Origin of the sequence: Tahibacter sp., assembly GCF_035481375.1 — a bacterium.
Classification (GTDB): domain Bacteria; phylum Pseudomonadota; class Gammaproteobacteria; order Xanthomonadales; family Rhodanobacteraceae; genus Tahibacter.
The window spans coordinates 1-45,944 of sequence record NZ_DATIGT010000110.1 but is presented as its reverse complement, the minus strand read 5'-3'; the positions used below and the strand labels follow the sequence as shown (position 1 = coordinate 45,944).

37 protein-coding genes and 1 pseudogene are annotated in these 45,944 nt (G+C 68.0%); 23 read left to right on the top strand and 15 right to left on the bottom strand.

Annotated features, from left to right (window positions below):
- On the bottom strand, positions 1 to 459 hold a 459-nt coding region (locus tag VLF18_RS07010), incomplete at its 3' end, for a cyclic nucleotide-binding domain-containing protein (protein WP_325278904.1).
- A 179-nt stretch (positions 460 to 638) separates the two neighbouring features.
- Here VLF18_RS07010 and VLF18_RS07005 point away from each other — a divergent pair.
- From VLF18_RS07005 to VLF18_RS06955, 11 genes are all read left to right on the top strand, one after another.
- Positions 639 to 1,562 (top strand): hypothetical protein, encoded by a 924-nt coding sequence (locus tag VLF18_RS07005; protein ID WP_325278903.1) that lies wholly within the window; start codon positions 639 to 641, stop codon positions 1,560 to 1,562.
- Between the two features lie 103 nt (positions 1,563 to 1,665).
- On the top strand, positions 1,666 to 2,067 hold the full coding sequence (locus tag VLF18_RS07000) for an ATP synthase subunit I (RefSeq protein WP_414717196.1): 402 nt from the start codon (positions 1,666 to 1,668) through the stop codon (positions 2,065 to 2,067).
- Positions 2,068 to 2,077: 10 nt separating this feature from the next.
- Positions 2,078 to 2,902, top strand: a complete 825-nt coding sequence (gene atpB, locus VLF18_RS06995) for a F0F1 ATP synthase subunit A (protein ID WP_325278901.1) — start codon at positions 2,078 to 2,080, stop codon at positions 2,900 to 2,902.
- A gap of 62 nt (positions 2,903 to 2,964) precedes the next feature.
- On the top strand, positions 2,965 to 3,234 hold the full coding sequence (gene atpE / locus VLF18_RS06990) for a F0F1 ATP synthase subunit C (protein ID WP_325278900.1): 270 nt from the start codon (positions 2,965 to 2,967) through the stop codon (positions 3,232 to 3,234).
- A 102-nt stretch (positions 3,235 to 3,336) separates the two neighbouring features.
- Positions 3,337 to 3,807: a F0F1 ATP synthase subunit B gene (locus VLF18_RS06985; RefSeq protein ID WP_325278899.1), complete on the top strand. Its 471-nt coding sequence runs from the start codon at positions 3,337 to 3,339 to the stop codon at positions 3,805 to 3,807.
- A 3-nt stretch (positions 3,808 to 3,810) separates the two neighbouring features.
- Positions 3,811 to 4,344: a F0F1 ATP synthase subunit delta gene (locus tag VLF18_RS06980; RefSeq protein ID WP_325278898.1), complete on the top strand. Its 534-nt coding sequence runs from the start codon at positions 3,811 to 3,813 to the stop codon at positions 4,342 to 4,344.
- Between the two features lie 53 nt (positions 4,345 to 4,397).
- A complete protein-coding gene (gene atpA, locus VLF18_RS06975; RefSeq protein WP_325278897.1) occupies positions 4,398 to 5,945 on the top strand; it encodes a F0F1 ATP synthase subunit alpha in 1,548 nt (515 codons plus the stop codon).
- Positions 5,946 to 6,021: 76 nt separating this feature from the next.
- Complete coding sequence (atpG, locus tag VLF18_RS06970; protein ID WP_325278896.1) at positions 6,022 to 6,885, top strand: F0F1 ATP synthase subunit gamma; 864 nt, start codon at positions 6,022 to 6,024, stop codon at positions 6,883 to 6,885.
- A gap of 154 nt (positions 6,886 to 7,039) precedes the next feature.
- Positions 7,040 to 8,446 carry a F0F1 ATP synthase subunit beta gene (gene atpD / locus VLF18_RS06965; RefSeq protein WP_325278895.1) on the top strand — a complete coding sequence of 469 codons (1,407 nt, stop codon included), beginning with the start codon at positions 7,040 to 7,042 and terminating at the stop codon, positions 8,444 to 8,446.
- A 70-nt stretch (positions 8,447 to 8,516) separates the two neighbouring features.
- Positions 8,517 to 8,942 carry a F0F1 ATP synthase subunit epsilon gene (locus VLF18_RS06960; protein WP_325278894.1) on the top strand — a complete coding sequence of 142 codons (426 nt, stop codon included), beginning with the start codon at positions 8,517 to 8,519 and terminating at the stop codon, positions 8,940 to 8,942.
- A 456-nt stretch (positions 8,943 to 9,398) separates the two neighbouring features.
- A complete protein-coding gene (locus tag VLF18_RS06955; protein ID WP_325278893.1) occupies positions 9,399 to 11,165 on the top strand; it encodes a carboxypeptidase regulatory-like domain-containing protein in 1,767 nt (588 codons plus the stop codon).
- Positions 11,166 to 11,170: 5 nt separating this feature from the next.
- Here the strand turns inward: VLF18_RS06955 and VLF18_RS06950 are convergent.
- Positions 11,171 to 11,764, bottom strand: a pseudogene (locus tag VLF18_RS06950) (ABC transporter ATP-binding protein); the annotation flags it as partial.
- A gap of 104 nt (positions 11,765 to 11,868) precedes the next feature.
- Entirely contained in the window at positions 11,869 to 12,630 is a 762-nt protein-coding gene (locus tag VLF18_RS06945; RefSeq protein WP_325278892.1) for an ABC transporter permease, read from the bottom strand.
- 91 nt (positions 12,631 to 12,721) lie between these two features.
- Between VLF18_RS06945 and VLF18_RS06940 the strand changes: the two genes are divergently transcribed.
- From VLF18_RS06940 to VLF18_RS06905, 8 genes are all read left to right on the top strand, one after another.
- Positions 12,722 to 15,298, top strand: coding sequence for a glycosyltransferase (locus VLF18_RS06940; RefSeq protein ID WP_325278891.1), 2,577 nt, complete (start codon positions 12,722 to 12,724; stop codon positions 15,296 to 15,298).
- Between the two features lie 126 nt (positions 15,299 to 15,424).
- Entirely contained in the window at positions 15,425 to 16,795 is a 1,371-nt protein-coding gene (gene glmU, locus VLF18_RS06935) for a bifunctional UDP-N-acetylglucosamine diphosphorylase/glucosamine-1-phosphate N-acetyltransferase GlmU (RefSeq protein WP_325278890.1), read from the top strand.
- A gap of 189 nt (positions 16,796 to 16,984) precedes the next feature.
- On the top strand, positions 16,985 to 17,359 hold the full coding sequence (locus VLF18_RS06930) for a thioredoxin family protein (protein WP_325278889.1): 375 nt from the start codon (positions 16,985 to 16,987) through the stop codon (positions 17,357 to 17,359).
- Between the two features lie 102 nt (positions 17,360 to 17,461).
- Complete coding sequence (locus VLF18_RS06925; RefSeq protein WP_325278888.1) at positions 17,462 to 18,025, top strand: ECF-type sigma factor; 564 nt, start codon at positions 17,462 to 17,464, stop codon at positions 18,023 to 18,025.
- Positions 18,022 to 20,913, top strand: coding sequence for a serine/threonine-protein kinase (locus VLF18_RS06920; protein WP_325278887.1), 2,892 nt, complete (start codon positions 18,022 to 18,024; stop codon positions 20,911 to 20,913). The genes VLF18_RS06925 and VLF18_RS06920 overlap by 4 nt, the downstream gene beginning before the upstream one ends.
- A gap of 65 nt (positions 20,914 to 20,978) precedes the next feature.
- Positions 20,979 to 23,036 (top strand): DUF7452 domain-containing protein, encoded by a 2,058-nt coding sequence (locus VLF18_RS06915; protein WP_325278886.1) that lies wholly within the window; start codon positions 20,979 to 20,981, stop codon positions 23,034 to 23,036.
- Between the two features lie 207 nt (positions 23,037 to 23,243).
- On the top strand, positions 23,244 to 23,801 hold the full coding sequence (locus tag VLF18_RS06910; RefSeq protein ID WP_325278885.1) for a hypothetical protein: 558 nt from the start codon (positions 23,244 to 23,246) through the stop codon (positions 23,799 to 23,801).
- A 126-nt stretch (positions 23,802 to 23,927) separates the two neighbouring features.
- Positions 23,928 to 24,506, top strand: coding sequence for a TIGR00730 family Rossman fold protein (locus VLF18_RS06905; RefSeq protein ID WP_325278884.1), 579 nt, complete (start codon positions 23,928 to 23,930; stop codon positions 24,504 to 24,506).
- 22 nt (positions 24,507 to 24,528) lie between these two features.
- On the opposite strand, the gene VLF18_RS06900 is transcribed toward VLF18_RS06905, so the two are convergent.
- Entirely contained in the window at positions 24,529 to 25,185 is a 657-nt protein-coding gene (locus tag VLF18_RS06900; protein ID WP_325278883.1) for an NAD(P)-dependent oxidoreductase, read from the bottom strand.
- 101 nt (positions 25,186 to 25,286) lie between these two features.
- On the opposite strand from VLF18_RS06900, the gene VLF18_RS06895 reads away from it, so the two are divergent.
- Positions 25,287 to 26,192: a LysR family transcriptional regulator gene (locus VLF18_RS06895; RefSeq protein ID WP_325278882.1), complete on the top strand. Its 906-nt coding sequence runs from the start codon at positions 25,287 to 25,289 to the stop codon at positions 26,190 to 26,192.
- Between the two features lies 1 nt (position 26,193).
- Here the strand turns inward: VLF18_RS06895 and VLF18_RS06890 are convergent, their stop codons facing one another.
- Positions 26,194 to 27,084 carry a phosphate/phosphite/phosphonate ABC transporter substrate-binding protein gene (locus VLF18_RS06890; RefSeq protein WP_325278881.1) on the bottom strand — a complete coding sequence of 297 codons (891 nt, stop codon included), beginning with the start codon at positions 27,082 to 27,084 and terminating at the stop codon, positions 26,194 to 26,196.
- A gap of 181 nt (positions 27,085 to 27,265) precedes the next feature.
- Between VLF18_RS06890 and VLF18_RS06885 the strand changes: the two genes are divergently transcribed.
- Positions 27,266 to 27,640 (top strand): YciI family protein, encoded by a 375-nt coding sequence (locus VLF18_RS06885; protein WP_325278880.1) that lies wholly within the window; start codon positions 27,266 to 27,268, stop codon positions 27,638 to 27,640.
- Positions 27,641 to 27,658: 18 nt separating this feature from the next.
- Here VLF18_RS06885 and rarD read toward each other — a convergent pair whose 3' ends face one another.
- The 3 genes from rarD to VLF18_RS06870 form a co-directional block, all read right to left on the bottom strand.
- Positions 27,659 to 28,540: an EamA family transporter RarD gene (rarD, locus tag VLF18_RS06880; protein WP_325278879.1), complete on the bottom strand. Its 882-nt coding sequence runs from the start codon at positions 28,538 to 28,540 to the stop codon at positions 27,659 to 27,661.
- Positions 28,541 to 28,670: 130 nt separating this feature from the next.
- The gene (locus VLF18_RS06875; protein WP_325278878.1) at positions 28,671 to 30,101 is read right to left on the bottom strand and encodes an MFS transporter; all 1,431 of its coding nucleotides are present in this window, start codon (positions 30,099 to 30,101) and stop codon (positions 28,671 to 28,673) included.
- A 109-nt stretch (positions 30,102 to 30,210) separates the two neighbouring features.
- Positions 30,211 to 31,125 (bottom strand): LysR family transcriptional regulator, encoded by a 915-nt coding sequence (locus VLF18_RS06870; RefSeq protein WP_325278877.1) that lies wholly within the window; start codon positions 31,123 to 31,125, stop codon positions 30,211 to 30,213.
- Positions 31,126 to 31,223: 98 nt separating this feature from the next.
- On the opposite strand from VLF18_RS06870, the gene VLF18_RS06865 reads away from it, so the two are divergent.
- Positions 31,224 to 32,084 (top strand): CPBP family intramembrane glutamic endopeptidase, encoded by an 861-nt coding sequence (locus VLF18_RS06865; protein WP_325278876.1) that lies wholly within the window; start codon positions 31,224 to 31,226, stop codon positions 32,082 to 32,084.
- Between the two features lie 31 nt (positions 32,085 to 32,115).
- On the opposite strand, the gene VLF18_RS06860 is transcribed toward VLF18_RS06865, so the two are convergent.
- From VLF18_RS06860 to aceE, 3 genes are all read right to left on the bottom strand, one after another.
- A complete protein-coding gene (locus VLF18_RS06860) occupies positions 32,116 to 33,273 on the bottom strand; it encodes a PQQ-dependent sugar dehydrogenase (RefSeq protein WP_325278875.1) in 1,158 nt (385 codons plus the stop codon).
- 463 nt (positions 33,274 to 33,736) lie between these two features.
- Positions 33,737 to 36,337, bottom strand: coding sequence for a hypothetical protein (locus VLF18_RS06855; RefSeq protein ID WP_325278874.1), 2,601 nt, complete (start codon positions 36,335 to 36,337; stop codon positions 33,737 to 33,739).
- A gap of 403 nt (positions 36,338 to 36,740) precedes the next feature.
- Positions 36,741 to 39,428 (bottom strand): pyruvate dehydrogenase (acetyl-transferring), homodimeric type, encoded by a 2,688-nt coding sequence (aceE, locus tag VLF18_RS06850; RefSeq protein ID WP_325278873.1) that lies wholly within the window; start codon positions 39,426 to 39,428, stop codon positions 36,741 to 36,743.
- Positions 39,429 to 39,796: 368 nt separating this feature from the next.
- Here aceE and VLF18_RS06845 point away from each other — a divergent pair, with 368 nt between their 5' ends.
- Positions 39,797 to 41,857 (top strand): hypothetical protein, encoded by a 2,061-nt coding sequence (locus tag VLF18_RS06845; protein ID WP_325278872.1) that lies wholly within the window; start codon positions 39,797 to 39,799, stop codon positions 41,855 to 41,857.
- 72 nt (positions 41,858 to 41,929) lie between these two features.
- On the opposite strand, the gene VLF18_RS06840 is transcribed toward VLF18_RS06845, so the two are convergent.
- The 4 genes from VLF18_RS06840 to VLF18_RS06825 all read right to left on the bottom strand — a co-directional run bounded on the left by VLF18_RS06840 (position 41,930) and on the right by VLF18_RS06825 (position 45,888).
- Entirely contained in the window at positions 41,930 to 42,100 is a 171-nt protein-coding gene (locus tag VLF18_RS06840) for a hypothetical protein (RefSeq protein ID WP_325278871.1), read from the bottom strand.
- Between the two features lie 9 nt (positions 42,101 to 42,109).
- Positions 42,110 to 44,416, bottom strand: a complete 2,307-nt coding sequence (locus VLF18_RS06835; protein ID WP_325278870.1) for an NADP-dependent malic enzyme — start codon at positions 44,414 to 44,416, stop codon at positions 42,110 to 42,112.
- Between the two features lie 153 nt (positions 44,417 to 44,569).
- On the bottom strand, positions 44,570 to 45,226 hold the full coding sequence (locus tag VLF18_RS06830; protein ID WP_325278869.1) for a hypothetical protein: 657 nt from the start codon (positions 45,224 to 45,226) through the stop codon (positions 44,570 to 44,572).
- Between the two features lie 20 nt (positions 45,227 to 45,246).
- Positions 45,247 to 45,888 carry a DUF7003 family protein gene (locus VLF18_RS06825; RefSeq protein ID WP_325278868.1) on the bottom strand — a complete coding sequence of 214 codons (642 nt, stop codon included), beginning with the start codon at positions 45,886 to 45,888 and terminating at the stop codon, positions 45,247 to 45,249.
- Positions 45,889 to 45,944: the final 56 nt, after the last annotated feature.

Here is a 45,944-nt window from a genome sequence, read left to right as displayed (position 1 = left end):
CGGCGGCGATACGGCGGGTGGCATCGGCTCGGCCGGAACGGACGCAGCGCCCGCCTTTGCCGGCGCCGCACCCGCTTCGCGCAGCCGCTGGAGTTCCTGCTGCAGTTCGCTGACGCGCTGCTCAGCGCGACGCTGCCGCAGCGCTAGCTTGCGCATGATACGAACCGCAATTTCCACATTTTGCCGGAGCAGTTCGGCGAAGGCCGCACGTTCGATCCGCAGCAGCCGGCAGTCGCTGCGCGCGAGCGCCGATGCGAATCGCGGCTGATCCTCGAGCACGGCCATCTCGCCGAGAAAGTCGCCTGCCTCGAGTACGGCCACCGGCTCGGTTCCGCGCGCGGCACGCAGGATCGCGATGCTGCCGGATTCGACGATGTACATCTCCGAGCCTGCGTCGCCTTCGCGAAACAGGTATTGCCCCGCGGGAACATCGACGTAAAGGTCGCTTGCCTTGGCCATGCCTTCCCTGCCTGTCGCCGGCGCTGTCGCTCGATTATGCCGAGCGCTTCAATTGAGCGGCAACCGCGACAGCAGTCCCTGCGCCAATCGCTGACCGCGTCACGGCGAGAAGCGCGAACGGGTCGCTTTCCGCCGACCGACGCCGCACCGATACTGCGCGCAGACTCGCGAGAACTGCCATGAACATCGTCGGCCGGCTGCTGCCGCTCCTGTTCGCTCTGACTTCCGCCGCGAACGCGGCGACGACAGTGCGCCTTCCGTCCTGGGCCTGCAACGGCAACAACGACCGCATCTTTCGCCACGGTTTTCAGAACGGCGAATTCGTTCCGTCCGCGCCGAGCCTCGGCAGCGGCGGTGCCGCGCCCGGACGGCAGCTGCGCACGCTGTCCATCGCCGGCCTCGGCAGCGGCACGCAGAAGATCCACCTCTACATCCCTCCGTCGTACAACCCGGCGCATGCAACACCGATCGTCATCGCGCTGCACGGCACCGCCGGCAGCCCCGCCAACGCCGACGCGTATGCGCAGGACGTGCGCAACGCCTGGGAGAGCGTCGCGGTCACGCGCGGCTTCATCGTCGCCGCGCCCGTTGCCAACGGCACGAACGGCTCATGGCGCGACGGTTCCAGCGCCGCGCCGAACGACTACACATTTCTCGCCGCCGCGGTCGCCGATCTGCGCGCGGCCTACAACATCGACGACAGCCGTCTGCAGCTGTGGGGATTTTCCGCAGGCGGGCACGTCGCCCACGACCTGCTCGTGAACGGCGCCGTCCCGGCGCTCGACGAGTTCCACGTATCCGCCTATGCGGTCAGTGCGGGGCGGCTGTTCTCGCTGGCCTGCCTCGGCGACACCGAAGGGCAGTGTCAGGCCCGCCTGGATGCACAGACACGGAAACTGCCATTTGCACTGTACCTCGGCACGGCCGACCCGATGTACGGCCCGCCCTACAACGCCGTCGACGATCCACCGCGTTTCGAAGCAGCCGGATGGGTGATGTACGACACCGTCAGCTACTACGTTTTCGGCGGCGGGCACACCTATGAACCGGGGCATTTCGTCGACCTCTGGAACTTCGTCTGCCGGTTCGCCCTGAGCCTCTGATGGCCGTCCGGCGCAAGGCCGAAATGGCCCTGTTTTTGGTTGCGACGCGTCAAAAACGGCTGATATAATCTCGCTGCTTAGCGACCGGTGCACGTACCGCGCGGTGCGTAGACCGGGCAACCGTCGGGGCAATCCAGTGAGAAATTCCATCGCCGCCGGCCGGCGACTGGCCACTCGGATCGTGTTCGCCCAGACGGGAGTTTCCCTTCTGATGGCATTGTTGTTTCTGGCGCAGGGACCGCGTCCGGCGACGGGCGCCCTAGCGGGCGGCTTGCTCGTGGCAGCAGGAACGATGCTGCTGGCGGCACGGATGTTCCGCAGCGATGCGATCGGCGGACCGATGGCGTTCTGGGGTTTGCTGCTTGGCACGCTGTTGAAATGGATCTTGCTGGCAGGCGGCCTCATCAGCCTGCTCGGCGTATGGCGATTGCCGCCCCTGGCGGTAATCACGGGTTTCACGGCAGCCCTGCTCGTACATCTGGCAGGACTGCGGTTCAAGGAATAGCGGAGTTCTTGTGAGCACCGAGGCAGCGGCTACCGGCGGTCTGAACGAATACATCACTCACCACTTGACCCATAACCTGGTCAAGTTCGGCACGGGTTTCCACCTCGATACGTGGCTGGTGTCCCTCTCGCTGGGCCTGCTGTTCGTGCTGTGGTTCGGCCTGAAGGCCCGCAAGGCGACTGCCGGTGTGCCGAGCAAGGGCCAGGCCTTCGTCGAGATCATCGTCGAGTTCGTCGACGGCCAGGTGAAGGACACGTTCCACGGCGACCGCCGTTCGGTCACCCCGCTCGCACTGACCATCTTCATGTGGATCGTGTTCATGAACACCATGGACCTGATCCCGCTCGATCTGCCGGGCTGGCTCATCCAGGCCACCGCCGGCCACGAAGTCGCCCATCACACGTACTGGCGCCTCGTTCCGACCGCCGACCTCAACACCACGCTGGCGCTGTCGGTCTCCGTCTTCTTCATCCTGATCGGCCATGCCCTCGCTGCGAAAGGCGGCTTCGGCTTCGGCAAGGAACTCCTGACCGCGCCGTTCCATGCGCACGGCCCGCTGGCCATCGTGCTCGCGCCGGTCAATCTCTTCATGAACATCGTCGAGTGGCTGGTCAAGCCTGTTTCGCTGGCCATGCGACTGTTCGGCAACATGTACGGCGGCGAGCTCGTCTTCATGCTGATCGCCGGCCTGCTCGCGGGTTGGGTCACATTCGTCCCGGGCATCATCGCCAACACCGCCTGGGCGATCTTCCACATCCTGATCATCCTGCTGCAGGCCTTCATCTTCATGATTCTCACGGTCGTCTACATCGCCGGCGCCCGCGAAGGCCACTGATCGATTTTGTTGCTGCACCCGTTTCCGACTTTTCCGTTTTCTGACTTCTGAGGAGATTCACCATGGAATTCATCGCCAACGTTCAGGGCCTGACCGCCATCGCCATCGGCATCATCATCGGCCTCGGTGCGCTGGGCGCCTGCTTGGGCATCGCGATCATGGGTTCCAAGTTCCTGGAATCGGCCGCGCGTCAGCCGGAACTCGTGCCGATGCTGCAGGGCCGCATGTTCCTGCTCGCCGGCCTGATCGACGCTGCGTTCATTATCGGTCTGGCCGTCGCCCTGTACTTCGCGACCGGCAACCCGCTGCTCAGCGCGCTCACCGCGAAGTAACAGCGCGGATCGCCTGCCGGACCGTGCACCCGTACGGGCGCGCGGTCCGCGTCCGTCACGCCGTGACGGCGCATCCGTAGCGATTGCCTGAGGAGTCATACGATGAATATCAACTTGACCTTCTTCGGCCAGATGATCTCGTTCGGGATCCTCGTCTGGTTCACGATGAAGTTCATCTGGCCGCCGCTGAACGCGGCCATCGAATCGCGCCAGAAGACCATTGCCGACGGCCTCGCCGCCGCCGAGCGCGCGCGCCAGGAACTCAAGGACGCCGACTCGCGCGTCGCCGACGAGATCCGCAAGGCGCGCGAGGAAGCGACACACATCGTCGAGCGCGCGAATCAGCAGTACAACCAGATCGTCGACAAAGCCAAAGTCGACGCGGTTGCCGAAGGCGCGCGCCAGAAGGCCGTCGCCCAGGCCGAGATCGAATCGCTGTCGCACCAGGCCCGCGAAGTCCTGCGTCAACAGGTCGCCGCACTGGCTGTTTCCGGTGCCGAGAAGATCCTCAAGCGCGAAATCGATCAGGCGCGCCACCGCGACCTGCTTGACGCTCTGGCCAAAGAGATCTGATCCATGAGCAGCGCCGAAAGCCTCGCCCGTCCGTATGCCCGCGCCGCGTTCGACCTAGCGCGCGAGTCCAACGCGCTGACCGAGTGGTCGTCCAAGCTCGAGTTCGCCGCCGCTGTCGTGCGCAGCCCGCAGGTACAGACTCTGATCGGCAATCCCGCCTTCGGCGGTGACAAGCTCGTCAGCCTGTTCCTGCCGCAGGATGAAAAAGCCGACTCGGCGTTCGCGAACTTCGTCGCGACGCTCGCCGCGAATCGCCGTCTGCCCATCCTCGCCGAAGTCGCCGACGGCTTTGCCGCGCTCAAGCGCGCGGCCGAAGGCGTGCTCAAGGTGACGGTGCGCGCGGCCGTTCCGCTCGAAGCCGGCCAATCCGACGCGCTCAAGGCGGCGCTGGCCAAGCGCTTCGGCCGGCAGATCGAACTCACGAGCACGATCGACGAATCGGTCATCGGCGGCGCCATCATCGACGCCGGCGACACGGTCATCGACGGCTCGGTGCGTGGCCGTCTCGAACGTCTGGCGCAGTCGCTGACTCACTAAAAATTGTCGTCATGTCGGCGGACCCGCAAGGCCCGCCTCTAGCGAGAAAACCCATGCAAACCACGCTCAACCCGTCCGAAGTCAGCGAGCTCATCAAGAGCCGCATCCAGCAGTTCCAGGCCACGGCCGAAGCGCGCAACGAAGGCACCATCACGTCGGTGGCTGACGGCATCGTGCGCATCCACGGCCTCGCCGACGTGATGTCGGGCGAAATGATCGAACTGCCGGGCAACTCCTTCGCCCTCGCGCTGAACCTCGAGCGCGACTCGGTGGGCGCGGTCGTCCTGGGCGAATACCAGCACCTGCGCGAAGGCGACACGGTCAAGACCACGGGCCGCATTCTCGAAGTCCCGACCGGTCCGGAACTGCTCGGCCGCGTCGTCGACGCGCTCGGCAATCCGATCGACGGCAAGGGTCCGCTGAACGCCAAGATCCTCTCGCCGATCGAAAAGGTCGCGCCGGGCGTGATCTGGCGCAAGTCGGTCGATGAGCCGGTGCAGACCGGCTACAAATCGGTCGACTCGATGATTCCGATCGGTCGCGGCCAGCGCGAGCTGATCATCGGCGACCGCCAGACCGGCAAGACCGCTCTCGCGATCGACGCGATCATCAATCAGAAGAACACCGGCATTAAGTGCATCTACGTCGCCATCGGCCAGAAGCAGAGCTCGATCGCCAACGTCGTGCGCAAGCTCGAAGAGAACGGCGCGCTGGATCACACGATCATCGTCGCTGCGTCGGCGTCCGAATCGGCCGCGCTGCAGTACATCGCGCCATACTCGGGCTGCGCCATGGGCGAGTACTTCCGCGACCGCGGCCAGGACGCGCTGATCATCTATGACGACCTGTCCAAGCAGGCCGTCGCCTACCGCCAGATCTCGCTGCTGCTGCGCCGCCCGCCGGGCCGCGAAGCGTATCCGGGCGACGTGTTCTATCTCCACTCGCGTCTGCTCGAGCGCGCTTCGCGCGTTTCCGAGGAATATGTCGAGAAGTTCACGAACGGCGAAGTGAAGGGCAAGACTGGTTCGCTGACCGCGCTGCCGATCATCGAAACGCAGGCCGGCGACGTGTCCGCATTCGTGCCGACCAACGTGATCTCGATCACCGACGGTCAGATCTTCCTCGAAACCGACCTGTTCAACGCCGGCATCCGTCCGGCCGTGAACGCCGGTATCTCGGTGTCCCGTGTCGGCGGCGCCGCGCAGACCAAGATCGTGAAGAAGCTGTCGGGCGGCGTGAAGCTTGCGCTCGCGCAGTACCGCGAACTCGCGGCGTTCGCGCAGTTCGCGTCCGACCTCGACGCGGCGACGCGTGCGCAGCTCGAACGCGGTCAGCGCGTCACCGAACTGATGAAGCAGAACCAGTACGCGCCGCTGTCGATCGCCGAACTCGCGCTGTCGGTCTACGCGGCCGAGAAGGGCTTCCTCGACGAGCTGCCGGTCAACAAGATCCTCGCGTTCGAAAAGGGTCTGCACGCGTTCTTCCATCAGAACCACGCGGAACTGGTCAAGAAGATCGTCGAGACCGGCGACTGGAACAACGACATCGAAGCGACGTTCAAGGCCGGCATCGCCGAGTTCAAGAAGACGGGCAGCTGGTGATTTCCCGCGAGGCGCGCCGGTCGGCGCGCCTCGCTTCACCGACCCGACTTACTGAACCAGCATAGCGAGCGAAACAATGGCAGGCGGCAGAGAAATCAAAACCAAGATCAAGAGCGTGCAGAACACCCGCAAGGTGACGCGCGCGCTCGAAATGGTCTCGGCCTCGAAGATCCGCAAGGCGCAGGACCTCATGAAGGCCTCGCGTCCGTATGCGCGCCTCATGCGCCAGGTGATCGGTCACATCGCGAAGGCGAACACCGAGTACCAGCACCCGTTCATGGTCGCGCGTTCCGAAATCAAGCGCGTCGGCTACATCGTCGTGTCGACCGACCGCGGCCTCTGCGGCGGCCTGAACTCCAACGTGTTCCGCCGCATCATCGGCGAGATCCGCGAGCTCAGCGACCGCGGCGTCGAGATCGACGTCGTCGCGATCGGCGCGAAGGCGAACGCGTTCTTCCGTCGTCTCAAGGTCAATCTGGTCGGCAGCGCGACCCATCTCGGCGAGAAGCCGCAGGTCGCGGCGCTGATCGGCGTCATCAAGGTCATGCTGGACGCGTATACCGACGGCCGCATCGACCAGCTGAAGCTCGCCTACAACGACTTCGTCAACACGATGACGCAGAAGCCGACGGTCGACACGCTGCTGCCGCTGCCGCCGGCGAACGGCCTGACGACGACGCACGAGTGGGACTACATCTACGAGCCGGGCCCGGAAATCGTGCTCGACCACGTGCTGACGCGCTACATCGAGTCGCTCGTGTATCAGGCGACGCTCGAGAATCTCGCGAGCGAGCACGCCGCGCGCATGGTGGCGATGAAGTCCGCCAGCGACAACGCGACGAAAGCGATCGAGACGCTCTCGCTGATCTACAACAAGGCCCGCCAGGCCGCGATCACGCAGGAAATCTCGGAAATCGTCGGCGGCGCGGCCGCGGTCTGAAAAACAGGAAATGGTGGACAGGAGAGAGAAAACAGTAAGAGCGCGCTGAATCGCTGTCTCTCGTTTCTCGCTCCTCTCCACTCGATTCTCAAATTCAAGCGGTGCGGCCGACGCGGCCACATCGTCAAACAGTTCAAAGCATCGGAGTTTCCCTATGAGCCAGGGCAAAGTTGTTCAGATCATCGGCGCCGTGGTCGACGTCGAATTCCCGCGCGACCAGGTGCCGAAGGTATACGACGCACTGAAGGTCGACGGCACCGAAATCACGCTCGAAGTCCAGCAGCAGCTCGGCGACGGTATCGTGCGTGCGATCGCCCTGGGCTCCACCGACGGCCTCAAGCGCAACCTCATCGCGCGCAACACCGGCGAAGGCATCAAGGTGCCGGTCGGCGTGAAGACGCTCGGCCGCATCATGGACGTGCTCGGCAACCCGATCGACGAAGCGGGTCCGATCGGCGAGCAGGAGCGCTGGGTCATCCACCGCACGGCTCCGAGCTACGCGGAACAGGCCTCGAGCAACGAACTCCTCGAAACCGGCATCAAGGTCATCGACCTCGTCTGCCCGTTCGCCAAGGGCGGCAAGGTCGGCCTGTTCGGCGGCGCCGGCGTCGGCAAGACCGTCAACATGATGGAACTCATCAACAACATCGCGAAGGCGCACTCGGGTCTGTCCGTGTTCGCCGGCGTGGGTGAGCGTACCCGCGAGGGCAACGACTTCTACCACGAGATGAAAGACTCCAACGTGCTCGACAAGGTCACGATGGTGTACGGCCAGATGAACGAGCCGCCGGGCAACCGTCTGCGCGTCGCGCTGACCGGCCTGACCATGGCCGAGTACTTCCGCGACGAGAAAGACGCGTCGGGCAAGGGCCGTGACGTGCTGCTGTTCGTCGACAACATCTACCGCTACACGCTGGCCGGTACCGAAGTGTCGGCGCTGCTCGGCCGCATGCCGTCGGCCGTGGGATACCAGCCGACGCTCGCGCAGGAAATGGGCGTGCTGCAGGAACGCATCACCTCGACGAAGACCGGTTCGATCACCTCGATCCAGGCCGTCTACGTGCCCGCGGACGACCTGACCGATCCGTCGCCGGCGACGACCTTCGCACATCTCGATGCGACCGTCGTGCTCTCGCGCAACATCGCGTCGCTCGGTATCTACCCGGCCGTCGACCCGCTCGACTCGACGAGCCGCCAGCTCGACCCGAACGTGATCGGCAGCGACCACTACGAAGTCGCGCGCAAGGTGCAGGGCACGCTGCAGCGCTACAAGGAACTCAAGGACATCATCGCGATCCTCGGCATGGACGAGCTCAGCGAAGAGGACAAGCAGGTCGTCGCCCGCGCCCGTAAGTGCGAGCGCTTCTTCTCGCAGCCGTTCCACGTCGCCGAAGTGTTCACGGGTTCGCCGGGCAAGTACGTCTCGCTCAAGGAAACCATCCGCGGCTTCAAGATGATCGTCGACGGCGAATGCGATCACCTGCCGGAACAGGCGTTCTACATGGTCGGCGGCATCGACGAAGTGATCGAGAAAGCCAAGAAGATGGCCGAAAAGGCCTGATCGAAGCGTGCGATAGACAACGGCACCGTGCCGCCGCGGCCACGCGGCGGCGCAGTCCAGCGAGGCAAACATGACCAGCACCATCCGTTGCGACATCGTCAGTGCCGAGGAAGAAATCTTCCACGGCGCCGCGCAGATGATCGTGGCCACCGGCGAAATGGGCGAACTCGGCATCGCGCCGCGCCATGCGCCGCTGATCACGCGTCTGAAGCCGGGCCAGGTCCGCGTGATCCTGGAAAACGGCGACGAGCAGTTCTTCTACGTTTCCGGCGGCATTCTCGAAGTGCAGCCGCAGGTCGTCACCGTGCTGGCCGACACCGCGATCCGCGCGAAGGATCTCGACGAAGCCGCGGCGAACAAGGCCAAGGAAGCCGCCGAGCGCGCGCTCGCCAATCGCACCGACGCGCTCGAAATCGCCCAGGCCCAGGCCCAGCTCGCGCAGGCCATGGCGCAGCTGCAGGCGCTCGAGCGTCTGCGCAAGGCGCTCAAGCACTGACGCCGCCGGTAGTCGCGCGCGCTCACGGGCGCCGCACACCGACACCCAATCGCTTTTGCATCACTCCACGCCGGCCTCGTGCCGGCGTTTTTTATTTCCGCGTATCCGCTCGTCGATCGGTTCGACGGATGTGCCTCGCCGACGCTCGGGCGACTCTCGCCGCACAGGAACGAACGACCGGCACTGCGCACGCTGCGCGTTGCGCCGCGTCGGCTTGACATCGCAGCGCGGCCGTCGTTCCGTCGTCGGCTTTTTCCACTTATGCCTTAACCACTTCTTTCCTCGGATACGACGCGCGAACTTCGCCGCGTCCGACGTGGTCTGCTTCGTTCGCTCGCCGCAGTTGCCGCATTATTCCTTTACCGCGCAATTCCACACGTTCGCTACTTGCGAAAGCTGGGGGATGCACGGCGCAACTGCGTCTCCGGAGCGCATCCACACGAAGGAATCGTCCCCATGCGCAGTTTGTTCGCAGCCGTCGTCTCGCTTGCTGCCGTCGTCGCAGCTCCCGTTCATGCCGCCGTCGTTCAGGGCAAGGTCGTCGAAGCGGGCACCAACACGCCGCTCGCCGGAGCGACCGTTTCGGTCGTCGCGCCCGGCTTCTTCTTTTTGCCCGTCGTCGTCGCGTCCGCACAGACCGGCGCCGACGGCCGCTACACGATCGACACCGACGCGATCGCGAATCCGGTGGCGATCGTCACGACGGCGCCGGGTTTCGCCGGTCGTTCGCATGTCGGCGAACGCTGCCCGGCGGAGCCGATCTTCTGCTACCAGGCGGCAACCAAGGTCACGCTGTCGAATGCGGCACCGCTGACCGCCGATGTTGCGCTGGGCCACGCCGCGCGCATCCGCGGCACGCTGCGCGACCGCGCCACCGGTGCACCGCCGGCACCCGATGCGTACATCCAGATCCGCCATGTCGGCTCGCCGGCGCTCATGCATCTCGCCGCCACATCGACGGCGGCCGCCGACGGCAGTTTCGAATTCGGCGACCTGCACGGCGGAACCTACGAGTTCCGCGCGTCGGCGTCGGTCGCGAACGTCAGCGACCGCCGGTATCTGAGCTACGCCTGGCCCGACCTGCACTGCGACGGGGTGCAGGTCTCCTGCGACACGCTCGCGACGCAGCCGCTCGTCGTCGCCGACGGCGCGCTGCTCGATGATGTCGACGCGGAGCTGCGCACCGGCGCCTATGTGCGCGTGCGCATGATCAGCGACGGCAACGGCAGCTGGATTCAGCACTCCGCGGTCGCGAGCGCGCCGGCAGACGCGTCGCACCGCATCGACGGCTTCATCGAAGCCGACGGCTATTCCGCGACCGGACCGCTGCTGCCCGGCGCAATCAATCTGCACGTGCGTCCTTACGCCACGCTGGCCTATCCGGCGAAGATCTACCCGAACCTGCCGTGCAACACCGATCCCTGCGATCTGAGCGGCGCACCGACGATCGATGTCGCCGCCGGCGCGACGGTCACGCTGAACGACATCCATGTCGCGCCGCTGCGCACCGCGAGTGGGCGCGTGACGGACCAGGCCACCGGACTGCCGATCGCGAACGCGACCGTCGCCGCCGGTGCGCTCGTGCCGCCGACGTTCGGTCTCTGGGGTTTCGTCGCCGAGGCGACCGCACAGACCGATGCCGACGGCCGCTACGTGCTGGAAGGCTTCGGCAGCGAAGACGTCGCGCTGGTCACGCGACAGGCAGGCTCGGGCTGGATCGACCGCGGCTGGAGCGACGTCGAATGCAGCGGCGCGAATCGCTTCTGCAACGACGCGGCGACGCCGTTCACGCTGCTGGACTTCTTCGCGCAGCCGCATCCGGCCGGCATCGACTTCGCGATCGCGCGCGGCGCGACGCTCAGCGGACGCGTCGTCTTCGCCGGCAGCGGCGCGCCGGCGGCGAACTACGCCGTGGCTGCGGTGCCCGCGTCGCATGGTCTGGCCGGCAAACCCGTATTCACCGACGCGCAGGGCAACTTCTCGGTCGGCGGCCTCACGCCGGAAAGCTACTTCCTGTTCGCATCGCCCCACGCCGCATTCGCGAACTCGCCCGGCACGATCTGGCCGAGCCTGCCCTGCAGCGTGCTCTGGATCGATTCGCCGATCGACTGTGCGCCGACGGCAAGCCATCGGCTCACACCCGCCGCCGGCGGCAGCATCGGCGACCTGACCATCGTGGTGCCCGACCTCGACGCGATCTTCGGCGACGGCTTCGAGCCGTAGCGCGCTCAGCGCGCCGCGGCGCGATATGCGGCCAGCACCTCGTCGCAGCGTCCGACCATGACGCTGCGGCCTCGCTCGATCCAGAGCACGCTGTCGCAAAGGTCCGCGATCTTGTCCTCGTCGTGACTGACGAGGACGACCGTCGTGCCGGCATTGATACGTTCATGGATCGCCTGCGCCGACTTGCGCTGGAACTCGGCATCGCCGACCGCGAGCAGTTCGTCGAGCAGCAATACCTCGGGCTGCGCCTGCAACGCGACGGCGAAGCCCAGGCGCAGCACCATGCCGTTGGAGTAGCTCGCGACCGGCTGCTCGAAGAAGTCGCCGAGCTCGGCGTAGTCGCAGATCGCGGCGAGCCGCGCGTCGATCTCGCGCCGGCGCAGACCCAGGCGCAGGCCGCAGAGCGTCGCGTTGTCGCGACCCGACAGATACGGCACGAAGCCCAGCGACAGCGACAGCAGCTGGCAGCTCGCGACAGTGCGTTCCACGCGGCCGCGATCGGGTTCGAGAATGCCCGCGAGCACGCGCAGCAGCGTGCTCTTGCCGGCGCCGTTGCGGCCGACGACGCCGAGCCGCTGGCCGCTGCGCAATTCGAGGCTGACGTCCTGCAGAGCCCAATAGGGTTCGCCGCGCAGCCGGCGCTGCACGCCGAACGCGACGCCGACCTGGTCGAGCCGGATCACGCTGCGCGCCGTGCCGCCCATCACGCGGCCAGCTTCGGGTAGCGCGGCGCGAGCCGCTGCACCGTCGCGATGCCTAGCACGGCGAGCGCGACCGCGGCGACGGCTACGCGCGCGAGCGCGATCCAGTCGGGCCAGCGACCGTGCAGCAGCACGCCGCGCAGCGCATCGAGCAGCACGAGCACCGGATTCCAGGCGAGCCAATCCGCATACGGCGCGGGCACGCGCTCCAGCGCGAACACCACGCCCGACAGGAACATCAGGACCGAGAGCAGTTGCTCGACGACGAAGCGCAGGTCCGGCAGCAGCGGCATCAGCGCGGCCAGCAGCAACCCGCCGCCGATCGCGCAGAGCGCGACGCACAGCAGCAGCGGCGGCAGGCTCAGATAAGCCGCGTTCGGCGGATAGCCCGCGCCCCAGAGCACGACGAGCAGCAGACCGAACACCGCGGCGAACTTGATCGCATCTGCCAACAAGTGAACGAATGGAAAAACCAGCACCGGCACGCGAACCTGATGGATCAGCGCGAGATTCAGCCAGATCGCCTGCCCCGCATGCACGACGCTCGACTTGAACCACTGCCAGAGAACGAGCCCGATCAGCAGGAACGGCAGGTAGTCGGGACCGCCGGTGCCGAGAATCCGGTCGAACACGAGCCAGAACGCAGCCATCATCAGCGCCGGTTCCACGAGCCACCAGACGAAGCCCAGATAGCTGCGCGCACGCTCGGCGCGAAGCTCCGCGTAGGTGCTGAACCAGACGAGTTCGAGGAAATGCAGTTGCATGCGCGGCCCGCCGCCCGAAGCGGCGCGAGCATAGCCGATCCGCTATGCTGGCGCGCCCCGGCCGGGGCAGCGTCGCGGAACAGGCCTGCACGTGATCTTCTTCACCATCGTCTCGCGCAACTATCTGGCGTATGCGCTGACCCTGATGCAGTCGCTCGCCGCGCAGCATCCGCAGAGCCGCCGCTACGTCGTGCTGGCCGATCGCGACGAAGGCGACCCTGACCTCGCCAATCCGCTGTTCGATCTCGTGCGCATCGAGGAACTCGATCTGCCCGACTTCGACGCCTTCACGTTCCGCTACGACATCCTCGAACTCAACACGGCGATCAAGCCCTACGCATTCCGCCGGCTGCGTGCGCGGCATCCGGGCGAAGCGGTCGTCTACCTCGATCCCGATACCTACGTGCTGGCGCCGCTGACCGCTGTCGCGGCGCTCGTCGACGACGGCGCGCTGGCCGTGCTGACGCCGCACCTCAATGCGCCGACGACCGACGAACGGCATCCGGGCGAACTCGCGATCCTGCGCAGCGGAACGTACAACCTCGGTTTCTGCGCGATCGGCACGCATGCCGGTGCGGCGCGGCTCGTCGACTGGTGGGCCGAGAAGCTCGAACAGGGCTGCGTCGCCGATCCCGCCGCCGGCCTGTTCACCGACCAGAAATGGATGGACCTCGCGCCGGGCCTGTTTCCCGACGTGCGCATCCTGCGCGACGACGGCTACAACCTCGCCTACTGGAATCTTGCGCAGCGCCGCGTCGCGCGCGAGGGCGAGCGGTGGACCGCGAACGACGGCCCGCTCGTGTTCGTGCACTTCAGCGGCATCGACGTCGACCGCCCGCAGGCGTTCTCGCGCCACCAGGACCGCTACCGGCGCAGCGACATCGGCGCGCTGGAACCGCTGTACGCGCACTATCTCGAATGCCTGCAGGCCAACGGCCACGCGCGTCACCGGGACAAGCCCTATGCCTTCGGCCGTTTCGCCGACGGCGAAGCGGTCACGCGGCCACTGCGCGCGGTCTATCGGCGCTATTTCGACAAGGGCTGCGCCGAACCCGAGCTGCATCCGTGGCAGATGGCGCGCGATCGCTACGACCTGCCCTGCGACGAGATCGCACATCGTGCCGACGCGCCGGTCACGCGACTGATGTACGCCGCGTGGCGGCTGCGCGCCGATCTCCACGCCGCGTTCGACCTCACCGAACGCGAGGGCCGCGAGGGCTTCATCCGCTGGTTCCTGCGCACGGCGCAGCGCGAGTTCGGCATCGCGCCGCGGCACATCGAACCGGTGCGCGCGGCATTCGGCGGCGGCCATGGCGCCGCGCCGCACTGGGACGCGACCGGCCGCGTGCGCGTCGCCGGCGCCTGGCCGCGCCTCAGCGCCGCGAGCCTCGCGCTGATCGACTGGAGCTGCCGGCAGCGCTGGGCACTCGCGCTGTACGGGCGCGTGCCGGCGCGCTGGCGGCATCGCCTGCGGCGCGGCCTCGAACGCGCCGCGTTCGTGCCGTCGGCCCCCGAGGCGGCGTCCGTCGCGCCGCCGCTCGCCGCACCGGTCGCGCACGACGGGCTCAATCTCGTCGGCTACGCGCGCGGCGAATTCGGCGTCGCCGAGGTGCTGCGCAACTTCGCCGACGCGCTACGCCGCGGCGGCATTCCGTTCGGCGTCCGCAACGTCGAGATCGGCGTCGCGAGCCGGCAGAACGACCGCCGCCTCGACGCGTCGTTCGACGACACCTTGCCGCAGGAGGTCTCGCTGTTCTGCATCAACGCCGACCAGATGCCGGTCGTGCACGAACACCTCGGCGCCTCCGCCTTCGCGGGCCGTCACAACATCGGCTGCTGGTTCTGGGAGCTCGAACGTTTTCCGCCGCGCTGGCACGGCGCGCTCGATCTCGTCGACGAGGTCTGGGTGTTGTCGGATTTCGTGCGCGCCGCAATCGCCGCCTGCACCGACAAACCGGTGCGCGTGATGCCGTTCGCCGTGGAGCCGCCGCCGCTCGCGCCGCTGTCGCGTCGCGCGCTCGACCTGCCCGACGACGCGTTCGTCGTGCTCGCGAGCTTCGACTTCAATTCGTGGATCACGCGCAAGAATCCGCAGGCCGCGATCGCGGCGTTCCGCGCCGCCTTTCCGCCGCAGCGGCGCGATGTGCGCCTGCTGCTGAAGACCATCAACGGCCATCGTCTGCCCGGCGCGTTGCGCGCGCTCCACGACGCCGCGGCCGGCGACGAGCGCATCGAAGTCCGCGACGGCTTTCTCGACCGCGACGGCATGTGGGCGCTGCAGGCCGGCTGCGACGTCTATCTGTCGCTGCATCGCTCCGAAGGCTTCGGCCTCGGCCTCGCCGAATGCATGGCGCTCGGCAAGCCGGTCGTCGCGACGGCGTATTCCGGCAACCTGCAGTTCATGCGCGAGGACAACAGCGCGCTCGTGCCGTATCGCCTCGTGCCCGTGGCCGAAGGCGAATATCCGGACTGGCGCGGGCAGCATTGGGCCGAACCCGACATCGACGCCGCCGCCGCACACCTGCGCCGGTTCGCCGACGACCCGGCGCTGGCGCGTCGCGTCGGCACGGCCGCACGCGACACGTTGCGTCGCGACTTCGGCGCCGATGCGGCCGCGGCCGCGATCCGGCAACGCCTCGACCAAATCCGCGGGGCTGCCCTGCGATAATCGGCGCCGTCGCGAGGAGCGCCCGGGCAGACGTCGCTGCATGGCGCTTGCGCGGGCCGCCCGTCCTCGCGAGTCCGCCAGATCCAAGCGCGATTCCGATTCATCCAGAGATTCCGTGGACCGCCCATGACCGCACCGCTGCACGTCATCGTCCTCGCCGCCGGCGAAGGCAAACGCATGAAATCCGCGCGCTCCAAGGTGCTGCTGCCGCTGGCCGGCCGGCCCATGCTCGCGCACGTCATCGACAGCGCGCGCGCGCTCGCGCCGGCCGCGATCCATGTGGTCTACGGTCATCGCGGCGACCAGGTGCAGGCCGCGTTCGCCGACGCGACCGACCTGCGCTGGGTACTGCAGGCCGAGCAGCAAGGCACGGGACATGCCGTCGGCCTCGCGCTGCCCGGCATTCCCGACGACGCGCGCGTGCTCGTGCTCTACGGCGACGTGCCGCTGATCACGACCACGACGCTGCGCCCGCTCGCCGTCGCCGAGGCAAGCCTTGCCGTGCTCGGCGCCGAACTCATCGATCCGACCGGTTACGGCCGCATCGTTCGCGACGGCCTCGGCCACGTCCGCGCCATCGTCGAGGAAAAAGACGCGAGCCACGACCAGCGCGCGATCGCGCTGGTCAATACCGGCATCGTCGCGGCCTCGGCGGCGCGCCTGCGCGGCTGGCTCGCGCGCGTCGGCAACGACAACGCGCAGCGCGAGTACTACCTCACCGACGTGTTCGCACTGGCCGCCGCCGACGGCGACCCGGCGGCCTGCGCGATCTGCACCGACGCGCACGAAGCCTTCGGCGCGAACGATCCGTGGCAGCTCGCCGAACTCGAGCGCCACTACCAGCGCCGCCAGGCCCGCGCGTTCTGCACCGCCGGCGTCCGGCTGGCCGACCCGGCCCGCTTCGACCTGCGCGGCAGCGTCACGCTCGGCCGCGACATCGAGGTCGACGTCGACGTGATCTTCGAAGGCAGCGTGCAGCTCGGCGACGAAGTCAGCATCGGCCCGTTCTGCCGCATCAAGGATTCGACGCTGGCCGCCGGCACGCGCGTGCACGCGCACTGCGACCTCGACGGCGTCGTCACGCACGGGCCCTGCCTGATCGGCCCGTTCGCGCGGCTGCGCCCCGGCACCGAACTCGCCGCCGGCGTGCACGTCGGCAATTTCGTCGAAACCAAAAAGGCCGTGCTCGGCAGCGGCAGCAAAGCCAACCACCTGACTTATCTCGGCGACGCCGTGATCGGTGCGGGCGTGAACGTCGGTGCCGGCACGATCACGTGCAACTACGACGGCGTGAACAAATCCCTGACGACGATCGGCGACGGCGCCTTCATCGGCTCCAACAGCGCCCTCGTCGCTCCGGTGACGATCGGCGCGAATGCGACGATCGGCGCCGGCTCGGTCATCACCAAGGACGCCCCTGCGGGCGAGCTGACCGTCGCCCGCGGCCGCCAGACAACGCTGCACGGCTGGCAGCGGCCGGCGAAAAAGCCGAAATAGCCGTGTCCCGGCGCCGTCGCGCCGTTTGATGCGACAATCACCGATCACCCATCCCAGGAGCACACCATGAAGAAGTCCCGCGCCCGCCGCCGCAAGAATCGTCTCCGCAGCAACCTGCGCACGCGCGCCAAGCTGTAATCCCGCGACGGCGGCGGCGCGCGCATCCGCCGTGCCGCTGCCGCTCACGTCATGTCCGACAGCGCCGTCCCGGACTTCTTCGACCGTTTCCCGATGCGGCGCGTGACGAGCGACGCGCTCGACGCCGTGCTCGCCGACGGCAGCGCCGAACTCGACGTGCTGTTTCTCTGGGGCCGCGACTGCCCGAACTGCGACATCGCCAAGCGCGCGATCCTCGCCCAGCCGCAACGGCTGAGCTGGCCGCAGGTGCGCTGGCTGCACGACAACGTCTATGAAGACGCAGCCATGGCGACGCGTTTCGGCCTGCACGGCATCCCGACGTTCTTCGTCTTCCGCCACGGCCGACGCCTCGGCCGCATCACGAGCTGGCCCGGCATCGACGCGTTCCGCACCGCCATCGACGACCTGCTCGCGCGCGCCGACTGAAAAACTGCGATCCAGCCGACACTCCGGCTGCGCACCGGTTCCGCCGCGGCTGCGACCTGCGCGACGACGCCACCTTCCGCCGCGCGCTAGCATGACCCCACCATGCTAGCGACCACCGACATCACCGCCCTGCTCGCCCAGGCACGCTGCGGGGACGAGCGCGCCGTCGATCAGCTCCTGCCGCAGGTCTATGAACGTCTGCGCCAGCTCGCCCATCGCTATCTCGCGGGCAACGGCCACCAGACGCTGAGCACGACGGCGCTCGTGCACGAGGCCTATCTGAGTCTCGTCAGCCAGCGCGATGCGGTCTGGCAGGACCGCGCGCATTTTCTCGGCTACGCCGCGACCGCGATGCGCCATATCCTCGTCGACCACGCGCGGCGCCGCTCGGCGCAAAAGCGCGGCGGCGGCCAGCTCGCGCTGGACTGGCAGTCGGCGGAAGTTCCGATCGACTGCATCGCCGGCGAGATGGTCGCGCTCGACGCGGCGCTCGCGGGACTCGGCGCGCTCGATGCGCGGCTCGCGAAAGTCGTGGAGCTGCGCTTTTTCGCCGGACTGTCGGTCGAGGAAGTCGCGGCGGTACTCGGCATCACGACGCGCAGCGTCGTGCGCGACTGGAACAAGGCGCGCCTGTTTCTGCACCACGCGCTGGAGACGCCGGCGTGAATCCGGCCGTTGCGGCGCGCTGGCAGGAACTCGCGCCGCTGCTCGACCGTCTGCTCGACCGCGCTCCCGAGGAGCGCGAGGCGCTGCTCGCCGCCGTCGCCGACGAGGAACTGCGCGCGCTGCTGCGCGACCTCCTCGCGCGCGAATCGCAGCAGGGTTTTCTCGACGGCAACAGCGCCGACTACGCCGAGTCGCTGATCGGCGGAGAAACCGCGGCGCTGCCGGCGCAGATCGGACCGTATCGCGTGATCGATCTCATCGGCGAGGGCGGCAGCGGCAGCGTCTATCGCGCCGAACGCGAAGTCGACGGCTACGTGCAGCGCGTCGCGCTGAAACTGCTGCGCGTCGGCCTGCGCGACCCGCACGAGCAGGCGCGTTTCCGCCGCGAACGGCGGATCCTCGCGCGACTCGAACATCCGTCGATCGCGCGCCTGATCGACGGCGGCTTCACGCCCGACGGCGTGCCGTGGTTCGCGCTCGACTACGTCGAAGGCGTGGACATCGTGCGCTGGTGCGATGCGCAGCGGCTGCGCGTCGACCAGCGCGTCGATCTGTTCCTCGACGTCTGCGACGCGGTCGAGGCCGCGCATCGCGCGCTGATCGTGCATCGCGACATCAAGCCCGCGAACATTCTCGTCGACGCGCAGGGCCGCCCGCGCCTGCTCGATTTCGGCATCGCCAAGCTGCTCGACGATTCCGAACGCGACGACGACACGCGCACCGGCCTGCGCCGGCTGACGCCGGCCTATGCCGCACCCGAGCAGTTCAGCGGCGGCGGCATCACGACCGCGACCGACGTCTACGCGCTCGGCGTACTGCTGCACGAACTCCTGACCGGGCGCCGGCCCGGCCTGCGCGGCGCCGACGCGCCGCGGCGCCTGTCGCAGCTCGTCGACAGCGATTCTGCGGCCCCCGCGCGCGCCACGACACCGCGCCAGCTCGCACAGCAGTTGCGCGGCGACCTGGATCTGATCGTCGCCACGGCGCTCGCGCCCGATCCGGCGCAGCGCTACGCCGGCGTCGCCGCGCTCGCCGCGGATCTGCGCGCGCACCGCGAAGGCCGCGCGATCGCCGCGCGCCGCGCGAGCACCGGCCATCGCCTGAAGAAGTTTCTTTTGCGGCATCGCGTCGGCGTGGCGGCGACAGTCCTGATCGCCGCCACGGCGCTGGCCGGCGTCGTCACGACCTGGCGCGAATCGCGGCGCGCGAATGTGGCGGCGGCCGACGCGCGCGCGCAGGCGCAGCGCGCCGAAGCGGTCAAGGATTTCGTGCTCGCGCTGTTCGCCGGCGTGAGTCCTGACGAGAGCAAAGGCCGCACGGTCAGCGCGCGCGAACTCATTGCGCGCGGCGAAGCGCGGCTCGGCGAAACGCTCGCCACGCATCCCGAGTTGCGTGCGGAGCTGACCACGGCACTGGCCGGCGCGTATCGCCAGCTCGGCACGCTCGATCGCGCCGCGACGCTCGCCGACGATGCGGTCGCCGCCGGCGCACAGGGCACCACCGCGGCCGCCGCACGCATCGAGCGCGCGCGCGTGCGTCTCGCGCAGGCGCATTTCGATGCGGCGCGCGACGATCTCGACGCCGCGCTCGCCACGCCCGACGTCAACGCCGCGCTGCTGACCGAAGCGCAGCGGCGGCTCGCCGAAGTCTTCGTCGAACAGGGGCAGCCCGCGCTGGCCCAGCAGGCGCTGCAGACGGCGCTCGCACGCACGCAGCGCGACGCGGGCAGCGATGCGCGGCGGCGCGATCTCGCCATGCTCGGCCCCGTGCAGTTCCGCGCCGGCGACATCGCCGGCGCCGAGGCGAGCCTGCGCGAAGCGCTCGCGCTGTCGCTGGCGGCCCACGGCGCGGCGCATACCGAAACCGCGCGGATCCGCCACGACCTCGGCGTGATCCTGCTGCAGCGCGGCGCGACGGCCGAAGCCGCCGAAGTGCTCGCCGCGGCCGAAGCCACGCGCCGGCAACTGCTTGGCGGCAACCATCCCGACTACGCGCAAAGCGTGTTCAATCTCGCCGTCGCGAAGCAGCGGCTCGGCGATGCCGCCGCGGCGGCTGCGCTGTACGAACAGGCGATCGCGATCCAGCGCGCCGGCCTCGGCCCGGATCATCCCGATCTCGCGAACAGCCTGAACTCGCTTGCGGTGCTCGCGTGGTCGCAGGGACAGAGCGATCTCGCGATCGCCCGGATGAGCGAAGCGCTCGCGACGGCGCGGCGCGGCCAGGGCGACGCGCATCCGAGCGTGGCGACCATGCTCGGCAGCCTGAGCGGCTTCGAGCGCTTTTCCGGCCGCCTCGACGAGGCGCTCGCACACAGCACCGAAGGACTTGCGATCGCGCGCCGCGCGCTCGGCGAGCGCCACTACCTCGTCGGCGTCGCTGGCGTCGGCGTCGCCGCGACGCAGTTCGAGCGCGGCGACGCCACCGCGGCACTCGTCAGCTACCGCGACGCGCTGGCCGTGCTCGACGCCACGCTCGGCGCCACCCATGCGGACACGCTGCAGTCGCGCGCCGCGCGCGCCGATGCGCTGCTCGCCGACGGCGACGCCGCCGCGGCCGCCGGCGAGATCGACGCCGTGCTCGCAAACCTCGGCGACAGCCTGCCGCCCGGTCATCCGCGCCGCGCGCGGCTCGAACTCGTCAAGCAGCGCATCGAGATCGCGCGCGGCAACTGCGCCGTCGTGCGCCGCGGCCTCGACGCGACCGCGGCGGCTCTCGCGAAGGGCGGGCTTGCGCTGCTGCCGGACCTCGCCAGCGCGCAGGCGCTGCAGGCGCGTTGCACGGAACCCGCGGAGGCCGCCGCGCTCGCGGCCTCGGCACGCGCGAGCGCGGAACGCCTGCCCTACGTGCCGCGTCGCCTGCGCGCGGAGCTCGCCGCGCTGCCGCGCTGAGACGCGGTGTCCTGCGGCACCGCCGAACTGCGCTTACCCGTGCATCCCTGTCACGGAGTAGCACCATGCCGCCGTATCGCCCGCTCGCCCTGCTCGCCGCATTGACTCCGCTCGCGCCCGCCACAGCCGCCGTCTGGCCGGGCGCGGCGCCCTGCAACACGACGCTCCAGGCCTGCATCGACGCAACGCCGAACGGCGGCAGCGTCGTCCTGGAGAGCGACGCGACCATCGATGAAAGCATCAATCTGTACAACCGGAGTCTCAGTGTCGTCGCCGGCGCGGGCCGGCGGCCGACGCTGGCGCCGGGCAACTGGATCATCGTGAGTTCGGCCGCGATCCTCGGCGACCAGAGCGTCACGCTGCGCGGCCTCCGGCTGCGGGATTCGTACGTCAGCGCGACGTATTCCGGCGTCGGCACGGCCACCTACGACTTCTCGGGCCTCGTGTTCGAACAGACTTCGCTGCCGGCATATCTGCGCATCGAAGGCCGCCCCGGAAACACCGTGCAGGCGCAGATCTACGACAACCGCATCGCCGGCCGGCCGCGCAATCTCAACGCCGGACTCATCGAACTCGTCAACGGCGGCGGCACCTTCAACGCGACGGCGTACTACAACCAGGTCAGCAACACCTCGGCCATCGCCACCGATGGCGCCGGCATCTTCGTCGACACCATCGCCGGCGGCAGCGGCACGGTAAAGCTGCACGGCAACGTCGTGCGCGGCGGCTTCTTTCGCGCAGGCCTGTTCGTTTCCGAAGGCCTGTTCTCGTCCACCGCGAGCGACTTCAACGCGCGCCTCTACAACAACGTCGTCGTCTGCGCCGACAACTCCGCCGGCGGCGGCACGAGCGGCTCGGGCATCAGCTTCACCGTCGGCAACGGCCACATCGACGGGCAGGCGGTCAACAACACCATCACGCGCTGCAACAACGGCATCAACGCGAACCAGTGGAGCGGCGGCGGCGCCGGCGCGACGATCGGCGGTCTCGTCAAGAACAATCTCGTCGTCGGCCAGCGCGGACTCGCGTTCACGGCCGGTCTCGCCGATTCGCTGACGAACGACTACAACCTGCTCAACGTCGCGACGAACTTCACCGCACCGGGTCCGAACACGATCACGTCCGACGCGAGGCTCGTCGGCTTGAGCGTGCCGCGCCTGCGCGCCGATTCGCCCGCGGTCAACGCGGCCGACACGGCCACGCTCGGCCTCGGCATCATCTTCAACGCATTGCCGACGAACGACGCCGACGGCCTGCGCCGCATCAAGGGCGGCAGTGACGACGCCGACATCGGCGCCTACGAATACGGCGATCGCAGCCTCACCCACGTCGCGACGAGTGCGAACACGTCGGGCGGCTATATCACGCGCATCGACAACGCGGTACTCGACAACGACGCTGCGGCGAATCCGATCGCGACGCCGAACTGGAACGCGAGCGGAGCCGGCGTCGCCAACGACACCGCGTTCGGCATCTACTACTTCGGCGGCAAATGGCGGCTGTTCAACGAGGACACGACCACGCCGATGCCGCTCAACGCCGGCTACAACGTGTTCGCGCCGGCTCCCGGCGGCGGGGCGTTCCGCCACATCAGCACGGCCGCGAACACAAGCGGCTATGTCACGCGCCTGGACAACGGCAGCGTGAACAACCTTCCCGATCGCATCATTCTGGTCACGCAGAACTGGAGCGCCGGCAGCGAGGTCTACAACGCGCATCCCATCGGCCTGAACTACCTGCCCGCGAGCGGCGGCGGCGAGTGGCGCATCGTCAACATCGATCTCGCCACCGGCGGCACGATGCCGGTCGGCGCCGGCTTCAACGTCTATGCGCAGCAGGCGAGCCCGAACGCGTTCCGCGTCAGCGCGACGTCGGCGACCAGCAGCATCGTCCTCGATCATCCGCTGCTCAACGACACGCCGTGCGCGCGCCTGCACGTGACCCGCCTGATCGCCGGCACGCCGGTACCGAACAACTTCGACGTCTACTACGGCGCCGCCAGCGGCCGCTGGCGCATCTTCAGCTACTCGACGCTGCAGCCCGGCAACGAATTCAACGTCGTCGTCGACCCCGCGCAGGTGCTGGACTGCACGGACCGGATCTTCGCGAACGGCTTTCAGTAGCGGGAAAGAGTGGAGCGGAGCGGGAAAGATATGGAGAAAAGCGAGAAACGAGTGGATGCGCCGCGCGCTTCTCAGTGCTGCATGCACCAGCACGACCGCATGAGCCGCAGGCCTGCCGCTTTCTCTCTTTTCTCGCTCCTACCCCCTGTTTCCTGCCCTTCGTGGCCCGTTCCTTGCTCGTCCTCCACCGTGGAGGAGGACCGCGCCATGAGTCGAATTCTGACCGACACCGCTGCGACCGCGCTGTGGCACCAGTTGATCCGCGAAGCCGAGCACAACGGCGCCGCGCCGCTCGACGACGAGGCCGAGAGCTATCTCGTCTTCCTGCTGATGCGGCATCTGCGCGATGCAGAACTCGGCGGACGCGTCTTTGCGCTCGACTACCTCGAAGCGCTGCACGACGCGCCGACGCCGCGCGAGCAGCGGCTGCGCGACGTCGGCGACCGCTGCCTGTTGATCGCGGGGCTGTATCCGCACCAGGCGCAGCGCCGGCTCGTCGGCCTCGACTATTTCCTCGCGCTCGGCGCGCAGGCCTACGCCGACATCGCCGGCAAGGCGAGCAACGCCTGGGCCGAGCTCTATCGGCGGCTCGCCGCGAGCTTCGCGCGCCTCGTCCGCGTACTCGTCGAAGTGCGACGCCTCGGGTCCGGAATCGACGCGATCGGCGCGCTCGACCGGCACGCGCTGTGCCTCGCGGATCCGACCGGCGCCGCGCAGGAGTTTCCCGGCGCGATCGTAATCGCCGGCGGCAGCGCGATGCATTGAAACGCGGAGCGGAAACTGCAGCCTGCAAGATGTCGGAAACCCGAGCGAGATCCCGCTTTCTCGGCTCACCGCTGCCTACGATTCCCGATTCCCGCTGTCTATACTCGCGCTTTTGCGGGGAATCCCATGCGCATCTGCGTCTATTGCGCGTCCAGCGAACGCGTCGACCCGGTCTATCGCGAAACGGCTCATCGCCTCGGCGCCACGCTCGCGCGCGCCGGCGCGACGGTCGTCTACGGCGGCGGCGGCAGCGGCCTGATGGGCGCGCTCGCCGACGGCGCGCTGTCGGAAGGCGGGTCGGTCGTCGGCATCATTCCGCGCTTCATGATCGACGTGGAATGGCAGCATCCGGGCGTCGCGAATCTCGAAATCGTCGAGGACATGCGCGAACGCAAGCATCGCCTGCTGACGCATTCCGACGCAGTGGTGGCGATGCCAGGCGGCTGCGGCACGCTCGAAGAGCTGTTCGAGGCGATCACGCTCAAGCGGCTCGCGCTGTATTTCAATCCGATCGTGCTGCTGAACACGCGCGGCTTCTACGATCCGCTGCAGGCATTCATGCGCAACGTCATCGACGAGCGTTTCATGAATCCCGAGCACATCGACATGTGGTCGCTCGTCGACGAGGTCGACGAAGTCCTGCCGCGCATCCGCGCAACGCCGCGCTGGCACGACGACGCGCTGAAATTCGCCGCGGTGCGCTGAGCGCGCCGCGGCGTTTCGCGCCTCAGGCCGCAGCGACCGTGAAGCGCGCGCGCGAATGACGCGGGCGTTCGATCTCGTCGGCGATCGCGACGGCGAGGTCGGTCACCGAGATACCCGCCGGCTGCTCGCCGTCGAGCAGCACGTCTTCGCCGCCGACGCGATAGCGCCCGCTGCGCGCGCCGGGCGCGAGTCCGACCGGCGGCGAGACGAACGACCAGTCGAGTTCCCGCTCGCCGCGCAGCGCCGTCAGCGCATCGCGCGCCGCGCGCGCGCCCGGCACGATGTTCGGCGGCACGTGATCGAGGAAGGCCGGCGTGTCGACGAGCTGCACGCCCGGCGCCACGAACAGGCTGCCGGCGCCGCCGACGACGAGGAGCCGCGCGACGCCCGCGCGCTTCGTGCCTTGGACGATCGCGCTGTGGCCGCGCAGGAATTCCGCGTAGAGATCCGGATCGTCCCAGCCCGGGTTGAACGCGCTGACGACGGCGTCGTGGCCGCGTACGGCAGTGGCCACCGCGTCGGCGTCGCGCACGTCGGCGCGGCGCGGCGTCAGGCCATCGCGGGCGGCGAGTTTGTCCGGCGAGCGCGTGACCGCGGTGACGCGGTGGCCGCGCTGCAGCAGTTCGTCGAGGACGGCGGCGCCGACGAAACCCGTCGCGCCGATCAAAGCGATGTTCATGCGGATACTCCGTGGAAAGAATCGAGGCGACTACAGTAGGTACTTCACAATCGCCGCAGTAGACTCGGATTTCCGCATGCATCTGTAAGCGGGGCTTCAAGATGGATGAACTCAAGTCGCTGGCCGTCTTCGCCGCCGTCGTGCGCCAGGGCTCGATGAGCGCGGCGGCGCGACGGCTCGGACTCAGCGCCTCGGCGGTCAGCCAGCAGGTGCGTGCGCTGGAGCAGCTGCACGGCGTCACGCTGCTGCACCGCTCCACGCGCAAGCTGACGCTGAGCGACGCCGGCGCGCGCGTCTATGCCGAATGCGCGCAGATGGTCGACGCCGCCGAGCGCGCACAGCGCCAGCTCAGGACCACGCGCGACGAACCGACCGGCGAACTGCGCCTCGCCGCACCGATCGGCTTCGGTCCCTACATGGCAACTGCGCTGACGCCGCTGCTCGCCGCGCATCCGGCGCTGAGCCTGCGCCTGCTCGTCGACGACGCGATGATCGACCTGATCGACGCGCGCATCGACCTGGCGATCCGCGTCGGCCGGTTGCCGGATTCACACTGGGTCGCGCAGCGCCTCTGCGCGATGCGCCTCGAACTCTGCGCGGCGCCCGGCTATCTCGCGCGCCACGGCGAACCGCGCACGCCGGAGGAACTGCCCGGCCATCACTGGCTGTCGCAGAGCGGCACGGCCACGGCCGCGCGCGGCCTGCAGCTGCGCCGCGCCGACGGCGAGACGCGCGAGCTGCACTTGACGCCGCGCATCGCGAGCAACAATCAGCTGCTGCTGCAACAGATGTGCACGGCAGGTCTCGGCATCGCGCTGATCGGCAGCATCGACGCGCACGGCGATGTCGCCGCGGGCCGGCTCGCACGCGTGCTGCCGGAATGGCAGCTGCCGGCGTTCGACGTCTGGGCGCTGACGCCGCAGCGCGATGCGCAGCCGGCGAAAGTGCGTCACGCGCGTGCGGTGCTCGGCGACTTCCTGCGCGCGCTTCCGGGCACCGAACCGTGAGTCAGAGCAACCGGTCGAGCGCTGCCCTGCCCGCGGCCGGATCGGCGAATCCGGCGGTCAGCGCGTCGTACGCCGCGGCATCCGGCGCGACGAGCCGCGTTGCGCCCGACGCCTCGGACCAGGCGGCGACGAGCGCCGCGAGCACTTCAGGCGCGCGCTCATGCAGCGTCGCCAGCACGGCAGCGGCGCGCGCGCAGTCGATGCGTCCGCCGTCGCGGCAGACGACCGGACCCGGCGGAATCGGCGGTGAGCGCCAGAGTTCGACGACGGCGCCAACCGCACCACCGCGCTGCGCGGCCTGCCACGGCGCGTCGGCGAGTGCGGCGACATCCGCACTCGCGTCCTGGAGCGCGGCCAGCGCGGCGTCGTGCGTGCCGGCATGACGAACCGCGGCGAAGCGCGACGCGTCGAGTCCTTGCGCGGCCAGATGCAAGTCCTGCATGAGCCCGCCGGAGGTCGATCCCGGAATCACCTGCACGTAGCGCAGATTCGCCGAGCCGCCTCGCACGGCCGCAATATCGGACGCGGCCGCACGACGCGCGAGCAGCACGCCGCGATACGCATCGAGCGTCTTCGCAGGCACATCGAACACGGCGAGCGCGCGGATGGCCCGCTCGTCGCGCACGCCGAGGTATACAAAGGTATTCGTGACCGCGAGGTCGATGCTGCCGTCGCGCAGCGCCGCGGCAAGCGCGCGCGGCGAGTCGAGCACGCGCACCACGACCGGCGCGCCCGTCGTCTTCTCCAGATGCGCGGCCAGCGGCGCGAGCGCGGCGGCGCGGTCGTAGCGCGTATACGCGTAGGTCGCGACGACGGCGGGCTCCCGGGCGAACGCGAGCGGCATGCCGGCACCGACCAGCAGCGCGCAGACGAAGCGACGAATCGTATTCATGGTGCTCCCGGTCCGGTGATGACGCCCGCGGCGCGGCGCCGCGCCGCGGAATACTGACGCAATCGCGCGTCCGATCCCATCGCCGCGCGGCCGAGGCTGCGCAGCCGCGCAACATCCGCACTGGCAAGCCGCGGCGACGCGGCTTATCGTCCGCGTTTCCTGCCTCGAGGAGTGGCCGCACATGCGCTTCATGCTGCTGATCTACACCGACGAAAACCTCATCAACGCGCTGCCGCCCGGCGAATTCGACCGGCTCATGCGCGAATGCATCCTGCATGCCGACGAACTGCGGGCCGCCGGCACGTTGATCGATTCGCAGCAGCTCGAACACGCGCCGTCGGCGCGCTCGCTGCGTCAGCGCAGCGAACGCATGGCCGTCGTCGACGGACCGTTTGCCGAAACCAAGGAAATGCTCGCCGGCTTCAATCTGATCGAAGCCGCCGACATGGACGAAGCCGTGCGCATCGCATCGGAGTTTCCGTGGACGCGCACGGGCAGCATCGAAGTGCGCCCGGTCCGCGATTTCGGCGCGGTGCGCGCCCGCGTTTGCGCCTGATGGCGCTGCGGGCGCGCTTCAGCCCGCACGGCGCGCGCGCCACGCATCCCAGGTGAACAGCACGAGCCCGGCCCAGATCAGCGCGAACGTCACCGCGCGCGCCGTGCCGAAGTGCTCGCCGTAGAAACCGACGGCGAGCACGATGCCGAGCGACGGGCTGATGTACTGCAGGAATCCGATCGTGGTGTACGGCAGACGCTGCGCGCCGGCCGCGAACAGCGCGAGCGGCACCGTTGTGACGACGCCGGCCGCGATCAGCAGCAGGTCGAGCGACCGCGACACCTGCGCGAACTGCGCGTGTCCCGTCGTCCACAACTGCGCGAAGTAGAGCAGCGCAAGCGGCGCGACGAGCAGCGTCTCGACACCGAGACCGTTCAGGGCATCGAGCGGCACGCGTTTGCGCAGCAACCCGTAGAAACCGAAGCTGAAGGCGAGCATCAGCGAAATCCACGGCAGCCGGCCGAGCTCGAACACCTGATAGGCGACGCCGAGCGCGGCCAGCGCCGCCGCGGCGAGCTGCAGCGGCCGCAGACGCTCGCCGAGGAAGATCACGGCGAGCAGCACGTTGACGAGCGGGTTGATGTAGTAGCCGAGGCTCGCATCGAGCATGCGGCCGCTGTTGACCGCATAGACGAAGGTGAGCCAGTTGCTGCTGATGAGCAGCGATGTGACCACGAGCGTACCGAGCACGCGCGGGTTCTCGCGGAAATAGTTCCAGCCGACGAAGCGGCGCGTGGCGCCGAGCACGATCGCCATCAGCACGCTGGACCAGATGATCCGGTGCACGATGATTTCCGCCGGAGGCACCTGCTGGATCAGCTTGAAATACGCGGGCGCGACGCCCCAGAGCACGAAAGCCGCGAGCGCGTAGATCAGGCCGCGGCGGTAGATCGGGTCCACGGAAGGTTCCCGGCACGAGGAAAGCGACGCAGTCTAGTCCGGCGCAGGTGCGCGCCGAAATGGTTTCTCGCGCAACGGGCTGCGACGTTGGTCGACAGGCCGGGAATATGCGCGCGGGTGCCTGCGCCGCTCATGTCGCCGGACGCTGCGCCGCTTTCGGCTCCGCGATTTCGCCGCCGGGTTTCGCCTTGCCGGCCATTTCGTGTCCCGCGTCCGCGGGCAGCCGCCACATCGCCCAGAACGACAGCGCCGAGCAGAAGCCGACCACGGCGAACGCGATCGTGAAATTCGCCGCGGCGGTTTCCGGCGCGCCGGTAAACGCCGATCCGAGCTGCAGCGCATAGCCGCCGATCGCGACGCCGACGCTCAGCGAGAGCTGCTGCATCATGCCCGCGAGGCTGCTGGCCTGGCCCATCTGCGCAGGTTCCACGTCGGCGTAGGCGATCGCATTCAGGCTCGTGAACTGCAGCGAGCGGAAGCAGCCGGCGATGAGCAGCACGGCCGACATGAACAGATGCGGCGTGTCGGCACGGAACAGTCCGTAGCCGGCGAGCAGAGCCGACGCGACGAGCGTGTTGACGATCAGCACGCGGCGGAATCCGAAGCGGCGCAGGATGCTCGCCGCGAGCGTCTTCATGAACATCGCGCCCGCTGCCGAGACGAACGTGATCAGCCCCGACTGCAGCGGACTCAGGCCGAAGCCCAGCTGCAGCATCAGCGGCAGCAGGAACGGTGTCGCGCCGACGCCGATGCGAAACAGCGAGCCGCCGACGACACCGGCGCGAAACGTCGGCAGGCGAAACAGGCCGAGATCGAGCAGCGGGTGCGGATGTCGCCGCGCATGCAGCACGTAGGCGACCAGCATCGCGATGCCGACGACGAGACTACCGATCGCGACGCCGAGCGGCACGAGATGCCGGCCTATCGTCGAGAACCCGAACAGCGCGAGCGCGAGGCCGATGCCCGACAGCGCGAAGCCGGTGCCGTCGAGCGGCCCGGGCGGCTCGCGCAGGTTCGGCACGTAGCGATGCGCGAGCGCGATGCCGAGCATGCCCATCGGCAGGTTGATGAGAAAGATCCAGCGCCAGTCGAACCAGGTCACGATCAGCCCGCCGAGCGGTGGCCCCAGCATGGGCCCGACCAGCGCCGGAATCGTGAGCCAGCTCAGTGCGACGACGAGTTCGCTCTTGGGCACGGTGCGCAGCACTACCAGCCGCCCGACCGGTACCATCAGCGCGCCGCCCATGCCCTGCACGAAACGCGCGGCGACCAGCGTCGGCAGCGACACGCTTGCCGCACAGCCGATCGAACCGACCAGAAAAACGCCGATCGCGAGCATGAACGTGCTGCGCGCACCGAAGCGATCGGCGATCCAGCCGCTGACCGGAATGAACACGGCGAGCGCGACGAGATAGGTCGTCAGCGCGAGCTTCAGCGCGATCGGCGAGGTGCCGAAGTCGGCCGCGATCGCCGGCAGCGCCGTCGCGATCGCGGTCGAGTCCATGTTCTCGATGAACAGCGCGCAGGCGACGATCAGCGGCAGCAGGCGTTCCTGTCTCATGGCGCCGAGCCCGCTGCTTCCGATGTCGGGCGGTTTCGCATCGCGCGATTGTGCGAGATGCACCGGCCTGACCGCATGCGACGGAAGTCGATGCTTCGGCGACCGCGCTTCACGCGGCGAGATCCGCATTCGCGAGCCGCTCCACGAGAAACTCGACCATCGCCCGCAACCGCGGCAGCCGGCGCAGATCGCGGTGGTAGCCGATCCAGGTATCGCGCCCCGGCGGTTCGCCGCCGAGGTCGACGCGCTCGAGTTCGCCGATGCGTTCGCCGAGAACGACCGGCAGCACGGCGAGTCCCGCGCCATGCGCACACAGGCGCGCCTGCACGTCGCGGCTGTTGCTGCGCAGTCCTATGCGCGCGCGCGGCAACGCACGGGAAAGCCAGCTGTCGTCGGGCGTGCCGGCGAACGCCGCATCGAGTGCGAGCAGCGTGCAATGACTGCCGTCGCCGCGGCGCGGCGGCGGCAGTCCGCTGCGCTGATAGACCGCGTAGCGCACATGCATGAGCTTGCGCGAGACCACGTCGGGTTCGGTGAACGTGCGGATGCGGAACGCAAGATCGGCTTCGCGCCGCGACAGGCTCAGGAAGCGCGCGTCGGTCAGCAGCTCGATGCCGACCTGCGGATGCCGCACGGCGAAATCGGCGAGCACGGGCGCGAGCACGTGCGTGCCGAACCAGTCCGACGACGTCAGCCGCAGCGGGCCTTCAAGCTGCGTCGCGCGGCCGGCTAGGCGGCGCTGGATCGCGAGCGCTTCCTGTTCGATGCGTTCGGCGTGATCGAACACGGTCGCGCCTTCGTCGGTCAGCACGAAGCCCGCGGCCGTGCGCTGGAACAGCGCGTGCCCGGCAGCGGTTTCCAGTGCGCGCAGGCGCCGCCCCATCGTCGGCTGGGTCATGCCGAGCCGGCGCGCCGCGGCGCCGAGGGTGCGCTCGCGCGCGATCGCGAGAAAGATGCGCAGGTCGCTCCAGTCCATCGTGTTCAGTGCCATCCCGAGATTCATGCAGTTCTGCATGACCATCATGCCGATTCGGCTATTTCCGTGCACGAATGACTGGCCTACCGTTGGCCGGTCCGCGCCGCGCAGCCCGCGTGACACCCACGCGTGTGCCCGGAGTCTTCGTGATCGATCTTCGCCCTGCCCGACGTCTTCTCGTCCGTCTCGTGCTCGCGGGCCTGTTTCTCGTCGCAGCCGTGCAGGCCTACCGGCTCGCGCTGCTGCCGGCGCTGCTCGCCTTGTTCGAGCCCGGCGAGGCCGCGACCGGCGTCATCCGGCGCTTCGGCATCCTGGTCTTCGCGCTCGCGAGCTATTTTGCGTATGTGCGCCTTGTGGAAAAACGCGCCGCGCGCGAGTGGTATCCGGCGCCGCGCGCGATGCTGACCGCGGCCGCCGCGGGAGCGGCGCTGATCTCGATCACGACGCTGTCGCTGTTCGCGCTGGACGCATACCAGCTCAGCGAATACCGCGGCCTGCGCGGCGAACTGGTCCGCGTGGCTAGCGTGATCCTGATCGCCGCAACGCTGGAAGAACTCGTCTACCGCGGCATTCTGTTCCGCCTCGTCGAGGACGCCTGGGGCACCACGCCCGCGCTGTGGCTGCAGGCCGCGGTCTTCGGCGTCGGACACCTCGAAAACGTGATCGAGCAGGCCACGCCGCTCGACATCGCGGCAACCGTGCTGTCGTGCATGCTGCTCGGCGCGTTCTGGGCGCTGGTTTACGTGTGGACGCGCAACCTCTGGGTCGCCAGCCTGAATCACGCGGCGTGGAATTTCGCGATCGTCCTGAGCGGCGCACCGCTGTCGGGTCTGGAGGAATGGCGCGCCGTCGCGCCGATCGCCAGCACGGTGCAGGGACCGGCCTGGCTGACCGGCGGAATCTTCGGCCCGGAAGCCTCGGCGATCACGCTCGTCGTGCTGACCGCGTGTCTGGTCTTGCTCTGGCGCCGCACGCGCGAGCGTCGGCGGCGCGCAGCGCAGGACTGATCGCGCGCGACGGCGAATCCCGAGGCACGTATCAGGGCTCGAAATCGTCGGCGAAGATCGCGTCGACGAGCGCGATGCGATACAGCGTCGCGGTGCCGATGCCGTAAGTGCCCATGTAGAGCGAGCCGTCGGTGCCGGCGCCGAATCCCGTCGGCGGTTTCGGCGACTGGCCGAGCGCCGTGCTCGTCCAAGCCAGTTCGTCGCTGCTGCCCGCCGCGTACACGGTGTTGCTGCAGAAGTCGGCGTAGACGTAGCGGCCTTCGAGATTCGCGTAGAACGCGTGACGCATGCGCAGCCCGCCGACGACGGCGCAGCCGGCGTTGTGGTCGTATTCGATGACCGGCTGCCACAGGCCTGTCGTGTCGCAGCCGGGGTTCGGATAGCAGTGCGTGCCTTCCATGCGATTCCAGCCGAAATTCACGCCGGACGACGTCCCGGACGGCACGTGGTCGACTTCTTCATAGAGCGACTGGCCGACGTCGCCGAGCCAGAAGTCGCCGTTGAGCGCATCGAAGCTGAAGCGATACGGATTGCGCAGGCCCAGCGCCCAGATCTCGGGCCGCGCACCGACCGTACCGACGAACGGATTGTCGGCCGGAATGCCGTAGGGCTGCCCGACAGGAACATTGTTCACATCGATACGAAGCACCTTTCCGTACAACTCGGCCAGCGACTGCGGATCGTGTACCGGCGTGAACGGCGGCCCGCCGTCGCCGCAGCCGATGTAGAGATAGCCGTCGGGCCCGAAGCGTACTTCGTTGCAGTTGTGCGTCGGATGCGGCTGGCTCAGCGTCAGCAGCTCCGTCTCGGAAGCCGGGTCAGCCGCGAGCAGCGGTCCCGGCAGCAGCCGGAAACGCGCGACGCGCGACGCATCGTCGAGCCGGATGTAGTGCACGTAGACGTGGGGATTGGCCGGGAACGCCGGCGGCAGTGCGAAGCCGGTCAGGCCCTGCTCGAAACCGCTCGATTTCGTGCGGTCGGTGATGTCGAGAAACGGTGCCGCGCGCAGCACGCCGTTCTCGACGAGGCGCACGCGCCCCGGCTGTTCAGCGACGAACAGATCGCCCGGGAAGAACGGCGTCGAGACGATGGTCGTGAGGCGGTCGAGGTTCGCTGCGACGGGTTCGAAGGTGACGAGGTCCGCACGAGCGCCCGCAGCGAGCACTACCATGCCCAGACCAATCTGCATTCTCTTCGATTTCACGTCGCCCGCCCCTGCGTCCCCTGGCGCGGGATCGTAGCCGCAACGGCGTTTCGCGCCTATGCCGTCAACGCTTGCGACCGCTTGTGCGGGACGTTACGCAGGCCTCAGTCGAACCCGTCGGCGAAGCCGTGTAATAGGGCTACGTCGCTGGCCTGGGCGACGAACTGGCCTGTGCGACGCCGCTTGCATCGAGCTATGCGAGAAGTGCGTGCCGCCAGATCGAGGGATTCCGGTAATCATCGCGTTGACGCTCTGCTGACAGTGTGTCGCTGCCGGCGGCACGACCTGGGAAAGGAACTGCGTGCAAGGCCCGAATCACCCGGCGATCTCGGTCCTGTCGTCTCGGGCCGGATCTGCACCGGCGATTCGGAAGCGAGCTGCTGGAGAGCCCCGATGTCGCGACGCAGTAGCGTGCGACGGCACCTTCCATTTGCGGAGTCAACGTAGCTCACGGCTGGAAATTCCCCACGAATATCGCATCGACAAACGGCTCGACACGCCACAGCTCCGAACCGTGATGGCCGTCGTCGGCCGTGAAATACGCGACATTGCCGACGCGGGCCAGTTGTTCGGGCGCAGAGGACCGCCGCCCGGGCGCGATGTCGGCGGCGAGTGCCCAGTCATTGCCGGTACCGTCGACGCGACAGAGTTCGTATCCGGTATCAGCGCCCCAGCAGGAAAAGACGACCGTGTCCGCATCGACGACGAGCGGCGCGCCGGTGCCGGGATAGAACCCGGCCGGCGGCAGCACGCGTCGCGTGCCGGCCGGCGTGCCGTCAGTGACGATGTAGGCCATCTCGTCCGGTTCGTATCGCCGCGCGATGAAATGCACCTGCGTACCGGTCGATGCGATGACGTCGTTGGCGATGCCGGCGTAGGCATCGAGCAGCTGCGTGCCGGCGACGCTGCCGTCGGTGACCCAGAGCGCGCCGGAGTAGGTACTGAAGATGGAGCGCTGGCCCAGCGGCGCGAACGTGGCGAACCGGTCGTGTTCGGTGGAGACCAGGCGATACGTACCCGCAGCAGTGCCGTCGGAGCGATGCAATCCGCAGTCCGAGCCGTTCGGACCGAGGCAGGCCATGAACAGCAGCGCGCCGCCGGCCGTCACGCCGGCGATGTTCGGACTCGTTTCGGTGACCGCGAGCCCCGGTGCGATTTCGAACGTGCCCGGCATCGTGCCGTCGCTGCGCCACAGACGATCGTTGAACTGCAGGATGACGGAGGAACCGAGGCCACCGATCAGTCCGTGCCTTCCGCCGGTGTCGTTGCCGCCGGACAACAGCACGCCGGCCTGGAGATCGGTGTCGCGCCGACCGCAAAGACTCAGATTGTGGAACCCTGGCAATGTGCACAAGAAAACCAGCACCCGGCCGTCCGCGCTGGCACTGAGCGCATGACTGGCCGGCAGATCCCAGATCGGATACGTCGCGCCGAAATCGCGGCTCGTCCAATACAGCCGCGCGGCCGGTTCATTCGCATTCGACGTCGAGAACACGATGCCGTCGTCGAACGCGGCGATCGAGGCGACGGCACTGCCGGCCGGATGAGCCAGCGCGCGCGTACCCGCCGGCGTGCCGTCGGTGCGCCATAACGGCGAGGCAGGGGCGCCGGGCCTGTAGACGGCATTGGCGAAGAACACGGCACCGTCGCGCACGACCCCGCCGGCGTAAGGCGCCGCGACACCATCGCCGGTGCGCTGCGCGATGTCGTGCAGCAGGCCCGTGCCGGCGGCGGTTCCATTGCTGCGCCAGAGTTCTTCGCCATGCACGCCGTCGTCGATCGCGTCGAACGCGATCGCGCCGAGCGACGCGATTTCCCAGACACTGCGGAACACCGGCTTGCTGCCGAGGTTCGTCGCCTGTGCGGTCAGCGGATCGATCGCGTACAGCGTGTCGCCGCCGTGCACGAAGAAGCGTCCGCCGGCTCCAACGACCGGCCCCGCGTCGGCAAGCTGCAACGGAACGCCGGCCAACGTCGCGGGATGCGTTCCCGACGCGGTGCCATCGCTGATGAGGATCGAATAGGACTCGCCGAATGAAGGGCGATATGCGAACGCGAGCCGGCCGCCCGCGTTCGCGAGGTCGCCGGCTGTCATTCCGGGCAGATCGAGCACCGGCGCGACCTGGCCGCCGCGAAACAGGCGGACGAACCGGTTGCCGTTGTTCAGGACCTCTCTGCTCAGTACGAACGCGGCACCGCCGACTGCGGCGAGCGGACCCGATGCGTTGTCGTCCGCGACGGCGGCGAACACCGTCCCCGCCGCGGTGCCGTCGCTGCTCCAGAGCGCCCAGCCCGGATTGCGATCGATCAGTACATGGCAGAGGTTGCCGGCGCGAACCGCAGCCCGCGGAAACCCCGACTCCGGAAGCGGCGTGACCGCCTGCGTGCCTTGCGCCGTGCCGTCGCTGGTCCAGAGGACGCGCTGCGACCCGTTGCGACCGACGAACACGACGCGATCGTCCAGCGAGCAGGCCGTGCGCGTGCTGACCGAATTGTCGAGCGGCGTCGGCGAGTAACGCCGCTGCGTGCCTTCCGGCGTGCCGTCCGTGCTCCAGACAGTGCCGTCGACGAGATCGGTGAATAGCACATGGCCCGGCGCTTCGCCGACGCGGCCGATGCGCCATGTATAAATATTGTACTGCGCAGCGAATTCGACCAGCGGCGTCGGCTGGCGCCTGTCGAGATCGAGCGCGAACAGCACGTGACGGTAGCCGTCAAACGGGTAGTCGGTCACATCCTGCGTCGAGACGATGAGCCGGTTGCCGATCCGGCCGAGCACATAGGGATTGGACAGAACACCATCGGCGGAAAAATCGTGGACCAGCCTCGCCTGCGCCGACACGCCGTCGCTCGCGAACAGCTGCCGCCCGACGTCGGCGCGCCACGCGGTGAAATACAGCAGTCCGTCATGCGCATAGAAGCCGCTCGGATTCGAGTCGGCGACGACCGGCGACGGGTTGGCGTCGGTCACGAGCGTCGTGCGGACCGGTCCCGCCCATGCCGGCGTCGTTGCGAGCGCAGCGAGGAATAGTTTTTTTGCGACGTTCATGGAATGCCTGTATTGCGAAACGGCGGCGGCCGGGCCGGACGCGCGCTGGGGTTGCGCCGGCTCGAACGCGCGAATTTGGGATGACTCGTACGGTCGGCCGAACCAGCTGCACGACTTCGCAGGCAGCGGCCATAGCGATCGCAGCGCGGTCGCTATGGAAAGACAATCGCAGTCAGGGATAAAACGTGATCAGCGCGCCGTGTACCGCGCGAAGCAGCGGCTTGGAATATGCGCGGCGGCCGAATGGACAGCAAACCGGTTCGGTACGTTCGGAAGCGCCATCACGACGATTCCCACGACCGACGCTTCCTTCCCATCAATCGCGGCCAGACGCCGCGCTCCCTGCATCGACGGGTCGCGGGATGCATACCGGCGCATCCCGCGACCTGTCGGATGGACGACATTACACCGTCGTCGGATTCGCCTTGTCCGCATCGATCTTCCATTCCTTGATCGCGCGCGCGACGTCCTTCGCGTGCATCTTGCCTTCGGCGGCGAGTGCGGCGATGGCCGCTTGTGCAATGTAGTAGCGGTCGACCTCGAAGAAGCGGCGCAGGTTCGCGCGCGTGTCGCTGCGGCCGAAGCCGTCGGTGCCGAGCACGGTGTAGCGCATTCCGTCGGGAAGGAACGCGCGGATCGAGTCAGCGTGCTGGCGCACATAGTCGGTCGCGGCGATCGCCGGGCCGGCGCGGCCGTCGAGGCACTGCGTCACGTAGGCCTTGCGCGGCTTGTCTTCGGGATGCAGGCGGTTCCAGCGTTCCGCGTCGTGACCGTCACGGCGCAGTTCCGTGAAGCTCGGGCAGCTCCAGATGTCGCTGCTGACGCCGAAATCCTTCTCCAGCAACTCGGCCGCGGCGATGACTTCGCGCAGGATCGTGCCGGAGCCCAGCAACTGCACGTGCGGCGCGTTCTTCTTCGGCTTGCCGCCGTCCTTGAACAGGTACATGCCCTTGATGATGCCTTCCTCGGCGCCCGCGGGCAGGTCGGGATGGCTGTAGTTCTCGTTCATCACGGTGATGTAGTAGTAGACGTCTTCCTGTTCGGTCAGCATGCGGCGCGTGCCGTCCTGCAGGATCACGGCGACTTCGTAGGAAAAAGTGGGGTCGTACGACTTGCAGTTCGGAATCGATCCGGCGAGCAGATGGCTGTGGCCGTCCTCGTGCTGCAGGCCTTCGCCGTTGAGCGTCGTGCGGCCGGCTGTGCCGCCGATCAGGAAGCCGCGCGCGCGCATGTCGCCGGCGGCCCAGCACAGGTCGCCGACGCGCTGCATGCCGAACATCGAGTAGAAGATGAAGACCGGCAGCATCGGCAGGTCGTTGGTGCTGTAGCTCGTCGCCGCGGCGATCCAGCTGCAGGTCGCGCCGGCTTCGGTGATGCCTTCCTGCAGCACCTGGCCGGCCTGATCCTCGCGGTAGTACAGCAGCTGGTCGGAATCCTGCGGCTTGTACTTCTGCCCGAACGGCGCGTAGATGCCGATCTGGCGGAACATCCCCTCCATGCCGAACGTGCGCGCCTCGTCGGCGACGATGGGCACGATGCGCGGACCGATCGCCTTGTCGCGCAGCAGCAGGTTGAGGCCGCGCACGAATGCCATCGTCGTGGAGATCTCTCGCTCGCCGCTGCCCTTGGTGATCTGCTCCAGCGCGGGGAGCGCCGGCGTCGGCAGCGAGGCGGACTTCTGCCGGCGCTGCGGCAGCGAACCGCCGAGCGCCGCGCGGCGCTCGAGCATGTACTGCACTTCGGGCGAGTCCTTGCCCGGGTGATAGAACGGCACGTCCGCGAGCTTGTCGTCGGGCACCGGAATGTTGAAGCGGTCGCGGAACGCGCGGATCGCGTCGTCGTCCATCTTCTTCTGCTGGTGCGTGATGTTCATCGACTCGCCGGCGCCGCCCATGCCGTAGCCCTTGACGGTCTTGGCGAGGATCACGGTCGGACGGCCGTTCGCATTGCTGACGGCTTCGGCGTAGGCCGCATAGACCTTGTGCGGATCGTGGCCGCCGCGATTGAGGCGCCAGATGTCCTCGTCGGACAGGTTGGCGACCATCTCTTTCAGCTCGGGATACTTGCCGAAGAAGTTCTCGCGCGTATACGCGCCGCCGAACGCCTTGCAGGCCTGGTATTCGCCGTCGACGGTTTCCATCATGAGCTTGCGCAGCAGGCCCTTGGTGTCGCGCGCGAGCAGCGGATCCCAGTACGAACCCCAGACCACCTTGATCACGTTCCAGCCGGCGCCGCGGAACACGCCTTCGAGTTCCTGGATGATCTTGCCGTTGCCGCGCACCGGACCATCGAGGCGCTGCAGATTGCAATTGATGACAAAAATCAGGTTGTCCAGATTTTCGCGTCCGGCCAGCGAGATCGCGCCCAGCGATTCGGGCTCGTCGGTCTCGCCGTCTCCCATGAAGCACCAGACCTTGCGGTCGGTAACCGGCATCAGGTCGCGGTGCTCGAGGTATTTCCAGAAGCGCGCCTGGTAGATCGCCATGATGGGACCGAGACCCATCGACACGGTCGGTGTCTGCCAGAAATCCGGCATCAGCCACGGGTGCGGGTACGACGACAGGCCGCCGCCGTCGACTTCCATGCGATAGCGGTCGAGCTGCGCCTCGTCGATGCGGCCTTCGAGGAACGCGCGCGCATAGATGCCCGGCGAGGAATGGCCTTGCACGTAGAGCAGATCGCCCGGATGGTTCTCGCTCGGCGCGCGCCAGAAATGATTGAAGCCGACGTCGTAGAGCGTCGCCGACGAGGCGAAGCTCGCAATGTGTCCGCCGAGTTCGCCGGGCTTGCGGTTCGCGCGGACCACGGTCGCGAGCGCATTCCAGCGGATCAGCGAGCGGATGCGCCATTCGATGGCGGCATTCCCCGGGTTGCGCTTCTCGGCCTGCGGCGGAACGGTGTTGACGTATTCGGTCGTCGGCTGGAACGGCAGATGGCCGCCGGCGCGGCGCGTCGCATCGACCATGCGTTCGAGCAGATAGTGCGCGCGCTCCGGACCGTCGGCGCCGATCACGGCATGGAGCGCATCGATCCATTCCTGGGTTTCGGTCGGATCGAGATCCTGGTTCAGTATGTCCTGCAGCATGTTCATGGGTGTCCCTCCACGAACGCCGTATGCCTGGGGAGGAGTGGCGTTCTATTGCTGTTGTCGTTCTGTCGAAGCAGGGTCGCCGGGCGGCGACGCATCGAGCCGAGTGTACCGGCTTACCCGGGCACGCTGTATGGCCAACGGCCGTTTGATACGCCCCGGCGCGGGAGTCGTCGCGAACACGCGTCCGTCACGGACCGGAACGCTCGCTAAACAAGTTCTTGACAAACTCGCAACCTTCACGGGCCACCTCCTAGGCTGCGGCGCACGTGTCATCCCGACCGTCGTCGCGACCTCAGCGGCGTCGGCCGGGCGAATCCGGACAGGCGTCCGGCGCGACACCGGCAGATTCGAAACAGGGAGGAACGGTCATGAGCAAGTGGATGAGTCTCGTCATGCTGCTGGGCTGCGGCATCGCGCCGGCGGCCGATCGCGTCGTCTACGACGAGGGCCTGCAGAACGGCTTCGAAAACTATTCCTACGGCGGCGGCAGCACGTTCGACAGCACCGAGCAGCCGCATACCGGCGCGCTGTCGATCCGCTTCGTCGGCGGCGGCGGCAAGAACGCGTACAACGCGGTGTCGTTCTACACCGATCCCGATCTCCTGACCGACAACTATCCCGTGCTGCGCTTCTGGGTGCACGGCGGCCTGACCGGCGGGCAGCAGCTTTATCTGTTCCTGCAGCAGAACGGCATGATCGTCGCCGAGGCGGAACTCGACGCCTACATCGCGGGCGGCAGCATCGCCGCCGGCGCGTGGCGTGAAGTCGTCGTGCCGCTGACGAGCGGCGCGATGGGTTATTCCGGTTCCTACGATCGCGTCGACATCCAGAGCGACTCGGAAACCGTGCAGCCGCTTCTCTATATCGACGACGTCGTGCTCGCCGAAGGCTTTTCCCCGCCGCCCGATGCGATCTTCCGCAGCAGCTTCGAGGACGACGGCCTGCCGCCCGCGCCGAACGGTCTCCTGCAGGAACGCGGCGTCGGCGTGCAGGGCTTCGTCAGCGACCGCTTCACCTGGCGCGACAGCGCCGGCGAACCGCGCGTCGCCGTGCTCGCGCACAACGACGGACAGGTCGGTCCGACCGGTTCGCACGGCGGCGAGCTGCGCGAGTTCCGCTACCAGGTCGCCGGCGACACACGCGTCGTCGCCGCGTCGACATCCGGCGCCAGCGGCTTCGGCTATGTCGTGAGCCACCGCAGCGAAGGCACGAACGGTATCGGCTCGGACGATTCGCCGCTCGGCCACGGCTTTTCCGGCGCGTATGAGCGCGTCTGGCAGGGCCGCCACCATGCGATCTTCCGCTTCACACAGAACTACCCGCGCTGGGCCAAGACGACCGCCGCCGTGCCGAACGCGCTGTATCAAGTGCCCGTCACGATCGACTGGATGTTCTCGACCGGCCGCGACAACCCGCTCTGGGCAATTTCGTGGGATCTGACCGGTGTACCGGCCGACGCGGTCGAAGCGGATTCGCGCGCGCCCTACGGCGAATTGCTGTTCGACGGCAGCACGAGCGAAGGCGCGCACAGCGTGATCGCCGGCGTCGGCTGGGGCGACCGCTACAAGTTCACGACGGTTTCGACACCGGTCACCTACGCGAGCAACTGGAACTGGGACACGCCGAACACGATTCCCTATGTGAAACTGTGGACGACTGCCGTCGATGCGACCATGGGCACGGTGCAGACCCAGCCGATCACGCAGCAGGACGCCGGCGGCTACTACGGCACGTCGCGCTGGAACACGACGAGCGCCGCCGGCAACGCCTGCACGTCACCGGCCTCGCTGATGCCCTGCGACTACAACTGGCCGTTCCAGTCGATCAACTATTCCTTCGCCGGCCCGACCACGCCGACCAACAGCACGCGCCTGGCGTGGGGCACGAATTTCGGCTTCATCGGCCAGTCGAGCTACTACACGCATGGCTCGGCGTTCTGGGGCGGCCCGCTGCCGAATACCACCGCGGCGGGCTGGCCGCGCAAGAGCTACTCGACCTACGTCGTGCTCGGCACGCACACCAGCGACCCGGTCGGCGTGCAGGTCGCGCAGCAGGAGGCCGTGCAGTCGCTGACGGTGACCGCCACGGTCGGCAACGTCGCCACCAGCGGCCCCGCCGGCATCAATCGCCCCGACACGATGACCTACGCACCGGCCGGCTATGACCCGGTCTACGGCACACTGGCCTTCGTGGCCGCCGGCAACGCGCTCGACGCGAATATCGCCGTCGGCGCAGGCACGCTGCGCAAGCCCGTGATCGTGATCCGCAACATCACCGGCGTCGACTATCCGGTCGTGCGCCTCAACGGCGTGGCGCTGACCCTCGATACCGATTACTTCCCGTCGCTGCGCGAGGAAACCGGCGATCTGTGGATCACGCTCAACAGCGATCTGACCGGAGCAACGAACCGGCTGGAGCTCGTGCCGTAGCATCCGAAGAGACCGCGAGCACGCCCGCTGGTGCGCTCGCGGTCTCCAACAGCCCGAATGAACTCACCTTCCTCAGTCCGGATCGCCGCGGCGCTGCCACGGAAACATCCGCAGCAAGCTGTCGTAGCGCTTTTCTCCGGCAGTCATCCCGGCGGCGCCGTAAGAAGAGTGGAGAGCTGCGAGGAGTGAGAAACGAATTGCGGCGCCTTCGCCGTCACTCGTTTCTCGATCCTCTTCACTCATTCCGCGGCTTCACCCGCCGATCGACGCGCCGTGCTTCCCCTGCCCGCGGATCTGCGCCTCGACCGTCGAGATCGCGGTCATGTTGACGACACGGCGCACGGTGGCCGACGGCGTCAGCACGTGCGCGGGCTTGGCGACGCCCATGAGGATGGGGCCGAGCACGACGCCGTCGGTCATCGCGCGCAGCATGTTGAAGCTGATGTTGGCCGAATCGAGATTCGGGAACACGAACACGTTCGCCGCGCCGCTGAGCTGCGAATTCGGGAACAGGCGATCGCGGATCTCCGGCACGAGCGCGGCGTCGGCCTGCATCTCGCCTTCGACTTCGAGCTTCGGCGCGCGCTGGCGCAGGATCTGCAGCACCTTGCGCATCTTCGCCGCGGAGGCCGATTCGGAGCTGCCGAAATTGCTGTGCGAGAGCAGCGCGATCTTCGGATGGATGCCGAACAGCTTCAGACGGATCGCCGCCTGCAAAGTCGCCTCGGCGATTTCCTCGGCGCAGGGTTCATGCTGCACATGCGTGTCGAGGAAGAAGAACACGCCCTTGTCGTTGAACACCCCCGACATGGCCGAGGGCTGCTGCACGCCGGCGTCGAAGCCGATGATGTCGCGGATGTAGTTGAGCTTCTTGCCGTAGCGGCCGACGACGCCGCAGATCATCGCGTCGGCCTCGCCGCGTTCGACCATGAGCGCGGCGATCACGGTCGAGCGCGAACGCACGACCGCCTTGGCCAGCGCCGGCGTGACGCCGCGGCGTTCCATGATGCGGTGGTAGTGCTGCCAGTAGTCGTTGAAGCGCGGATCGTCGTTGATGTTGCACAGATCGAAGTCCACACCGGACTTGATGCGCAGGCCGATGCGCTCGATGCGCTTCTCGATGACTTCGGGACGGCCGATCAGGATCGGCCGCGCGAAACCTTCGTCGACGACGACCTGCACCGCGCGCAGCACGGTTTCCTCTTCGCCTTCGGCATAGACCACGCGTTTCGGATCGGCCTTCGCGCGATCGAACACGGGCTTCATGATGAGGCCCGTGCGGAACACGAAGCTCGTGAGTTTTTCGCGATAGGCCTTGAGATCGGCGATCGGCCGCGTGGCGACGCCGGAGATCGTCGCCGCGTGCGCGACGGCCGGCGCGAGTTCGACGAGCAGGCGCGGATCGAACGGCTGCGGGATCAGGTATTCCGCGCCGAAGGACAGCGGCTTGCCGCCGTAGGCGCGCGCGGCGACGTCGCTGACTTCGCGTCGCGCCAGCTCGGCGATCGAGTGCACGCAGGCGACCTTCATCGCTTCGTTGATCGTCGTCGCGCCGACATCGAGCGCACCGCGGAAGATGTACGGGAAGCAGAGCGCGTTGTTGACCTGGTTCGGATAGTCCGAGCGGCCGGTCGCGATGATCGCGTCGGGACGCACGGCCTTCGCATGCTCGGGCAGGATTTCCGGATTCGGATTCGCGAGCGCGAGGATGACCGGCTTGTCCGCCATCGTCGCGACCATCTCGGGCTTGAGCACGCCGCCCGCGGACAGGCCGAGGAAGATGTCGGCGCCGGCGACGATCTCGCCGAGCGTGCGCGCCTTCGTGTCGCGTGCGTAGCGCGCCTTGTCCGCGTCCATGTCCTCGGCACGGCCGGCATAGACCACGCCAAAGCGGTCGGCGACCGTGATGTTCTCGGGCTTCACGCCGAGCTGCACGAGCATGTCGAGACAGGCGATGCCGGCCGCGCCGGCGCCGGACGCGGCGAGCTTGACCTTGCCGATATCCTTGCCGACGACCTTGAGCGCATTGATGACGGCCGAGCCGACGATGATCGCCGTGCCGTGCTGGTCGTCGTGGAACACCGGAATCTTCACGCGCTCGCGCAGTTTGCGCTCGACCGTGAAGCACTCCGGCGCCTTGATGTCTTCGAGATTGATGCCGCCGAACGTGGGTTCGAGCGAGGCGATGATGTCGACGAGCTTGTCGGGGTCGAGTTCGTTGATCTCGATGTCGAATACGTCGATGCCGGCGAACTTCTGGAAAAGTACGCCCTTGCCTTCCATGACCGGCTTCGCCGCGAGCGGGCCGATCGGACCGAGGCCGAGCACGGCCGTGCCGTTGGTGATGACTGCGACGAGATTGCCGCGCGCCGTGACCGTCGAGACTTCGCCCGGATCCTCGACGATCGCCTCGCAGGCCGCGGCGACGCCGGGCGAATAGGCCAGCGCGAGATCGCGCTGCGTCAACATCGGCTTGGTCGCAGTTACCTTGATCTTTCCGGCAGGTGCGAGGCGGTGATACTCGAGAGCGGCTTTCTTCAGTTCGTCGGCGTTGGACATGGCGACCGTAGGAGTTGGCAGCGCGGAAGCGCTTGCTGCACAAGGGAAAATTGACGGAGGCCGACTATAGCATAGGGGTCCGGCGCAGCCGTGACGCATAGCGGCGCGGACGCGGCGCGCACTCGCAAAACCGCCTTGTCCGGCGATCGTGCGTCAGCGCACGCGGTCGCAGGCTTCCTCCAGCATCTGCCCGGAACGCACGCCGGCATCGCGACGTGCGCCGGCCGCGCCCGTCGTCCTGAGCGGCAGCTCGGCCTCGCGCGCGATCGCGTCGAAGCACAGCAGGTCGGCGGTCGATACCGGTTCCGCGACGAGTTCGCGCGCACGCAGGCCGCGCAGTTTCGCGACGACGGCGCGTGCCGTCGCGGGCGTGTCGTCGTCGAGCACGACGCCGCCGTCGCGCCGCGACAGGCGATGGCGGAAATACGCCGGATCGACCGGCCCGGCCTTGTCGCCGATCTCGCAGGCCTGCAGCGACGGCTCCCTCGGTTGCGCGCCGCGTCCCGAATCGGCCGGCCCGGGATTGCGCAGCGGCAGCTTCAGCGCGCCGGCGAGCGCGGCAATGCAGGCCGCGTGCTCGGGATTCCCGTCGGCCTCGAGCAAACGTATCCCGGCCCGCCGCGCCGCGTCGGCAAACGCGCGCGGCGAATAGTGCTCGCCGTTCCAATGCACGTAGCGGAACGCCTGATCGATCGCATTCGGCCGGTCGACGATCGCGATGCGGGCCGGTGGCGCAGTCGGTCGCGCGGCGCAGGCCGAAAGACCGGCCAGCGCGATCGCTGTCACCGCGAGCCCGACGGTGCGGAACACGGAAACACGGCTGCACCGCATCATTTCGGCAGCCAGTTCGACCACTGCGTGTTCGGCGCAGCGCTGGCCGGAAACGCCGCGAAATCGCCGCTCGCGATCGCCCGTGCCAGCGCGCGGAACGTGTCGGTCCGGCTCGGCAGGCGATCGAAGTCGGGATGCTGCCACTCGTCGAGCACGAGCGCGCAGGCGAAGCCCGGCGGAACGAACACGTCACGTTCTGCATCGGTCGCGAGCAGCGCGTCGCGATGCCGGTCCAGCAGCGCAACGCTGGCCCAGAAACCGAGATCGTCGGTGAGTTCGCCATCGACCTGCAGCGTCAGCTGCGCCGGATCGATACGCGTGCCGCGCACGATCACGGCTTCGAGGCGCGTATTGTCGTCGTCGGTCTCGACGCAGCCCGGGTCCGTCGTGCGGTCGTTGTCGAAGCCCTGCGGCCCGACGACGCCGGGACCGACGAGTTCGATCATTCCCGCAAGCCCCGTGTAGCCGGGCCACCAGACCAGCGCATCGAACAGCAGGAACCACGAGTCCGCCGACACGTAGACGTGCAGGCGCGATGTCAGGTAGTCGATGTTCATGTTCCCGAAACACGGCATCTCGAACTTCTCGAAACGCGCGTCGAGATAGTCGAGGATCGCAGCGGCATCGGCAGGAACGGTCATCGGGCGCTCGTCGACAGAAAGTGCGCCGAGTCTACTCCCCAAAAAAGAAGGCCCCG

Bases quoted from the DNA above. Each gene is read 5' to 3' on its own strand.
- VLF18_RS07005 (WP_325278903.1), top strand. From the start codon at position 639: ATGAACATCGTCGGCCGGCTGCTGCCGCTCCTGTTCGCTCTGACTTCC.
- atpE (WP_325278900.1), top strand. From the start codon at position 2,965: ATGGAATTCATCGCCAACGTTCAGGGCCTGACCGCCATCGCCATCGGC.
- VLF18_RS06985 (WP_325278899.1), top strand. From the start codon at position 3,337: ATGAATATCAACTTGACCTTCTTCGGCCAGATGATCTCGTTCGGGATC.
- VLF18_RS06980 (WP_325278898.1), top strand. From the start codon at position 3,811: ATGAGCAGCGCCGAAAGCCTCGCCCGTCCGTATGCCCGCGCCGCGTTC.
- atpA (WP_325278897.1), top strand. From the start codon at position 4,398: ATGCAAACCACGCTCAACCCGTCCGAAGTCAGCGAGCTCATCAAGAGC.
- atpG (WP_325278896.1), top strand. From the start codon at position 6,022: ATGGCAGGCGGCAGAGAAATCAAAACCAAGATCAAGAGCGTGCAGAAC.
- atpD (WP_325278895.1), top strand. From the start codon at position 7,040: ATGAGCCAGGGCAAAGTTGTTCAGATCATCGGCGCCGTGGTCGACGTC.
- VLF18_RS06960 (WP_325278894.1), top strand. From the start codon at position 8,517: ATGACCAGCACCATCCGTTGCGACATCGTCAGTGCCGAGGAAGAAATC.
- VLF18_RS06955 (WP_325278893.1), top strand. From the start codon at position 9,399: ATGCGCAGTTTGTTCGCAGCCGTCGTCTCGCTTGCTGCCGTCGTCGCA.
- VLF18_RS06945 (WP_325278892.1), bottom strand. From the start codon at position 12,630: ATGCAACTGCATTTCCTCGAACTCGTCTGGTTCAGCACCTACGCGGAG.
- glmU (WP_325278890.1), top strand. From the start codon at position 15,425: ATGACCGCACCGCTGCACGTCATCGTCCTCGCCGCCGGCGAAGGCAAA.
- VLF18_RS06930 (WP_325278889.1), top strand. From the start codon at position 16,985: ATGTCCGACAGCGCCGTCCCGGACTTCTTCGACCGTTTCCCGATGCGG.
- VLF18_RS06925 (WP_325278888.1), top strand. From the start codon at position 17,462: ATGCTAGCGACCACCGACATCACCGCCCTGCTCGCCCAGGCACGCTGC.
- VLF18_RS06915 (WP_325278886.1), top strand. From the start codon at position 20,979: ATGCCGCCGTATCGCCCGCTCGCCCTGCTCGCCGCATTGACTCCGCTC.
- VLF18_RS06910 (WP_325278885.1), top strand. From the start codon at position 23,244: ATGAGTCGAATTCTGACCGACACCGCTGCGACCGCGCTGTGGCACCAG.
- VLF18_RS06905 (WP_325278884.1), top strand. From the start codon at position 23,928: ATGCGCATCTGCGTCTATTGCGCGTCCAGCGAACGCGTCGACCCGGTC.
- VLF18_RS06900 (WP_325278883.1), bottom strand. From the start codon at position 25,185: ATGAACATCGCTTTGATCGGCGCGACGGGTTTCGTCGGCGCCGCCGTC.
- VLF18_RS06895 (WP_325278882.1), top strand. From the start codon at position 25,287: ATGGATGAACTCAAGTCGCTGGCCGTCTTCGCCGCCGTCGTGCGCCAG.
- VLF18_RS06890 (WP_325278881.1), bottom strand. From the start codon at position 27,084: ATGAATACGATTCGTCGCTTCGTCTGCGCGCTGCTGGTCGGTGCCGGC.
- VLF18_RS06885 (WP_325278880.1), top strand. From the start codon at position 27,266: ATGCGCTTCATGCTGCTGATCTACACCGACGAAAACCTCATCAACGCG.
- VLF18_RS06875 (WP_325278878.1), bottom strand. From the start codon at position 30,101: ATGAGACAGGAACGCCTGCTGCCGCTGATCGTCGCCTGCGCGCTGTTC.
- VLF18_RS06870 (WP_325278877.1), bottom strand. From the start codon at position 31,125: ATGATGGTCATGCAGAACTGCATGAATCTCGGGATGGCACTGAACACG.
- VLF18_RS06860 (WP_325278875.1), bottom strand. From the start codon at position 33,273: ATGCAGATTGGTCTGGGCATGGTAGTGCTCGCTGCGGGCGCTCGTGCG.
- VLF18_RS06855 (WP_325278874.1), bottom strand. From the start codon at position 36,337: ATGAACGTCGCAAAAAAACTATTCCTCGCTGCGCTCGCAACGACGCCG.
- aceE (WP_325278873.1), bottom strand. From the start codon at position 39,428: ATGAACATGCTGCAGGACATACTGAACCAGGATCTCGATCCGACCGAA.
- VLF18_RS06845 (WP_325278872.1), top strand. From the start codon at position 39,797: ATGAGCAAGTGGATGAGTCTCGTCATGCTGCTGGGCTGCGGCATCGCG.
- VLF18_RS06840 (WP_325278871.1), bottom strand. From the start codon at position 42,100: ATGAGTGAAGAGGATCGAGAAACGAGTGACGGCGAAGGCGCCGCAATT.
- VLF18_RS06835 (WP_325278870.1), bottom strand. From the start codon at position 44,416: ATGTCCAACGCCGACGAACTGAAGAAAGCCGCTCTCGAGTATCACCGC.
- VLF18_RS06825 (WP_325278868.1), bottom strand. From the start codon at position 45,888: ATGACCGTTCCTGCCGATGCCGCTGCGATCCTCGACTATCTCGACGCG.